Below are 42,660 nucleotides of genomic sequence, written 5' to 3'. Positions count from 1 at the left end.
GCGAGCAACGCGAAGCAATCCAGAACGGAGCCTGATTGGAGATGTGATCTGGATTGCTTCACTTCGTTCGCAAAGACGAACTATTCTACTGAATATTAGATAATATCCTCGTTAAAACAATGAAGGAATGACTCAGGGCTTCGCATGCTCAGCACCAATCTATACCATCATTCCTAATTGTTCTTAACTGATAGAGGTCGCTATCCGGGTATCGCAAAATGCCAATTCATGGCTTTTGATAGACCTTCCAGCATTAATTCTCCACGGATGCTGTTTCCTTTTGCATTGACTCTGGGGCTTAGTGCAACGATGCCTGCTTTTCCCGGTACTGTGCCGATAATGTAGCCTGATACTCCGCTTTTAGCGGGTATTCCTGTTTTCACCATGTGTGTTCCTGTTTCATCATACAAACCACAGGTCGCCATAATGGCCAAAGTAATTTTACAGGTTTCTATAGAGATGATGCGTTCTTGAGTCATGGGATCTGTACCGCCATTGGCCAGCAATAACGGAAGATAAAGCATTTGTTCCAGTGTTGCTTCATAGGAACATAAGGCAAAATACAAATCCAGAGTTTCATTGACATCAGCACCCAGATTGTTGCGGCTTTTTAATAAATAGGCCAGAGATCGATTACGGTCACCAGTTCTTTTTTCTGAAGCATATACCAGGGGATTAATGCTCAGTTTTTCATTAAATAATTTTTTTACCCAATGCTCCAGCCAGCCAAACTGGTGTTCACCTGTACCAGGAATATGAGAACATAAGGTAATAGCTCCCGCATTGAGCATTGGGTTTGATGGTTTTGGACCTAACTGTTCAAGTCGGGTAATGGATGCAAAATCATCTCCTGAGGGTTCCACTTTGACCCATTCAAAAAGTTGCTCCTCTCCCACTTCTTCCAGTAAACCGATGAGCGGTATTAACTTGCTGGTGCTTTGCAGGGTAACAGGGTTTAATTCTGCATTACTCCAGGACACGGGTTGTTCCCCCAATTGCTGAACAGCCAGGGCAGTTAGTTCTTGATTCACATTTGCCAGTTCAGGAATGTAGGAAGCGGTATTGCCTGCCTGATTTAATTCAGCAGATTCAACTAATTCTTTTAACAAATTGATAGTTAATAATTTTTCTGTCATATGGACCTGCTTGGAAAAATCGACCATTATGCTAATTTTAGCACATTAATGCAATATGATTTGACAGACTGTCACTCATTTGGGCTTCGTGTGTTGTGAGTCTATGGTATTAGCAGAGTGGATTACATGCTGGACGTATTCTTAAGGACTCATTTGAATCTGCTATACTTTTATTTATTCTCAAGATGATGCGTTAATAATGCCTGATATAGATAGAGATGTTTTCGCCCAATTAGAACATTTCAAGCTCACCAGTGGTTTTAATCTATTCAATCCTGATGTAACGATTGATTTGACAGAACAATCCAAAGAAATTTATGGAAACGCTGCTCCAGGCGCCGGGTTTATTTTTATATTAGAACTTCCTGATCTGAATTTAGGAGACGATCCATTAAATTTAAAACTTCATCTTTATCCGGCTTTTTATAAGGATGATGGTTTAATTCATGGTATCGATCACGAGGGGAAAAAATACCCTTTTATTACTGATATGATTATCGCTCCTATAGGTTCTCTTGAGAGTGGTATCCAGCACGATCAGGTAGCTTCTATATTGGGTCTTGGAACAAAGCGGGATCACGGATTATTGCTGGGAGGGGAAGCATGGAAAGCAGGTGTTGCTGTGAGATTTTTGGTTAACTTGCCTAAGAGAGAAGGATTAATTCCCAATGATTATGTGCTTACTCGGGATCATGTGAGTCAACGTTGGTATTTGCATTTTGTGAACAGGGTACCTTTATCCATTAATGAGGGTTGTGTACTTGCAGAAGTGGATACATCAACTATCCAGGGGCTGGATGAGGCATTAAATCGTTTGCCAGATAATGAACATATAACCGATTATACTTTTGCAGAACGTCGTGAAATAACCGATATTTTGGCGCAGTTGCCAATCCCCAAAAATGAGCTCTTGAATCAGGAAGAACAGAGTCATGGATTTAAATGTTATAACAATCGGTCAAGTACTCTTAATGTACTCTCTATCAAGTATACTGATCAGTATCATGCATTTTTTAAAAGCCGTACTCATGGAGATAGTGCCCACGCTCATCAATTATCCTGCGAAATTCCATTAAAAATTTTTGAAAAAATTGTTAACGCCTTAAGCATTGGGCTGCATTTCCCGCCCGAATCTGATCTTGGCAGCAATCCCGGGGTTCTTATAGGTCCAAGCGCTCATTTCAGTATTGAACAAGAGTGGTTAAAATCTACATTAAAAGACATCAACCAACCTCCGCCTGCTGAGCAGTTTAATGCAGCGCCTCTGGCAGACAATCAATCGGGATTGGAACATATAGTGTCTGAAGATGTCCATCTGGACAGCAGTTCAACACCGGAGCCTTATTCAGAGTTATTGTCCATAGTAAACAGTGGGTTCTTTATTGAACCTGGAATCAGGTTTAAAGAACAATTTTATCCAAATTTAAAAGCCTTGGTAAAGGCTCTTGAACATCATGATGAATTGATTGACATCCAGTATATCGCTGTTAAAGGAATAGAAAAAAACAATGAAATAAAAGAGCAACATCCTAAGAGAGATCATACTCAAAATGATTATAGAATAATTTTGTTTGAGTCCATTTGTAATGCGGAGTCGCTTGAGGAGGCTGTGGATAATATAAAAAGTAAATTTCCTCAATTAAGTGAACGCTTGGTGGATGCCACTAAGAACACGTCGAGCTAACTGATGTCGGGTTAACTATTGATTCCTACCTACTTCTTCAGCATTAATAATAGAAGTAAAAATAGCTCTAATAAAATGATATCGGCGACACTTCGTGTATCATTTCGACTGTCTGGTCTTTAATTTTGTGGGTTTGTGGATTTAACCAAATATTCAAACTTATCGACAATGGTGATGATGGCGCTGTTTATGGTGTTACACGCGATCAACAATTGTGGGCTGATGGAGAGCAGCAGGAATGACCTTGGGGTTTTACTCTGTCTTGATACACTAAGGAGCGCTTGTTAAAACAACACTAATAGGGTTAAATTTTTACACTAAGGCTTATCATTGAGCATTACGGGTGTTTGTGATAGGATATGCTGAATTTTTTTAATTCATAATTAATATGTTTTTTGACCTAAAAATAGCCTCACAATTTAACGCGCCTGATTCAGCAGCTCAAGTCTTTTGTTACTCTATTGGAAAAGCAAGTGTTGATGATCTGAAAAAAAAGTTTAAGGAACAAGGGCTTGATACAAGTCTCCTGCAGAATAATTCATTTTCCTATTTAGTCCTTATCAGTGATGAGGCTCAGAACAGAGCAGATTTTTATTTCAGTCAAGACGAAGTTAAAGAGGAACATTTTGATATTAACTCACTGGTAAAAATAAACAGGTTAAGCACAGTGGGTATTAAAAAACAAAAGTCTGATAACTGTGCTGATTCAAAAACAAAAGCGCAACAGGATAAGACAGAAGATCTTAAAACTTTGGAACATCTGGTCTTATTGATAGAGCAAATGGAACAACTTTCTGAGGAAAAGCTTGACGATCTTCCTCAACTATTTAAAGAGATTAGCAGACTTGCAAAATCGATTAGTTACAACGATAAAGGGGAGCATGCTCATCATTACATCCGAAATAAATACGGCAATATTAACCGCCATGATAATGCGAAACGCAGGCCTAACGGACTGGAACTCACTTATTTAAGCGCCCTTGATCAAATAATCAGTACTGAATTTGATAAATTAACCATTCGACAGGGACTTCAGGATCTAAAAAATGATTTTAGAAATATAAAGAATAAAATCAGATCCATTCTTAATGCAGAACGCAATAATAAATCACCAGGAAGCATTTTAGCAGGTTTTAAGATATCCCCTCATCTGATTGCCCTGGTACAATATACGTATTCACAGAAACATATCCATCGTATTTCCTCGCTCCTGAATGATCTGCACTCATTAGATCTGGATTATGAGAATAAAGAGCATCGATATTATTTGGGCAGAGTTCTGGCCCGTATTGGTGAATTATCCAAAGAGTTAATTGATTTTCTTAATTTTGGCAAGGACTCAGGGGTTTTTACTTTCTTTAAAAAAATTCGCGATAAACTGGCTCATGAACATCAATCCATGCATCCAGACAGTCATGGCCACATTTTAAGACGAATTGCAGAACAGTGGATTCCTCGGTTGATAGAGGCTCTTGGACACTTTAAACACAGTGTACTTATTCCCGAAGATAATGCCGAACCTGGCGTGTTATGGCAGTACATGATGAATTCCAGAGTTAGCCTGGAAGCAAAATCATTGACAGCTAATGAGAAAAGAGAATGCAGGGCAATAATTGATGCTTTTAGCCAGGATCATTTTGTCTTGCCTGAAGCCATTGAACCAGAAGCTAAAGAACACCATGTCGCACCAGTTAAAGCAGTGAAAAAAGCGTCCAGGATAAACCATAACGTCGCTACCATGAGTCCTTTGCAAGGATTGCTGGAATTAGAAAAACTCATTGAACATCGTCAATCGATATACAATAAAAATGAACATGTGCTTTTGGCTGGCATCAAACAAATTAGCAAAATGTATCAATTAAATATCCCCATAATAAAATTCATTAAAAATTATAATGTTAAAGTGGTAAACGAAAATACTCCTGAATGGATTATTCCATTTGATGAAAAAAAACCACTCGATTTTAAAGAGATAGTGTCTTTTATTCAAAAAATGAAAGAACGTTACTCAGCCGATCTCCCTCCATCTATCGACGTGCCTCTAAAAAGAGCCAGATCTGAACGTGACCAGAACAGTTCAATAAACAGTCCGAATAAGGGGCAATCAGAAGTAAAAAAAGTATCTGGCTCCGATATAAAGAAATTGGCTCGAGTTAAATGTTTGGCAGATGAGTTGGAGTATGCAAATCAATTACGACGATCAGATTCAGCTGTAAAAAAGTATGCCTTGGAATTTTCCATTTCTAAAATTGGCCAATTGATAAAGGACATATTAGATAAAGATACTAAATTAATAAAAAAATTCGCGCCGATAGATCTGATAAAATCAATGACTTCTACCATCAAGGCTAGAAATCAATTAATGCATACAACAGCTCTGGACAATGATTTGGATACACATCGTATCTTGCTCAGAGAGGTACTTCCTATAAAAGCGGAAATTCAAGCAATAGATCATTTAATTGAACATCAAGAGCTGAACTCTTGCGATGATCAGTATGATGGCTTATTCAAAATTGCAGAAGCATATATTATTTTAAAAAAATATGATGAAGCGGACGCCTGTTTTGAATCTTTGATAAAATCATCTAATTTATCAATCTCATTGTATATTGAGCTGATGCTATCACGAGCATGGCTGTATGGATTGTGCGCAGAGAAGGCCTTAGATGAGCAGAATAGTCAAACAGCCTATACCTATTTTTATAAAAAATTAGGGCTGATGGAGAATTTACTACAGTTTATTGTTGCACATGATTTACTTTCACTCTATGAACACCTGGCAGCATTTATGTCTCAAACTATTTCGCTTACTTTATTAGCTATGAAGCAATTTGATGATACGGTAAACCTGAATCACCTGTTATTGGCAAACAAGAGTAAAACTAGCGATTTAAATACCAGTACCTTATTGGATATGTTAAGCAATATCGCAACAGCAACATTAGATAAAGAACTTGAGCGTACCAAAGATGGTAATGCAGCCAAGAATTTAGGAACAGCACGAATTCAAAAAGCTGCAGCATTATTTTTTGAAATAGAATCTCGATATACTCAATTGGGTTTACCAAAAGAATCGAGCAATTATATATCGATGTTATCTCGTTATATTGAAGCTTTGGTTTGGAGCGCAGAAATTGGTTCGATTCTCCAGGCAAGAACCCTATTTAAGCAGTTAAAATCCATTAGTGAATCCACTCCAATGCGGGAGAATCAGCCTGTCCTGATTCAAGTCAATCTTATAGGTCAATTGATTGATTATGTTTCTGATATGATAAAAACAGAAGGCATCGATGGCAGTAAATCAAAAGAATGTGAGCAGGGAACGGATGTTTGGGAACTGAAAAAGTTGTATTTATTAAAATCATTTTATATCTCAATTGGCAAAGAAGCAGAGCTACTGAAGCGTATCGACGAAATGAGTGCGAACTTGTTATTAAAATACGGTTCATCAACTTTTAATGAAATGATGTGTTCTATTTTAAGCAAGGTAAAAGAGTTGGAGTCTGAAGTACCTTTTATTTCTTACGAGGTTCCTCAAAATTTAAGACTTGGTTTGGGGAAGAATACTGAATCCAGAACAAATACTACGCCGATCGATAAGCTGAAATCTAACAGCTATTCATTTTTTGATGTATCTAAAGCCCGAACTTTGATAAAGAATCAGCTGCATCTTTTGACCGGACATTCAGGATGGAACATTAGCACTAAACCAAATCTTCTGTTTTGGCTTGAAGTGCCTGACTTGGATACTGCCGGACGGGTCAAGGAACAACTGAATAATACACATGCTTTGAAGGTAGGGGTTTTCTATAAAAAAGGCACCACGCAACCTATTGTGCAATGTACTGATGTTATCCTGAGTCAATTTTTACATGCTGTACCAAGTCAGCCTGTAGCGTCCCGCACTCAAGCAACGGTTAGTGCCTAGTGTTATTCAATAGTATGTCTAACAAAGCGGTAAGCAGGTTTTTCGCAATTTATTTTGGCATTGTAGATAGGGGCAGGTGTGAACAGTTCTGCTCCTCAGTAATCCTCACAAAAATTGAACATAGAATCAAATCATACACAATCAACTAATTGGACTATTAAATCCCGTCTTTGCGAGCACAGCGAAGCAATCCAGAGGTTTTGGATTACGACACTGGATTGCTTCGCTGTGCTCGCAAAGACAAGGTTGGAGCGGTTATTAGGCAAACCCTAAACTAGTACCTATAACAAAGCGGTAAGCAGGTTTTTCGCAATTTATTTTGGCATTGTAGATAGGGGCAGGTGTGAACAGTACTGCTCCTCAGTAATCCTCACAAAAATTGAACATAGAATCAAATCTTACACAATCAACTAATTGGACTATTAAATCCCGTCTTTGCGAGCACAGCGAAGCAATCCAGAGGTTTTGGATTACGACACTGGATTGCTTCGCTGTGCTCGCAAAGACGTGGTTTGAGCGGTTATTAGGTAAGCCTACACTAAATTGCCTGTTCAAATTTTGTGAAGATTACATAGGTTCAGGCTTTTCCATTTTTAATGACATCAAGTACTTCTTCATTGGGCAAAATATGATATTTTTTTCGTATATCATCAATGTTACAGTCGATCACCGGCCAATAATCCCAATTATCAAACAGATCCACATTCATTAAAGTACCCCTTTGAAGGGCTAACAGTTCTTCTTCCGGATTAAATTTTCCTGTGGTTAGAGGCACGTCTATAGGTACTGTTTTAACTCCAAGTTGAAATTGACTGATAATAAACAATAAAATCCATATCATTCCTGATTTTCGGAATCCAGCAGTAAAAGAAGCAACCTGTAATTCGCCACCTGGAGTAGTATTATATCCTCCCAATACATGAGCCATATCATGGTTGGTAATCATTACAGGAGAACCGTATTTTTGCCCTGGAAAGGTAAATTGATGCTCCTTATAGAATTGCCAGAATTCTTTGCCTAAAGTGCCGGAAGGTAATTGACCCAGTTGTTCGTATCGTTCAGCTAATTGCGGATCCTCATAAAAACCTTTCATACCGCCAATGATTTTATATATTCCCTTAAATCGTTCCTCATGCCAGACTTTGGCGAAACCCTCTCCAATATACATATGACGCATGACATCAAAAGCATACATATACTGATGATGATGAACCAGTTTGAATAATGCGCTAACTGCTCCTTCATTGACATTAAGTGCTTTTGCCAAATGTTCAATCAGTTTGACTTGCTCCAGCTTGGGCATATCATTCACGACCGCCATGATGATCATTCCTGAAACCAACTGGTGACTCAGTGTTTTATCAGTGAAACCCTGTTGCAACTCCTCACTTTTTATAGGTTCATCAAGTTCATCCAGAGGGAAGTCGGTAAAGGTAATAAATTTTTGCACTGCTGCCAAAGTTCGTTTTTGTAATTCTGTCAGTGAATTGAGCTCCGGATCAGCGAGCATGATTGTTATGAACGCTCTTAATCCAAGTTTAGCTTGCTCTGGTGATGGTTTTAGTAGAAGCATGGCAACATCCTTTTCGACTTTATTTAAATAAATATAGTTGTTTTATAACTTAATTTCGAATTGGGAGTAGAGAAAGATGATGTAGGGGTGATGATTTGACAATACAAAAGTAGCCCGGATGAAGCACAGCGAAATCCGGGTGGCCTATGCGCAGGATGGTACCTTTTTAAACGGTGCCCGCTTCGCGGGGCTTCCCGGATTACGCGCTTCGCACTTCATCCAGGCTACTTTAAATACTGAAATTTATACTTTAAATGATTCATTATTTAAGAGAAGCGATACAACAGTCCCTAAATCGGGTTGGCTCTGTATATCAATCTGACCGTTATGAATGGTCATAATGGATTTAGCGATCGCTAATCCCAAACCGATGCCGGCGTTTTCATTGTTGGTTGAGTGATCAACACGATAAAAGCCTTGGCACAGCAAGGGCAGGTGTTCTTTGGCTATGCCAATGCCATTGTCCTTTATGGTGATTTGGATGTGATTTACTTTTTCTTCAATCGTGATAAGTATCGTTCCACCTTGTTTTGTATACTTCAGGCTGTTATCTATTACATTTGAAATGACACGTTTAAACAGATGCTCATCTACTTCTATCCTGGCATTACCAACAACCTGAATTTCTATCCCTTTGTCTAAGGCGGAGGAATGATAATATTCGACTATAGAATTGATTAAATCCTTTGCAGGCAGTTGTTTTCGATTTAACTGAATTTGGCCATGTTCACTACGGGTTAAAAACAGGAGGTTATCTATAAGCTGGGTTAACTGTTGATATTCTTCCATATGTGTCTGTAACAGGTGCTGGTAGGCTTCAATCGACTGTGGTTTTGCCAGAGTGATTTCCGTAGCTGTTTGGAGGTAGTGTACCGGATTGCGTAATTCATGTGCCATGCTGGCAGAAAATTGTTTGATGTGCAGAAATGCACTTTCGATTCGAAATAACATGGCGTTGCATGTTGCGGCCAATTGTCTCAGTTCTTTAGGATGGCCTTCATTTTTCAGGCGTTTATCTAATGATGAGGCGTTAATTAACTCAAGCTCTTCGGCGAAGTCATAAATAGGTTTCATGCTTTTTTTAGCAACTAAATAACTGGCGCAAATTAATATTAAGGCAGAAACCCAAAGTCCAATAAAAAATTTTTTTATGCAAATTTGAGTTAATACAAAGTTGTATTGTTCATGATTTATATGTGCTACATGAAGCAACTCTTTCAGTGGGGGATAGACTAAACCGGTAATGACTATCAAAATCAGCACCATGGTGGTGAAAAATATTAACAACAACCGATTAATTATCGACATTGAGTTAGCGAATTTCCAGGACATATCCCACTCCTCTGACGGTATGGATTAATTTTCTGGGGTATTCACTGTCGACTTTTTCCCTTAAACGTTTTATCGCGACATCTATGATGTTGGTGTTGCAATCAAAATGGATATCCCAAACCTGTTCCGCAATAATGGTTCGTGAAAGTACTTCACCGCTTCGCCTTAACATCAAGGCAAGGAGCATGAATTCTTTTGCCGTTAACAGGAGCTTTTTTCCCCCTCGTACTGCAGTATGTTTCATTAAATCCAGTTTCAGATCATCAATCATTAACGTTATGGGATTGTCATTAGGTTTTCTGCGTAACAGTGATTTGACGCGAGCCAGTAGTTCGTTGAAAGAAAAGGGTTTGATTAAGTAGTCATGAGCGCCTGCTTCCAGTCCCCTGATTCGACTTTCTACATCATCACAAGCTGAAAGCATTATAACCGGTAAGTCGGGTTTGGTTTCACGAATCTTTTCAAGTACAGTCCATCCATCCATTATAGGTAACAGAACGTCCAGAACAACCGCGTCGTACTTTATCTCAGACAGTTGAAACAATGCTTCCGCGCCATCGTATACAGCATCCGCCTGAAATTGATATTCCCTGAATCCTTTGCAGATAAAATCAGCGGTCTTTTTTTGATCTTCAACAATTAAAATACGCATACGGGCACAATGGATAAAACTTAATCAATAGTAGCATAAAAGAAGAGTGAAGTTAATGAATGAAGATTACAAGTTTGTAATGTAAGCGTCACTCTTAAGACAGGATTGAAACATTAATATGGTTCCATAGTTCTTTTCCTGTGGATGCCGGTGAAAAAAGACAATCAAGAGCTAAAAGAAAATAAGCCAATCCTGAAATCAACTTTAACGTTTTTTAATAGCCAATTGACTGATTTGAACACTCAAAGGCTTCAGTTGAACCGAAGCAAAGGATTCGCCAAATATCTTGCTCAGTCGCAAAAAAACTTAAGGACGCTTACACCTTTGGATACAACCTTGGGCGTGATGAGCTTTACGCTCTATATGGCTCGTTTTTCAGTCAATTTCGGTTTACTAGCACAGATTATAATTGGAGAACAGCAGGATAAAACCAATGATAAAACACTTAGAGATTTATACTATAAACTTTTGAATGACAGCTTGTGGGGCGCTGTTAATCTGACGCAGTTTTTTTGGTTGTCATTTAACAACTCACAAACAGCAGGTTTTTACGGGATACAATTGGAGGTTATCGCACAATTGATCGATGTTTTAGTAATGGTTATTCGTTTTCAAGAAAGTTGTGAGGAATATGAATTAAAATTCAGGCAGGCAAGTGGCGCTGATCAAAAACGCCTGACTCTTGAATGGCGGTATAGAGAATTAAATTTTATTCGCTCCTTACTCACTGCTTCATCAATTATGGTAGCTTTAGGTGTGTTTGCTTTTTCTATCGCCTCCGTACCGCTATCGCCTATCATTTCTGCTATCCTCCTAATCAGTGCATTATCACGTGTTTTGATTGATTCTGAAAAGGATAAGCAATTAATGAATCAATTGAAGCTGGATGGCGTTGAGCCACAACGTATAGCCAAAGAACAAAGGATGTTAACTCGTAATCGCCTCAATGATCTCAATCAGGTGATTCTGTATAATGTATTTATCCCCGTCGGGTTATTCTTGTTCCTGACAACCCCCATTTCTCTTCTGCTTGCAAGTGTGTTGTTGATGTCCTTTATGCATTGTTTCACTTCCTATTTAATCAATACCTCAGAGGAACAGAAGGTAGCTGACTTTCCATTAAGCTCATGCACGCTGAGGTGATAAATTGGATCTAGAGGAATAGTAGTGGGGGACATCTCAAGGTTTAATCTTCCAAAACAGATCTTTATTCTCATGAGCTAATAGCCAACAATTTTGAAGGTATTCATGGTAATAGTGCAGGGATTGTGTGCCGTATTCAACTCATGTAGGTAACGTTTCAGGATGTGAATCTAAAAAATCAGCCAGCATGGCTTTTGAAATTACATGCGATGGGATTTATTACCCTAAATTTGGATTCCGTTGAACAACTGGAAGCAGGGCTTCGTTGTTATCACAAGAAATTATTTCAACCTATGATCATAAATTAATCGTATTGGCCAATTGTTTGCATCTCTTGAGCTATAATTAATCTAAAGGAAATTAACTATGTCCAAACAAGCACTGGATTGAGCCTGTAGTACGTGCCGAATAAAGTGTGTAAGGCTTAATTTATAGCAGCTAGTGATGCTGAGTTACTGATGATTAGTATGTGCAGTTGCATCAGGAAAAACTGCATGTTGCTCTGTTTTTTTTGCAGGTGGCAGAATGAGATCGAAACTGGATCAGTTCTTTAATTTTTTAGTTACCGGATCCGATCTGCACAAAATCATTGCTATGCCTGCCTCTCCGAAACCTATGGAGCTAATTCAGCCTTTTGATGCGGGTGCATTACCCAAAGAGGCTGTCTTTGAATTTACCAGAGACGTAAATCAGTTAATTAAAGAATTCAATAATACCCGTGATGTTGATGGCAAAATTCATTTGCTTAAAGAAATTCAAAAACAAATAAAAAAGATTGATTATACCTATCCTCAAGATTTATTGGCTGATTCACCTGGATACCAAAAAATAAGTTCAGAACTTTTTAAAAGCATCCAATATCAAACGTCTTCATTAGGAGTCAAATCGTTACTTCCTACTACCGCTACACCAACTCTCCTTACGGAAATAATTGCTCAAATGGCGCCAGAAAAAGCAGAAAAATTGGTTGACATACTGAATGGTATGGGAAAAAAGTACTCTGGCAAGGTAGTACATGATCGTCTTAAAAGTTTATATCCCTTAGAAGATAAGAGCCCTGAAGCAGATATGTTTCGCGAGTTTTTGGCGACTCATCAGATTAGTTTTTTAGGGGGTGGGAATGCAAAGAATTTTAAAGTAACTCACTTAAAAGATAATAGCACTGAAGTTTTAAAAATAGATGATCGACTGTATATGCCAAGAAATGCAGAGGCTCATTTACGTGAACATATAGGGAATAATTTGGCGGTCATAGATACTGAGCGTCAAGTATTCTGTACGAACAGAAGAGGTGAACCAGCTTCTCGAACATTATTAGTTACCGAATATTGTTCTGGGGGTGATTTATATAGCCATGGTTTAGCTTCCTTGCGAGGGGGTGAGCCTGTTAAGGTAGTTTCAACGGTTTTTGAGCAAATGGCTGATGTCATGTTGCAAATTCAAGACGCAGGTTGTATGTTTCCAGATGCAAAAATAACGAATTGGTTAATCAATTCGGATGGAAAACTAATTATTTCTGATACAAAAAGTTTTTTATTTACCGATGAGAATCAGAATTTTGTACCTGGAATACCTGGCAATGAATATTGCACTCTTTTAAGTTCAACAAACTTTAATCCACCTGAATTTTTTGTCAAACCTGTCTCAATCAATGCCGATAGTCTTCATGCGTACTTACTAGGAAAAAATATCCATAGATTTATTACCGGTTCTATTCAATCGGATCATGATGGCTCTAAGTTTGATTTTAATCATCCGTTCTTTAAAGAAGGAGAGGGGCTTGAAATAAGGACATTAATTGAAGCACTGGTCAAACCTGATCCTGCTGATCGTATGCCAGTTAAAGAGGCCTTGACCCAACTTTTTCTTATCAATAACCATGAGGTTAAATCCTTAGTCAAAGAACTTAAAGAATTAAGGTGTGGTCCAAAAGATAAAAAAATGGATGAATTTATTGATGAAAAAGTAGGAGAGATCCGTAACGCTACTCCACAAAAAAGAGAGGAATTAATAAGTGAATTGAAAGAAATAATAAAAGACTTAAAAGCAGATGCAACAGTGAGTGAGGCTAATCGAATTGTTACCAACTTTAGGAAAAATTCTGATGAATTTGCTATTGGTATCAATACCAGAGCGGATAAGATAGAACAAGAAATGGTACACATTCCCATTCAGGATCGAAGGACACTGCATCAATCAGAGACTTCTACAGTTGTGAAGCAAGCCCTTGAATCTCACCACCATTTAAGCAAATCTGCTACCAGTGATGTCCCTCAGGCTAATACTACGCAAGTGGCTGCAACTTTTAAAAATTTCAAGGAGCGATTTGCTCAACAAGCGCATGGAAATGAGGATAAGGTAGAAAATAAAGCTGAAGCAAGTCTTAGTATAAAAAATCATTAAAAGATGCAAATAAAGGATGTTTAGATGAATTTTACTATGTTATGTGAACAGCTAGGTCTTAATGGTCAGGAACCCGATGCAGAACAGTTCCACAAATTGGAGAGCTGGTGTTCTGAGCATGTTTCTCGTGATCTCATCTTTTCTGGTTCGTTAAAAGAACAATACGATAATTATCTGAAATTAGCTGAGACTTATCTAGACAATTTTGCTCCGTATCTCTCTGATGAGAGCACTCAACCTATGCCACAGCTTCATGGTGCAACTATTTTTGATACCGTGGTCTCTTTTGGACTGGACAAAGTTCTAATGTCTATGAGGCTATCTAACGATAGTGTTAATAAAACTAATACCTATGGAATGACTCCCTTACATGTTGCCGCATTAGAGGGATATTATTATACAGTTTCGGTGCTTCTTTCTTTAGGGGCTGATTCAAACCTTAAGAATATGCAATCCCAATTGCCCTTATTTAGCGCTTTGGTACTCCCTGTTTCTTATGCTCCTGATTTAAAAGAAACCAAAATTAAAATTTTTAGGATGTTACGAGAAAAAACACCCACTATGCTGCATTTGCAGGATAATAATGGTGATACCGTACTTCACATGATGGCTACTCATGGATTCTCTACATTGTTGGAAGAGAGCGTGATCTCTAACCCCATGTTAGCTTATATAAAAAATAATAATTCGCATTATCCCGTTCACACTGCGATTTTAAATGATCAGCTTGATTGCCTGAGGATTCTTTTAAAAGAAAAAGACATCAGTATTTTAGCGGACAGTAAGGGTAGGGTAGCACTCCATTACGCAGCCCGTTATAGCGGAAAAGAGATGGTGGAACTGTGCTGTGATACCGCACCTACAATTAATCCTCTTGATAATACAGGATTATCCCCATTTATGTTGGCTGCAGCAGCCGGTAATGAACTTGCAATGAGCATTCTTATTGATAAAGGTGCTGATGTTCATTTAGCTGATAAGCAAGGACATTCTGTATTGCACCAGGCAGTCTATCGCGGGGATATAACTACAGTACAGTGGATTTTGGATCACACGGATATTAACATAAATGCCATCGATAAAAATAATCAGACACCACTTGTACTCAGTGAAGCGATCGGTAACGAAAAAATAATAAACTTGCTTAGAAGCCAAGGCGCTGTTTCTATTAAATAGCGCCAACCTGTTTCCAAATGACGAATAACCAGTTCTATAATTATTTTATTTATTAAATTCATGGTTTTATGTTAGCATGCACCCACTTCAGGATTACACATGTTTACCATGTCATAGGGAATGTATGTTCAAATTTAAATGTTCAATAGCATCACTTTTAATTATCGGTAATAGCCTTGTGTTTGCAGGCACAATGGGCGCAGCATGTGTGCCTGGGGATGTAAGCATTCCTTGTGACAAAGCAGGTTGGAGCTTTGGTGGACAGGCCTTATACCTGCAACCCTCTTTTGGCGGAAATGGTCTTGGCTATAGTGCATTCAGTTATGGGACCGATAGTTTTGGTACTACCGTGGGTGCTAATAATCCGAACAACACCATCACGAATGTTAAACCCGAATGGTCATGGGGATTTCAAATTGAAGGAGCCTATAAGTTTGGTTCCGGCAGTGATCTGGATTTAAATTGGTATCATCAGAACAACACTACCAGTAAGTATTTGCCGCATGGTTCTTTATTTTCTGGAAACGCTCCTGCTTTGTATGCAGGATTTATCACAGTTGCACCATCATGGGATGCAGTTAATATTGAACTGGGACAGCACTTTGATTTTGATGAAACCAAAATGATGCGTCTTCATGCAGGTATCGATTACTCAAGAGTCAAGACGGTATTTACGAACTATCCTCGACTTCGACCAGACAGTAGCCCGCTTTTTATCACAACCGACAACATATCGTTTAATGGTTTTGGACCTCGAGTCGGAGATGATTTTACTTATCTGCTGGGACATGGGCTAGGACTTTATGCAAAAGGGGCTGCCAGTTTGCTGATTGGTACTACCAAACAGAACGTTTCGGGTTATCAAAATTTAGCGTTCCCTCAATCATTCAGTACAGGGAACTATGTTCAAACAAATCGCAGCGTTGTAATCACTGAATTAGAAGCCAAATTAGGTCTGAAATACGATTATCCCACAGCACAGGGAATATGGGGTGTTGATGTAGGGTATATGTGGGTCAATTATTTCAATGCGCTCGTCAGTCAAACCGGTTCGGGACTTGCAGGATCTGCCAGCAGTAGCAGTACCGCAGCAAACTTTAATTTGAATGGTTTGTATTTCGGTCTGAAATGGGTCAAATAATGTCAAAACTGACGTAAAGAGGATTTATGTTTAAATTGAAAGGAATAGCCGTAGCTGTATTGATAATGAATTGCAGCATATCATTTTCTGGCTCTATGGGACCAATCTGTGAGTCTGGTAAGGTACAAATTCCCTGCGGAAATAAAGCATGGAGCTTTGGTGGAGCAGCACTCTATTTACAGCCTGCTTTTGGTGGTAATGGGTTAGGATACACTGCTTATAGCAATTACTCCGGCAATGATAATAATGGTGTCTTTATTGGTACCAGTGGTGCGCCCAATCAAATGGTTAATATTGGACCTAAATGGGGATGGGGTTTTCAAATCAATGGAGCATACCAATTCAAAGCCAATGATTTAGTGGTTAATTGGTATCATTTGAATTCACACAATAAGGGAAATTTTCCAGTAGGATATGCGTTTGCTGGCAATAATGATGGATTTTATGCCAGCGAATTTCAAGTCAGAACCAATTGGGATGAAGTTGATATTGAATTTGGACAACACCTGCAACTTCCTGGAAATAAGTTAGTGCGACTTCATGCGGGAGCGGAGTTTGGACGTATTAAAAATCAATTCGATAACATCTCACTGCTGCACCCAACATCAGTAGTTGCCTATACCACAACGGACACGCTCTCCTATAATGGTTTTGGCCCACGCCTGGGCATTGATCTGGGATATATGCCCGTCAATAGCTTAGAGCTTTACGCTAAAATGGCTGGAAGCATGTTAATTGGTACCGCGAAACAACGAAATAGCGGTTATCAAAATTATCCTTATCCCAATAACCCCATAAGTCCTTTTGTAACGGGTAATTATAATCAAACACTCAACGGGGTAATTGTTCCAGAACTGGCAGCCAAGCTGGGGGCACAATATGATTGGAAGTTTGAACAAAATATACTAAGTTTTGATATCGGGTATATGTGGATGAATTATTTAAACTCAATCATCAGCTATTCAGGCAACGGCATTGTATTCGCTAATGTTGGCAATAACTCAACAGCTAACTTCAACTTGAATGGAATGTATTTAGGCTTGAAATTGACTGGGAATACCTAAGTATATTTTTAAATCGGATTTGTTGCGTTTAGCCAATAAATTACAGCCGCTGGACGCAAGGTTTATAACAACGGTTCCCAAACTGAAATTTTGTGCTAATGTCCATGGCAAGGTGTAATACAACCGATGTTTATTGAGAGATGGAAATCTAATCTATGTTAAAGGGCTTAAAGGTAATTGATCTGAGTTCAGTGCTTGCAGGTCCTTCTGTAGCTACTTTTTTTGCTGAGTTGGGCGCTACCGTAATTAAAGTCGAACATCCCATTCATAAAGATGTAACCAGATCATGGAAGCTTCCAGACGAAGACCCGAATTCTGAGATATCAGCCTATTTTGCCAGTGTTAATTTTGGGAAAGAGTACCAGTTCCTAGATCTCATGAAGGAAGAAGATCACAACTGTTTTCTAAATCTTATTTCAGAAGCTGACATTTTAATAATGAACTTTAAAAAAGACGATTTTATCAAGCTTCGAGTACAAGATGAGTTTCTTCTAAGTGTTAATCCACGTCTGATCATTGGAAAAATAAACGGCTACGGTGATGATAGCGATCGGGTTGCCTATGATCTCGTACTGCAATCTGAAAGTGGATTTATGTCAATGAACGGTACCGATGAGAGTGGTCCAGTTAAAATGCCGATTGCGTTAATTGATGTGTTGGCAGCTCACCACCTGAAAGAGGCCATCCTTCTGGCGCTCTATAAACGGGAACAAAGTGGGAAAGGCCGGGTAGTCTCGGTTTCTCTTTACGATGCTGCTATTAGCAGTCTTGTGAATCAGGCATCGAATTACCTTATGACGGGACAGATACCGCAACGTATTGGATCAAAACATCCAAACATAGCTCCTTATGGTGAATTATTCCGAACAGCGGATGGTGCACTTATTACTTTTGCAATTGGTTCTGATCGGCATTTTAAACGATTATGCGCCGTCCTGGATCTTAAGGATCTGCCAGAGCAGAACGAGTTCAGAAATAATCAAAACAGGGTAAGGAACCGAGATAAGCTCGCTTCGCTAATTGCTGAACAAACGCTGAAATTTCAGAGCACCAGGCTTCTCGAAATCCTGCTCGGTGAACACGTTCCAGCTGGGAAGATTATGGATCTTAAAGAGGTTTTTGAAAACGATCGCGCGAAAGCGCTCATCCGGGAAGAACTCATTGAGGATATTCCTACAGCACGTGTTGCTTCGTTCATTTTTAAATAGCCAACGTTATCCAGACAACTCAATTCACTCGTTTTTAAGAGAGATAAAATCAACAATGTATGCGCCTATGGGTACCTGTCTCTTAAAGTTAAATCCGAGTCTATTCGCTCGAAGATGATATTAAAAATGCCGCTCGTCGTTGCAAACACAGTGAGGCAATCCAGATAAACGTAGGTCTTTGCTCGTAATGACGGGTATTTTAATGATGGGTATTTATAGGCTCATTGAGATTTAAATAAATACACTCAGCAAGTTCTAACCAGGTATCCCAATAAATTGCTTATTATTTCCACGAAAGTATCTTTGGGGGATTATGAGACGGAGCTAGTGTCTCTCCGGCAGGCCATCCAAGAATAATCGCAGCTTGAGCCTTCATGTGTGTCGGGATTTCCAATTCGTGCTTCCATTCCGGCAAGTTTAAACCAGCGAGGGCAAATCCAATGACACATGAACCCAGTCCTTTAGCATAAGCGGCAAGCATTAAATTTTCAGCAGCGAGCCAACACTCTGCTTTTACAAATGGCCCCGCATAAGTGCTGTAAATAACAATTAATGTGCTTGCATTATAAAATACGTTATAGTCTGGTTGTTTTATTACATCAAGAATATGTTGTGTTTGTTCTGTTTTGTATTTGAGTTTTTCATTAAGCAATGCTTTTTTACAATCCTCGGATAAGCGATCCAATCGTTCTTTCTTGTGAATCACGGCAAATGCTCTGGGTTCTTCATGCAGAGCAGTAGGAGCTTGTATTGCTGCATCCAATAAAGTATGAATCAGATCTGAGTCTACTTTAGTAGGAAGGTAATCGCGAACAGCTCGACGATTATAAAGAGCATCCATTACATCCACTGTTTTATTTTCGTTTCCAATGTTTGATGAGTTTTTCATAGATAATCCATTATTTTGCTCAATGATGTATTTATTATAGTCCGCCTTTCTAATTAAAATTAAAAGAGGATCATTAAATTATTTCGCTGTATAAGACTGATTTATTTGCCAATTACTTAGAGAACATTATTTGATATTCAGTCTCATGGTTTTTATATCCATTTCCACATTAATTTTCTTTTAATCAGTTCTACCAGAAACAGATAAGTAACCGTAGCAGTAATAAGAAAGAGAAAATACGTCGCTGGCAATGGTATAAATCCTAAAAGAGGGGCTAGAGGGGTAAATGGCAAAAGGATACCAAGTGCAACACAAAGGAGTACTGATGATACCAAGGGTATGCTGGGCTTGCTTTGCCAGGGATTTTTAACGGAGCGAATTACAAAAACCACCAGAGTTTGAGTTGCCAATGATTCTACAAACCACCCCGTTTGAAATAATGATTCAGAAGCTGCGAAAATCTTAAGCATGATGAAAAAAGTGATAAAATCAAAAATTGAACTGATAGGGCCAAGATAAAACATAAATTTACGAATAATACTTATATCCCAGTGTTTCGGTTTACGTGTAAAACTGCGATCCACATTATCCGTTGGAATGGTTATTTGAGAAATATCATAAAGAAGATTATTTAATAGAATCTGGGACGGTAACATGGGTAAAAAGGGTAAAAAGACAATTGCGACAGCCATACTTAACATATTTCCAAAGTTAGAGCTGGTACCCATCATCAGATATTTCATCACGTTTCCAAATGATTTACGTCCTTCAATGATTCCATCCAGCAATACCCCTAAATTCTGTTTCAATAAGATGATGTCTGCTGCTTCTCGAGCCACATCTACAGCACCTGCAACTGAAATACCTACATCCGCGATGTGCAAGGAAGGAACATCATTAATTCCATCACCAATATAACCTACAACATGATTGCGAGAGCGTAATGCTGCAATGATGCGTTGTTTTTGCATGGGGGTGATACGGGCAAAAACATCCACTTGCTCTGCAATCGATCCTAACGCAGAGTCACTGATATGCTCCAATTCATCACCGAGTATTATGGTATCAGTGTTAATATGTACTTCTTTACAGACATGACGTGTCACTAATTCATTGTCTCCAGTAATAATTTTTATCCTTACACCTTCGTGATGCAATTCGTTTATTACAGAAGGAATGTCCTGTAGTGGGGGATCAAAAAAGGCAACAAATCCAGCTAAAGTCATGTCTTTTTCATCCTGAGCATGATAAGAGGGTTGTGTGGCCATTGTTCGGTAAGCAATAGCCAGTACTCTGTAACCTTGTTCGCTTAATGATAAAAAAGTGGATTCAAACATTTTGCGATGCACATCATCCAACACCTGTTGTTTGCTTTCATTATCAAAATGGGTGCAGTCTTTTATTATGTACTCTGGAGCACCTTTGGTAATGAGCATGTGGGCGTTATTTTTTTCTATAACAACACTGGAACGACGTCGCTCAAAATCAAATGGAATTTCATCGATCTTGTTGTATTTTGCTATATCAGGGTGATCATGTTTCAAGATCGCCGCATCGAGAGGGTTAATGTTTGCTTTTTTTAATATGGCAATATTAAACGGGCTAGGTATTTCACTGACAAACAAACTATTTAAATAGGCCAGCAGCATCACATATTCTGATGTTCTTCCAAAAGGATCCAGGTGCTGATCCAATATCATTTCCCCACTGGTTAAGGTTCCAGTCTTATCACTGCAAAGAATATCAATGCTGCCAAAATTCTGGATTGCGGATAAGTTTTTGACAATAACATTGTTTTTTGCCATACGAACAGCGCCAGCCGCAAGGGTTACAGTAGTAATCATTGGCAATAACTCGGGGGTCAGGCCCACTGCTAATGCTACAGAAAATAATAATGATTCGAGCAGGGATCGTTTAAGATAGAGATTGACGGAGAAGACAAATATCACCAGAAAAAACACTACCTTCATGATAAACAGGCCAAATCGAGTAATCCCTTTTTCAAACTCAGTATGAGGTGCAGTTTTTGAAAGAGCTTCCGCTATTTGACCAAATTGAGTGTTCTGTCCTGTACTTATTACAACAGCTATTGCTGTACCGCTCACTACTGAAGAACCTGAAAAAACCGCATTACTAGCCTCAGATGGGTTTTTAAGTATGGTGGCTTGTGCACCCGCTTCTTTTTCAACAGGCAGTGATTCACCCGTAAGGGCTGCTTGCTGAATATGCAGATCTTTGGCTTTTATTAATAACGAATCTGCAGGTACCACATCACCAGCGATAAGTTGAATCACATCTCCCGGAACCAGTTCTCGACACAGAATTTCTTGCCATTGACCGTCACGTAACACATTTGCCTTCGTAGCAATGTGCTTTTGTAGATTTTTAATGGCAAGCAGTGACCGATGGCTCTGAAAATAATCCAGGCCAATACTTATAATAACCATAGTAACAATAATCGTTGAACTGACAATATTTCCAGTAAATGCTGAAATCAAAGCAGCAATTAACAATATGGCGATTAATGGGTTAGTTGAATGAGATATGGCTTCAAAAACAAGCGAACGATAGGATTTGCGGACTAATTCATTCAGCCCAGATTCAGTCTGTCTTTTTTGTGCTTCGAGACTCGTCAGTCCATTTAAAGAGCTATCCATTTGGTTTAGCACCTGTTCGGAGCTAAGAGTGACTAATGTTGATAAATCTCTATTCATAATATTCATCCGGGATATTCATCCAGAAATTATCCTAATAGGACTGTGACAAGAAGCTTTTTTATTGTATGTACACTATAGTGTAAAAAGAAGTTGATGACGTTAAAAAATTACGTTCAAGATGACATTTTAATAGGTGCTGTTGAAAATCCCCGGGTGGATAGTCCTATGTACCTGGGCGATTGAGCAAGTGAATTGTTAACAGCCCCCTGGTGAGCACACAGAAAGTTCTATGGACAGTATCTTTAAAAAGATGATCCAACAATATAAAGAGGGTTTTCGTCAGGAACATGAGGCGACCTGTGGTCCTGCGTCAATTATTCTTGCAGCACTTGGTTTGGGGCTGGACAAAAAACAGGAATCAGAATGGATAAGCACTCGTTTTTCCGAGTTTATGCCTGTTCATCAATTTTTAGATAGAGGAATGGCCTTGCATGAGCTGCATTTTATTTCCGAGCTTATTTATGAAAACAGGCTTGATATAACTGTTCAACGTGCTTATGCGGAGCATTATTCCTTATTCTTAAATGATGTAAAAAAATCATTCAAAGAACACCATTCCGTTATTATTGTTAATTACAGACAGGATGATCTTCTATCCAGTGTTGCTCCATGTCCCCATGGTAATCCTCATTACTCACCAATAGTGGGTTGGAATTCTAAAGAGGATAAAGTGTTGTTATGCGATGTTGATTCATCCATAGAGGATGTGTATTGGGTGAACATTAAAACTCTTTTTCAATCCATGAGCCAATACAACCCAGTCTTCAATCTTCCTCGAGGCTGGTTAGTACTTAAAAAGAGAATTAAGCCAGAATTGACGACTGACGAGTAATCTAACCATCCAATTCAGAATAATGGCTTTCACAGATGGTGTATTGTTGTAGCGTTCTTGAATTCATAATAATTAATCGAAATAAACGCGCAATAAAATTTGGATCCAGAGAGTACGATTTAGCTAAAAATTCATAAAGCTCAAAATTCTTTTTTTCTTGATTTATATCAATAATCGATTTTCCCTCTTGCTGTTTTAAATGAGCAATTTTTTTACTCAAGTCCTGGCGAAGTGCTAAACTCCTGATAATGGCACAATCGGTTTCTTGAATTTGTTTTCTCAATTGTTCGATAGTTGACATGGACAGTCCTAAGATTGAAGCTCGCTCCAATGACGAATTAAATAGCCATGTTCTAACTGATTCGCGTCTTGAATATTTGCCGGAATGCACACTACATGCCCACTTCCTGGAGCACGTTGTATGGAATGTCCTTCAGCACTGTCGATGGCCTCAAGTGTAGTACGGTAATTACCGGTCGGCAGCATGATTTCAAGAGTATCGCCTACAGAGAATTGATTTTTTACCAGAACTTTAAGCAGTTGTTTACTGCTGTCATAATCAAGTAATTCACCCACTACCTGCTGTTTTATACCCGTTTCATTGCGATCTTTATAACTTTGATATTCCTCAGGGACATGTCGACGGTAAAAACCTTCTGTGTACCCTCTGAGAGATAATCCTTCCAGAGTATCCATGAGACTCCTGTCAAATGGTTTGCCTGCAGTCGCATCATCAATGGCCTTTCGATACAATTGGGTCACACGGGCTACATAAAAATCTGATTTTGTTCGACCTTCTATTTTTAAACAATCAATACCCATTTGGGCAAGCGCTTCAACATGCTGAATTGCTCTTAAGTCCTTGGAGTTAAAAAGATAAGTTCCATGTTCATCCTCCTCCATAATATTCAGTTCACCCTCACGTTGAGGTGCTTGTTCAAATAGAGCCGTCCTGGTTTCTAAATGAGCATTACCCCATTCATCTTCAGTACCTTCTTTAACTTCATAGTTCCACCGACAAGCGTTAGTGCAGGCACCTTGATTGGGATCTCGGTGATTGAAATAACCAGATAAGAGACAGCGTCCAGAATGAGCCATACACAAAGCACCATGTACAAATACTTCCAATTCAATATCCGGGCAATATTCTCGTATCGCCTGAATTTCTTTTAATGACAACTCACGAGATAAAATGACTCGTTCAAGACCCATAGTCTGCCAAAATTTTACTGCAGCATAATTCATCACATTAGATTGAACGGACAGATGAACCGGTTGGTCAGGCCATCGTTCTCTAACCATCATAATGAGTCCAGGATCTGCCATGATGAGAGCGTCTGGTCTGGCTTCAATCACTGGTGCCAAATCTTCCAGATACGTATTTATTTTATTGTTTTGGGCAATAATATTACTCGCGACAAAAAATAATTTACCTTGGGCATGCGCTTCATTAATGCCTATAACCAATTTTTCATGTGAAAATTCATTATTTCTGGCACGAAGACTATAACGAGGTTGACCGGCATAGACTGCATCTGCTCCGTATGCAAAGGCTCTTCTCATCCGTTTTAACGAGCCGGCAGGAGATAATAACTCTGGAGATTTTATGATCATAAATTAACTCTTATAAAATAAATTAATATCACTATTTGTTTGGTAAAAGGCCAGAAGAGTGATCTTCAAACGATTGTTTACGTTAACAATTTATGTTTTGGCTTCTTTAAAGGTTGACCAATGTTTATTCTCAAAATCGTATAACTTGCAACTTTTAAAAATACTGAGCACGTAACGTAATTTAAATTGATACTCATGAAAGTATTCCCCATATTTAACTTTTAATGCTTGATGAGCTTGAGGTAAGTTATAAAAAGGAATTCTTGGATCGAGATGGTGAGGGACGTGTATCATGATGTTATGCAATAATACTCGTGATAATTTTGAGCAATGGATGATCGTACTGCAGTACAAAGCACCGACAGAATGAGACCACTCCGCTTTTAAATCAAAGAAAGGGATTTCGGGATGTGTATGATGCAAATAGACAATTATTGCGATGAAATAATTAAAAACGATAAAGGGCAAAACTACTGCTACAGCAATACCAACAATGCCTCCGGCAAACATATAGGCCAATACGGACATCATTAGCCCGTAAAGCAGCACCGTTAGTTTACCATTGCGATAAAACTGACGTTCCTGATGTTCTTTACCCGGATTAAAACACATCATTTGCTCCCACCATATTCGGCGCAAGTAATGAAAAGCAGAGGTAAAAAAACAGCGTTCTATCCGATAGAGCAAGCGCTGAACTCGGGAAAGTGATTGATACTCTCTTCGTGTCAGAGGGCGCCATATCCAATCAATTGGAGAAAAAGAGGCGAAACCATGATGAACCTTGTTATGACCGAAGGACCACATTCGATACACATTTAATGAAGGAAACATTGCTATCGTTCCCAGCAATTCGGCAATTTTGCTGTTTTTGAACAGTGCACCATGAGCCGCATCATGAGCCCAAACAAACAGCATGGCCGTAGCAACACCTGCAATGAAACCACCGAGCAGCTGGAACCCCAGATTCGTATTCAAAAAAATAAGAGAAAGACCTCCCAAAAACAGCATGAGATCAAAAAAATACCAAAATAGATTTTTAACCTGAGATTGCTTGTAACATTCATGAGGAATGCTTGTACGAGCCACTGATGATTTTATTTCCCTTACTTGCTTCCATAAAGGATTAGATTGGATGGATTTCATAAGACACTACCTTTTAATACAACGATGGCCAAGGCCTCCCAGGGATAAATTCTGTTCTACTCGTCATCCCCGTTTTATAAGTCATCTCTAATTAATACGTCATCCTCGCGAAGGCGGGGATCCATGCAAAAATATGGCATTGTGCTGGCTTTTTACGCCAAATCCCCACTTTGTTGGGTATGACAATCTCAGTTTTCAGGATATTTTAAATGGATTTTAAAAGATGACCTTGATCTACATCATGGAAATGTAAATGTAACATTCAGGCTTTACGAATAATGTTCTGATTCTTTATGACGGAACTGTGTTCTATATCTGCAATTAGTACTAATTGTTCCGGTTGCAAAAGTTGAATATTTTTATGATCAATGGCAATGATGTTATTTTTTTTAAATTGAGCGAGAAGGCGGCTAATGGTTTCTGCGGTGAGTCTTAAATAATTACCTATATCTTGACGAGACATAGGCAAATTAAATTGCAATTGCATTTCTAATGGGTGTAATCGATTGGCTAAATCAATAAGAAACGCGGCAAGTCGTTGTTCCGCAGTGATGGAACATAAATAAGAACCCACATTCAGTTGTTGGCTCATTAAATATAAAATATGTTTTTGTAGAGAGGGATTTAATTGCAATAATTCAAGGAAGTTATCGTACGGAATTTCACAAACGACCGTATCGGACAAAGCAACCGCTGAAAAAAGGTAGTGCCGTGAATAAATTGCCTCAAAGCCCAGAACTTCCCCGGCAAAATAAAATCCCTGAATTAATTCATTTCCATTAGCATCTACTTGATATGTTTTTAAAGTTCCTCGTTGAATTGCATACAGGTTTCGAAACATATTCTGAGGAAGGTATAAGGGTTCATTCTTTTTAAGATGTTGGTGTTGTTTGACAGCATGGTTATTTTGATTTATCCAGTCCAATGAGTTCTCTTCCGCAATGCAAAAAGGTGAGAAGGTACAATGCTCACAGGTTGGCTGATTTTTATCGACATCGATCATATTTGATTCTTCATAAGAACTTCAATGTATATAGTGCTCAGGGCGTGTTAACCATTCATCAAAATATACCCAACGTTCCGAGACGTCGAAATCGGAATGGGCAACACACCCTAATGTAAATCGCAAAAGATTTTTATTATATCAAATTTTTCCATGATGTAGATCAATGCGATAGCTAATTACGGCTTATAGAATCCTTATTAAGTCATATTTGAGGTGCGAAGCGATCATGAATAACATCACACAAGTTACATCTTATTTATCCGATCTACAAAGTTCAATCTGTCAGGAATTGCTTTTGATCGATGGCAATGCCAGTTTTATAGCAGACAACTGGGAGGATCCCAATTTGGGATATGGAGTGAGTTGTGTGATTGCAAATGGCGAAGTTTTTGAAAAAGCAGGAGTAAATTTTTCACATGTTAAAGGCAAGCATCTACCGAGTTCAGCTACAGAGAAAAGGCCTGAACTCTCTGGCTACCAATTTGAAGCGGTGGGTGTTTCGCTCGTAATTCATCCCGTAAACCCTTATGTTCCTACAACTCATGCGAATTTTAGATTCTTTATGGCTACGAAGGAGGGTGCTGAACCTGTTTGGTGGTTTGGGGGTGGATTTGATTTGACCCCTTATTATGGCTTTGAAGAAGATTGTGTCTATTGGCACACCAAAGCAAAAGAAGCCTGTGACCCCTTTGGTGATGAGGTGTATCTAGATTTTAAACACTGGTGTGATGATTATTTTTACATCAAACATCGTCACGAACCAAGAGGGATAGGCGGATTGTTTTTTGATGATCTGAACCAGTGGGACTTTGAAACGTGCTTTAATTTTTTACAGTCAGTTGGAAATCAATTTATGAAAGCCTATGTCCCAATTGTCATGCGTCGCTACAACATACCCTATTTTGAACGGCAAAAGGATTTTCAGCTGTATCGAAGAGGTCGTTATGCCGAATTTAACCTGGTTTACGATCGAGGAACAGCTTTTGGTCTGCAAACAGGCGGAAGGACTGAGTCGATTCTCATGTCATTACCGCCTAAAGCATCCTGGGTTTACGATTGGCAGCCTCAATCTGGAACTGAAGAAGCAAAGCTATATACCCATTTTTTGACTAATAAAAATTGGCTTGATATTAAGGTGTGTTGACAATTCGCTTCTTCAAACACCCTTGTCATATTGGTGTTTATAGAGTACGTGTTAACAGCTCCTGGTTATAGGGAAATTCACATGTTAGAACTACCGGAATTCAGTCTTCCAGAATTGAAAAAACATCAACAATCGAGGTTTTTGCATTATGCACGACAGGTTCTTGAAGCCCAACAACACATGATGGCTCTGGGTGTAAACAATATTATTCAATATACTTTAGAAAAAAAGAGCCGTCATCAACAGATGGATCATTACCCTAAAGGGGACCGGATCGATCATGATACGGGTGCTCAATATTTCTATCATTGTCATCGTGAAAATTTTGAAACAGAGGAGCACGGACATTTTCATTGTTTTTTGCGCTACGGCCATATTCCTCAACACTTTAGACCAACACCTTTACTGGACTGGGATAAATATTGTGAGAATCCAATGACGCATATTGTTGCCATTGCCATGAACCGCTATGGCCAGCCAATCCGTTTATTCAGTGTTAATCGATGGATCTCCCATGAAATCTGGTATGACGCAGAGCATACTTCAAGTTTTATTAAACTCTATAAGATGACAAAGAACGATAGTGCATATTGGCAGATACTTGATCGCTGGGTAGAAGGGATGCTTCATCTATTTGCACCACAAATTCAGTGGGTTAATAACACACGGGACAGGTTCATTTCTCATTACAAGACAACCCATCCTGATAGTAATGCCTATGAAGATCATCAATTGGATGTATTATCTGAAATTCCAATCAATTTAAACAATCAAATCCAATGGATTTTGGAGGCCGATTGGGTTGAATCTTCAGTTAAATCCGATTGATAGGAGAGCTATTAGACCAACCGATTGAAGGATTGTTAGAAGCAAAAATAGTGTCCTCCTTAGCTAGTTTCTATCCCCTTGCTACGTCATCCAGAGCGCGATTTTTGCGCGAAGGATCTCCCTGCAGTTGCACCGTCTCTACCATATCGATGGGCATAACTCATTGTTCCATAAACGTATTATTTAAATCCAATTTACCTTAAAACCTTTAACTTTGTTTCTATAAATCCATTTGACTTGAATAATTTGATTGTTTAATATGGCGACGGCTCGGAAATGCCTTATGGAAACTTTGGAGTTGTATCATGAAGAAACAAAATAAAATCCAACCAACACAATTAATGGAATACCTCGTTCCTTTTATTATCAGACATCAGGTTGTACTCATCGCTTTTCTTTTACTTTATTTAATTTGTTCTAATTTTGCTTTTTTGAGTTAATTAATTTTAATTTTTTATCTTGAGAGTTTTTAGTTAATTAGAATTATTTTATTCAGTTTGTAAAGGATTATGCTGTGAAAAATCTGTTGTTATTATTTTTAATTTTATATTGTTCCTCCTCGGTGTCTTTTGCTCAACCTCGAGTCAATATGATGTTTAGAGACAGACTTCCTTCGACTGTTTTTTACGGTGATACGGTACGCATTCCAGTGCAAATGGATGCAACAGTGCATTGGTGGGCAACACCTGGCTCTCCTCCTACTTGCCAGCAATGGGACTTACCGCCGGGTAGTAGTCTTGAATATACCTCGGGTGATTGCCGTCAGTTAACGGATGATGCAAATAATAAAAGCCCCCATCCGTTTACCTGTTATTTCAATATTGTTATTCCAGGAAACTCTTTTAAGACTGTAGCTGGGTCACTAAAATATAATACGTGCAGATTTCCACCTCATGTAGAACATTTATTTTTCTCCCCAACCTTTTCAGTCAGGGTGATTCCTCATGGCATATCGATGTCGACTATCCCAATTCAAGAAGCTACTGCAAATATCCCTTTTGTTTATAATCTTAAATCAGCAGTAAAATTTTATGACGAAAATGTAAAGGCAGGTTTTCCAGCGTATGGCATTGTTACCCCAGCAGAACGAGATGGATTACACTTTGATCAGGCTAAATTTTCTATTGTTGGAACGCCAACACGTACTGGAACGTATTTATTTACAGTCGGAGCTCAAAATACCTATGGCACAGCAGCTCCTGTCGAATTTAGAATACAGGTTCAGGTCAACGCAAAAGACAAGCCTGTTTTTAAACAGAACTATCCAATACCCGGTGCCTTACCCAAACAAAAATACAGTTTAAACCTCATGGAATTAATTGAACCGCAAGCGGGATTCATGCAGACCAATCAGATTTCATTTCGAATCGACCCCAATTCGAGCCATCCTGGCTGGTTAAAAATTTCAAGTGATGATCCGACTCATCTGAAAGGTAAAGTACCTCTCGATGCGGCAGGTAAGGAAGTAGAAGTTACTCTTATTGCTTCCTCAAATACGGGTGGTGATTGTTTAAAACCATTGACGTTAAAAATTCCTGTTGCTTGTGACCCAGCCCAAAAGCCAGTAATTAATTCATTTGAGCTGGAGAAATTGGCCGGATCTAATATTTATGAAGACTTGTCAGGCTACATTAGTGATCCTGCACATGATCCCAAGATTACATTAATTCTAGAGAAAGTAGAGCCTGCCGCATCCTGGCTTAGTATTTCTTCTTTTAATCGAATGGTATTGGAAGGCACTGTTCCTGATGAGGCTACAGGCCAAAAATATCTACTTACCATGCGGGCTAATACAACAATTGGTGGTAATTCTGAAGCTGTAACAGTTCCATTGCAAATCAGTATTGATAAAAATCTGGCGCCACGATTTAAATCATCAAAACCTTTGCTGCCTATAGTCTATCCTGGACAACCTTATACCTATGATTTTGTAGCAAATAATGACATCTATCCTGAATATCAAAATGCTCCATTTGAGATACATTTTGCTGACGACTTTATACCTCCTGACTGGTTGCGTTTGCAAGAAAATAAATTAATTTCTGACCTGGTACCTCCAGATGTTGTTAATGAGGATATAGACATAAAGATAGTGATAAAAAATATTCCAGGTGGTTTGTCAGAAGAATATTTATTAAGTTTAGCCATTATGAATTAGCTTAGCCCCGCTAAGAAAAATTAACCAAGCAACAGGACGTATTATGACACAAATATTCACCGGAGAAGGATTGGGTTTGCAAGGTTCCTCTTTAGGCCTGGGCAGTTATGGGCCAAAGGGCGTTGCAGCATTGGGGCAGAGCGGCGAGTCTGTGTACGTTAATGCGGCAAATGGAAACCTGGTCTTGCGCCAATCCGATGGCTTTTTAGCGGATATTGGTTTTGGCTTGGATTTATTTCAAACCTATAATTCCATGGGAGAGTCCGGATCCAATTGGCGCTTCAATATGCAATCTCGATTGGAGAGCACCGGTGAGCCCAATACTTCTGGCTCAACAGTAACTCGTATTGCTGAAGACGGCCACAGAAGCCGTTTTATTTTTGATGCTAACAAACAATCCTATGTGCCGGAAGAAGGTGGAACTGCACGTCTGACATACAGTCAAAATGGCTGGATGTATCGTGAGGGTGCCCAAAAGACAGCTTGTTATTACAGTCAGGATGGACAACTCAGAGAAATTCGAGATTTGGATGGTCATAGTGTTTCGTTTACCTACGATCAGGGGCAACTGATCAATATAACCGACAAGAGCGGCAAACAAACCATATGTTGGTCGTTTCAAAATGGTTTATTACGAGAAGTGAAAACAATCAGTGATGGGGTAACGGTGCATGATGTGCATTATGAATACGATGATCAGCAACGCTTACATAAAGTAAGTCGAGATTTAGGTCAGGGAAAAATCTTTTGGATTACCTACGACTATGCTGGCGATTCCAACAGAATCAGTGACATTAAGCAATCTGATGGAACAGCTTTGCATATCGAATACGATGCCCAGGGCCGAGTAAAAAAACTGGTTGATGGTGAGGGGCGTGTTACGCTGTATGATTATCAATCAGGAAAAACCACAGTAACCAATGGCTTGGGTGAGTCCTGGACGTATTATTATGATGAACACAACCGATTAACCGGTATTGATGGACCAGAGCAGTACCGTATTCGTTATTACTACGAAGGGGCTTTATTAAGCTCTATTGTTCAGGGTAATCAGGTTTGGAAGTTTCGTTATAATGACGAGGGCGATTGCATTTGGGCTGAAGAGCCATCAGGTCAGGTGACCCAACGTGTTTATGATTCAGCGCATCATGTAATTTCTGAAACGAAGTATCAACGTTTTGACGGTACTCATCACCCGACTAAACCACAAACGACCCGTTACATTTATGATGAACGAGGTCATTTACGTTTTACCATCTCAGCAGACGGTACGGTTACCGAACGACGTTATGATGAAGAGGGACAATTAGTCAGTACTCGCTGCTATTTACGTGGAGGCTATGATGTGGATTCCATGGGGCAGGATGAGCTTCTTGGCCTGAAGGAATTAGAGTCCTGGGTAGCCAGGCAAAATCCCCAGGACGTGAGTCTGATTGATTATCGCTACGATTGGCGTGGTCAACTCATAGAGGAATTGCATTATGCCCAGGTGGATTCACAAGGGCACGGAATATATTCTGGTGCACTCAGTGCTCGTTATCGTTATGATGCTGCAGGACGTCTGGTTGAAAAAAGTACTCCTATCAATGGAGAATGGTGCATTACCCAATATCTCTATGATGATTTAGGTCGTCTCATTCAAACCATTGATAATCAAAACCACAGTCAACGCTTTGAATACGATGATGCTCATCAAAGGGTGATTCAAACAGATGCCAATGGCTTACAAACCATTCGTCTTTACGACAGAAGTGGTTTATTGCTTTCCGTTATGCGCCTGGACAGTGGCCAGGCTTATGGCAGTACGACTTATAAATACGATGCAGCCGGTCGTTTGATAGCCGAAACAGGGGTAGATGGTTTGACTACCTATACCTTTTATGATCATCAAGGTCGGGTACAGTCTCAAGTTAGTTCCAGCGGTCAAGTTACAGAAACTCTATATAATGACGATGGTTTGATTTTAAAAACCCGTCAGTACGAACAGCGTGTTTCAACTTACGGCTGGTTAGAGCAGGTTCCAACTTTTGACTCGATAAAACCCAAAAGCAGTCCCAATGATCGCATCACTCAAATTGTATATAACAAGTACAATCAAATTGCTTATCGCATTGACTCTCAAGGTGCAGTGATTGGGTATGAATACAATGCACAAGGACAAGTAATTGCTACAACAGCTTATGCAAAAAGGCTCAGTCAATTTAATCCAGAACAACTGCTGACTTGGGACAGCATTCATTTAGTCTCGGATAGCTCAGATCGAAGAGTTTATTATTATTATGATGCTCTGGGGCAATTGGAAGCCAAGCTTGATGGTGAAGGGTATGCCACGGCATATCATTACGATCGCCTGGGGCATCTGATTGAAACCATCCGTTATACTAATCCCATTTCAAATCGATTGAGCGGGGACTGGTTACAGGATAAACCGACTAATTCAGTAAATGATATTCATACTTATAGCCTTTATGATGCTCGAGGCCTTAAAGTGGCCGATATTGATGGCGAAGGATATCTCACGGAATATCGCTATGACTCTGGCGGGTTATTAGTGGAGAAGTGTTCGTACGAGAAAATCATTGATCTCAGTATTCTTATCAATGAAACAACCACTTTGGATCAGCTCCGGCCGAAAGTTCAAAATAACGATCATCATACTACGTACCACTACAATGACTTGGGCTTATTAATTCAGGAAAAAAATTACGCTGGCTTAATAACCACTTATGCTTATGATGAAATGGGTCGATTAGTGGTAAAAACTTTAGCAGACGAGCAAACCCATTCGGCAAGACAACAACGCTATCGTTACGATGTTTTAGGGCGAGTCGTCCAAAGTCTTAATGAAGTTGGGTGTGCTTTATTGGAGAAAGGGTATCCTTCCCAAGAGCAAATCGAGTTGATTTGGCAAAAACACAGTATTTATTTTGAGTATGATAATTCCGGTTTATTGCTGAGTAAAACCAATGCATTGAATCAGACAACCCGTTATTTTTATGATGAAACTCGAGAATTGAAGTATACCGTGAACGCTGACGGAGCGGTGATTGAAACCGGATACAACTCTTTTGGCCAGGTAGCATTCACCAGATCCTATAGTGCCTATTTAAAAATCAATCCCAAGGGGTTAAGCACGGAAGAGTTGGATCATCAGGTGCAATTGCTGCAAGACGATCGTTATGATGAACTGACTCGATATGAATACAATACAATTGGCCAGGTTATCGCACAGTACAGCGGAAAACGAGGTCTTGTAACAACTCGATATAATGCCTTTGGTGAAATAGAGTTTAGTTCCCTGCGCATTGATGGCAACAGAACGACTGATACCGCATTTGAATACGATAAACGTGGTTTATTAACCCGGCGTATCGATGATGCTGGCGGATTATCAAGGAGAAGTGAGCTTCGTTATGATTCTTTTGGTTGGGTGAGTCGAAAAATTGATGGCAAACAGAATCAAATCAGTTTCGTTCTTAATAAACGTGGTGAGCAAGTAAAAATCTTTAATGCCAGCAATCAATTAAAAAAAATCAGTTATGATGCCTTTGGTCGAGTGCTAAAGGAAACAGATTATGATTCCTCAATTTATACAAAAATCTTCAGTTATGACGATAAGAACAAGAGTGTTACATTAACGAATCCTTTTGAGAGAATGCGTATTGTGACGCAGTTTAATTCCTTTGGTGATAAGGTTTCGATAACAGATGCAAACGGCTATACCACGGAGTTTCATTACGACGAACAAGGGCAACTCATGCGTGTGGATTCTCCTGAAGGGACTTTTAAAGAATATCGGTATGATGAAGCAGGGCATCTTATTTGGCAACATGATGCGGGTGGACAGATTATTGAGTATGGTTACGATGCGACAGGCCATCTCTTGTCTAAAACAATAGATCCGAATCATTTAAAAATAAAGACCCTGTATCAATACGATGCTCTGGGCAGGCAATTGCAAATCACAGATGCTAATGGATGCATAAAGCAATTTGTGTATGACGATCAAGGCAATTTAATACGAACCTGTGTTGATCCAGATGGTTTGAATTTAGTCACAGAGTTTACTTATGATGATCGAGGCTTGTTGCTTCGCCAAACGGAAATTAATGCTCATGGAGTGAATAAATGTACGGCTTATGAATGGGATAGTCTGGGTCGAAGGACGGCGACTATTAGTGATCCCGACGGCTTGAAACTGATCACGACCTATCAGTACGATGCCAATGACAATTTGGTATGTCAAACTGATGCCAACAACCACCGTACCCATTACATTTATGATGTATTGAATCGGTGCCAGTATCAAATCAATGCTCAAGGCGTAGTTACTGAACACCTTTATGATGCCAATGGTAATGAACTACAAACAGTGACTTATGCTCAAACAGTACCTCAATTGTTAGAGTATAATGAAGCCAGTTTAAAGGCTGTATTAAAAAAAGACGCACAGCACGATCACTATCAATTTCGTTTGTTTAACACCAACGGTAAGGTACTTGCGGCCTATGATGGCTTAGGCTATGTCACGACCTATGATTATGACGGTAATGGTAATCTTATCCACACTCGTCAGTATGCCAGCGCCGTTTCACTTGACGATCTAATAAAAGGGAGCAGAACTTTACCACCAAAAGATGGAGCACGAGATACGCATTACGTGTACGACGGATTAAACCAACTCCGTTTTACCTGCAGTAATGACGGATACGTTATGGAATCCCGTTATGATAAGAATGGGCAATTAATCAGTAACACCAAGTACTTTGAGCAATTGATTATGGGGGCTAATGGTAACTATACTTTAGATAATGTTATTCAAAAATTAAATCCCGATTCGCAACGAGATCAAACTACCCGTTATATTTATGATAACGCCGGGCGCCTTACTGCAGAGCTCAGCGCAGAAGGAATCGCTAAATCCTATCAATACGACAATCTGGGTCATGTTATCTCCAGTACCACTCATGCTACTCGAGCCGCGTTCTCCAACGGAGGGTTGAACTTAATTACCAGCACCAATGACCGAACCAATCATTTTGTTTATGATACGGCAGGCCGTGAAGTCTATCGGATCAGCAGTGAAGGCCGTGTGCTTGAACGTCGATACGATAGAGTTGGTAATGTGATTGCCGAATTAACTCATTCAATACCTGCTCATCTGGCCCAATATAATGAAGATGCTATTAAAAATGCAATGTCTCAGGATCAACGAGCCCGAATGACTGCATATGAATATGATGCTGTTGGAAGGCTTCTCTCTCAAGTCAATGCGGAACATGCAACAACGCGTTACACTTATGATGCCCAGGGTAATGTATTAAGTAAAACAGAAGCCAATCAGACCGTATGGACTTATCAGTATGATGAAGCCAATCAGCTCATAGAAACCCGATCGCCCAGCACCAAAGTAACCACGGCACGAGGTCAAGAATGGCGTTCCATAGTAACGCGCAACAGTTACGACAGCTTGGGTAATCTAATTGCAGTTATTCGAGATGCCGAAGGTCAAAAGCAGACAGTGCTTTATGAATATGACACTAACAATCATAAAATAAAAACGCTTTATCCAGACGTCAAAGTGAATTCTTCTACTGCTAAAGCATCTAACCAAAGACAGGAAATCACTCAGACTTTAGTTGAGGAAATCCAATACAATGCCTTTGGCGAGGTCATCGCAAGCAGTGATAAAGCAGGCAATTGGAAACACTATGCTTATGATAACCAGGGCAACTTGGTCTATAGTCTAGATACCCAGAGTGGCTTAACTTATTATCAGTATAACTCCTTAGGTCAAGTCATGAGTAAAACGCTTTATGCCAATCGACTGGAGGTAAGCAAAAACTTTGACTATACCATAGGTAACATCAGTAATGCGTTGAGCACAAGCCGTTACGACCGGCATGAATTCTACGTTTATAATCTGGATAATCAGGTCATCGAAGTCAGTCGAGATTCGGTTCTCATGTATAATCCCCAAACCGGTCATTATGATAAAACCATCAGTCCGGCTACAAAAACGCTTTACAATGCCTTTGGTGAGGTCATTAAATCTTCAGTACGAATCAATGAATCCGAATGGGCTGAGACCTACACTTATTATGATAAAGAAGGGCATCCAACGGCAGTAATTGATCCCGAAGGATATGTGACTACTTACCAATATACTGTGTTCGGTGACGTAGAAACCATGACTGAATATGCTTTGGCAGCGCGGGCTTGGGATACGGAACAGTTCACTCCGGGTCAAACCAGTTCCAAGGATAGGACGGTCACTTACACCTATGATGCTTTAGGACAATTAACTGCTAAAACCTTAAAACAAGTGCGTTATGAGCGCTTGAAATCAGGTACTAATTCCTACGAAACATTCACGGGCGATCTCACCACGACCTACAGTTACGATGCATTAGGTCACTTAACATCCACAACTGATGCAAAAGGCAATACAGCGTATTGCTATTATGATGAGTTAGGTCAGTTGATTGCCAAGGTAGCACCTATAACTCAGGAAGGTCGAGCAGCGACTACCTATTCTTATGATGCCTTGGGTCATTTGGTAGAAACACGACGATGGGCGCAAGGTGCTCTTGAAGCAGATGAGACCCACTTTTTATTAAAGGGTGCTTCGAGTCAGGATGTTGTAACAAGACAGGAATATGATAATCAAGGCCAACTTGTTGTACAGACGGATGGGATAAACCATCAGGTGAATTACAGCTATGATGCTAATGGCAACCTGGCACGCAGTTGGCAGACCTTAAAACAGGCCGATGGCAGCACGTTGATTCAAGATAAACGATACACCTATGACAGCGAAAAACATCTGTTGCAAACTGCAACCTTTAAAAATTCAGGAGCTCTACATACTGAAGACGTACAATACAACACCTTTGGTGACATGGTAGCCAAAGGCAATAATGGCCAATATCAGACTCATTACGATTATGACAGTCTGGGGCGAGTTTGGCGGTCAAACAGTCAGGGTTATTATCAGATTTTTGTTTATGACTTAACCGATAATGTCACTCAAGTGGTGACATCAAGCAATATTTTTAGTGCCGAGAAGAACCGACATGGATTGGATTTATCGGATGAATCTTTTGAACAAAAAGATCGTTTTGATCTGGGTCGTTTTGAATATGAATTACAAAGGCAGAGCAATATCTACGATAAGTCAGGTCGTTTGATAGGCCAAAGAAAGGAATATGGCGTTAATTCCTCCGTACAGGGCAAAGAAGTGTATTTACAAAATGCCAGCCAGTCGCAAACAGTCGATCGCTGGGGCAATATGCTGACCTACACCAATGCGTTGGGGCAGGTCACCCGTTATGAATACAATGCATTCAACCAAGTGATTCAGCAGGAGTTACCTGAGGTGCGAGTAGTTGATGAACATGGAGTAGGACGGCTCTTAAAGCCGGTGAATGTGTACGCTTATAATGAACTAGGCCAGGCAATAGCGATGATTGATGCGAATGGTCATGCGGTAAGCAAAGAATATGATGCCTTGGGACGAGTAATTTTAGAACGTGATGCCAAGGGAGCTACGCGTACCCGGCATTACAATTTATTGGAACAATTAACCAGCCTGACTAATGAACTTGGGGGAGTAACCAGTTACACCTACGACCAGGCCAATCGTTTGATTGCAGTGAACACCCCTAAAACGAATCAGCAGTATGAATATGATGAAGCGGGTGAATTGATTAAACAAATTAATGGTAAGAACGAGGCGAGTAGTTTTTGGTATGATACTTTAGGCAATCAAATCAAACGCCAAGATGCTCGTGGCCTGGAAACCAGCTATGACTATGATGATGCCGGCCATAAGACTAAAGAAACAGATGCAAATGGGCGCAGTCAAACATGGATTTATGACGAGCAGGGCAGGTTAAAGCAACACGTTGATTTAGGAGGGCATGCTACGTCTTATGACTACAATACGAATGGATTGTTGCTTGAAGAAACGTCCACCACAGGAAAACACATTAAATACCACTATCAAGGTGATGGGGCACTGTATCAATACGCGGATGAGGCGCTCAAAGAAAGAGTCACTTACACCTATGATGTTGAAGGTCAGATGACCAGTAAGGAGTCTGCTCGAGGTGATACTCTTGACGACGGCTGGATAAGGGAAACAGACCATTATCAATACGATGCATTAGGAAGACTGGTTCAGGTCAGACGCCGTCATCCTGAGGATACCGACAAGCGCTTTCCAGATAAAGACCATGCCTTATTGTCGATTGATTATGAATATGACGGGGTGGGGAATATCCGTCATACCCAGGTTCGTGCCAATTATACAGGGTATGATGCCGTGGAGAGTGATGATTATTACCTGTTTGATGAAAACAATCGCATGACGGTGAATAAAGGTCAATTAGTGAATGGCCAGATCATGATGACCAGCACTCAGGGGAGTACGTCAACCTATGATGCGGCGGGTAATATTCAGACTGCTTCGAAGTATGAGAATGGATCTGTTCAAAATTATCGTTACGTCTATAACAACGACAATCAATTAGAGCTGATTCAAAGGAATAATGTCAATCTTCAATCCCGATTTTATGATGAAGCAGGCCGGGTTGTTCAGGAGAACAGTTTTGATGCAAAGGGTAATTTATCACAACAAAACATCATGTCCTATGATAAGGGTTTATTAAAGGCGCAAAGTACGTTAAATGGCAGTCGCATTGAAGTATCAAAAACGACGTTTGAGCACGATAATGTGGGTAATTTGACTGAATTAAAGACACGGACGCACGGTCAGGGTTCCACTTTAGGCTTTACGGTGACCCATGAATATAAATATGAATTTTGGGATAACTACCAACAAAGTCTGGATAAAGTAACTCAAGCTGTTGACCAGGGTGGATTGACCACAGGAAAGAGCACAAAAGCCTATGATATAAACGGTCAATTAAAAGAATCAATAGACGAGCAAAGCAGTACTAACAACACCTATTATCTGAACAGTGGTGTTGAGGGGATTAAGGGACGAAAAGACAAAGAAGGTCAAACCAGCTATTTGACTGTTGCTGGAAAAACTATCGGTGATTTACGTTTGGATAATTCAGGCAAACAGCATCTCACGGTCTATGGGGGATTTACCCCATCGGGAAGTCAGCAGAAAGCAGCAGAGGAGACTACCACTAAATATACATGGCAACGTGGAGCCGGCATGCGCACCACCAGCAACTTTTTAGACAGAACACCGGGAGAACATGCGGATGGTGCTTTGCCGGAAGCACCGCAAGACAATTTAGGCGCATACACCGTACAAACAGGAGATACTTTGGAACGTATCGCCATGCAAGTATATGGAGACAGCAGCTTATGGTATGTCCTGGCTGACGCCAACGGCATTACGGATAAAAATGCCCTGGCAGGAAGCAGCAGCCAGCTTCATGTCGGCCAACGTCTGAACATTCCCCCTGTTGCTACTGGCCAGCAGCACACGAATGGCACGCACAAGGTGCTGAATGCCTATGACGTTCTTGGAAACACCAGTGCCACAACCCAAAGCCCAATGATCAGGTCAGCTCCATCGCCATTACCGAAAAGACACAATGGACTCTTTTCGAAAATCGTAGTGGGCATTATAGCTGTAGTAGCCACGGTGATGACGGCAGGGATTGTAGGGGCATTAGCTGGTGCAAGCATCACAGGAGCTGGTGGTTTATTTGCACTAGGATCGGCTGTATTGGCAGGTACTGCTACGACCACCGCTGGAATCACCCTTGCAGCGGGCTTCGCAGCAGGATTTGTGGGCAGTATCGCGAGTCAAGGTGCTGCCAAGGCATTGGGAATGCAAGAAGGGATGAATTTCAAAGGCGCATTAATCTCAGGCCTTGCCACAGCAGCAACGGGAGGATTTTTACGAGGAATAAACAACAGCACGTCTTATAGCAATTTTGTAGACAAGTTGGATAATTTATCGGTTTCCAAACAATTCAGTATCTCAAGCGCCGCGCAACTGATGGAACAAAACACCATAAGCCAGGGCATCAACCTCACCTTACAAAAACACCAACATTTCGACTGGGAACAGCTAGGAGCAGCAGCGATTACCGGAGGAATGATGGGCAGCACCGCAGGGAAAAATTTAACCAACAAATTAAACAAACTAGATAAGGGCACCGGAATCCTCTCTTCAGAAGTCAAATCAGTAGCTCATTCAGGAGTCGAAGCCACAGCGAAAGGCGAACACTTTAATGCGGCAGATGTTGCAGTCGATAATTTAGGTAGTGCTATAGGTGACTCACTGGTAGGTTTGGCCGGAGCACGTGAATTACCTGAACCCAAGAAGAAAGACTTACTGGATGAGCTGTACTTAACAGACAATGTTCTTGATATGATTCATCCTGAGAGAACGGAGGAAGCAATTTTTAATGACTATTTGGCAAAACAATCGAAGGAAGGAAGAGGATTAAAAGAGTTTAAGGCTGATGTTTCAATAGCCAGTGAAGGCTATTATTACATCCAATACCCAGGTTTTGTAGGTGATTCCATCAGTAACCAATGGGCATCCAGCTTAAAACAAGGAGATGGGGCACTGATTCGTGATGAAATAAATGTTCCTTTGAGAGACTCTAAGGTTGAAAATAATTTTGATTTAACAGATGTTGTAAATTCTATGCTGGGGCGTCTTTCAATGAAAGAAGAAACTGGATTCGAAGTAGAAAAATATCTAAATGCTTCTGCTAGAGTTTCTGATGGAAAAAATGATAAAGGTGGGATTTCATATGGCGCATATCAGTTATCATCGGAGGCAAATATTGTTCAAGATTTTTTGCGCAAGGAGGGTTCTCCATGGAAAAAGGAATTCAAGGGATTGAATCCTGGGAAATCTGGTGCATTTGGGGCAAAGTGGAGAGAGATAGCTGCATCATATGGTCATGATTTTTTTATGGCACAGCATGCATATATAGAACGTACTCATTATACGAAAGTTAAAAATTACCTCATGGAGAACACCGGATTAGATATTGATACCCAGCCAAAGGCCGTGCGGGAGTCTATATGGTCAGCATCTGTTCAGCATGGAAACGCAAAATATTTTTTAGCTGAAGCGATAAAATCTTTAAATGGAGAGGATACTTCAACGAAGAAATATGCTTACAAATTAATAAATACAATTTATGATAAAAGAATAGGCTATGTGTCTGGTTTAAGCATTCCAAGCAAAAATAGTTTAATATCGGGGCGGTATCCACGAGAACGCCTTCGTGCATTAGAAATGCTTGAGGAATTTTAAATATATTTAATTTAATAAAGGAATAAATTGTGCGCGCAAATTTTTTAACCCTCAAAAAATGGACATTATTATCTTTATTTGTCTTTTCATGGGCCTTATCGGTAAATTCAGTGGCAGTTGGGCTACAGGATACAAGACCAGCCGAACTGGATTATGCTAATACAAAATTAAATTCCATATACCAAAAAATTATTGGGGTATTGAATGATAAAGAGCGTTTAAAATTAAGAAATGCACAGAGAAGTTGGCTTGCTTTTAGAGATCAGGATTGTGCTTGGTGGGTATGGGCTGAACCTTTGGAGTGTTTAATTGATAGAACAGAAAATCGTACAAAAGAGCTCACTGAGACCTTTTTATATGAAATGGGTCAAGCTAATAAGGGTAAATTTAAATAGTTTTAAAAAAGCTGAATACCTTGCTTGATTATATTCAAGGGATTGTAAAATTTTGAGAGCGCTATTTCTAAGTTTTTTAGCGAGTAGGTTAGGTTATATTGACTCAAAGCCGGCAGGCTAAATTTTTTAAACGCTCATCTCAGCCGGCGTAGATACTGTCTTTAAATGCAAGATAAATTTTCATTAAAAGGCAGTTTACTTTTTAGAACTCCAAAGATGATATGA

Annotated in this window: 25 protein-coding genes and 1 pseudogene; 15 read left to right on the top strand and 11 right to left on the bottom strand. The window is 39.7% G+C overall.

What is annotated here, in order from left to right:
* Window positions 1-200: 200 nt before the first annotated feature.
* Window positions 201-1,136, bottom strand: coding sequence for a glutaminase A (gene glsA / locus Lqua_RS16905; RefSeq protein WP_058475466.1), 936 nt, complete (start codon window positions 1,134-1,136; stop codon window positions 201-203).
* A gap of 199 nt (window positions 1,137-1,335) precedes the next feature.
* Here glsA and Lqua_RS16900 point away from each other — a divergent pair, with 199 nt between their 5' ends.
* Together Lqua_RS16900 and Lqua_RS16895 are read left to right on the top strand one after the other, a co-directional pair.
* Complete coding sequence (locus tag Lqua_RS16900) at window positions 1,336-2,820, top strand: hypothetical protein (RefSeq protein WP_058475465.1); 1,485 nt, start codon at window positions 1,336-1,338, stop codon at window positions 2,818-2,820.
* Between the two features lie 388 nt (window positions 2,821-3,208).
* Complete coding sequence (locus tag Lqua_RS16895) at window positions 3,209-6,751, top strand: hypothetical protein (RefSeq protein WP_058475464.1); 3,543 nt, start codon at window positions 3,209-3,211, stop codon at window positions 6,749-6,751.
* Between the two features lie 577 nt (window positions 6,752-7,328).
* Here the strand turns inward: Lqua_RS16895 and Lqua_RS16890 are convergent.
* The 3 genes from Lqua_RS16890 to lciR all read right to left on the bottom strand — a co-directional run bounded on the left by Lqua_RS16890 (window position 7,329) and on the right by lciR (window position 10,308).
* Window positions 7,329-8,324: a hypothetical protein gene (locus tag Lqua_RS16890; protein ID WP_058475463.1), complete on the bottom strand. Its 996-nt coding sequence runs from the start codon at window positions 8,322-8,324 to the stop codon at window positions 7,329-7,331.
* A 243-nt stretch (window positions 8,325-8,567) separates the two neighbouring features.
* Window positions 8,568-9,656, bottom strand: coding sequence for a copper-responsive two-component system sensor histidine kinase LciS (gene lciS, locus Lqua_RS16885; protein ID WP_058475462.1), 1,089 nt, complete (start codon window positions 9,654-9,656; stop codon window positions 8,568-8,570).
* Window positions 9,637-10,308, bottom strand: coding sequence for a copper-responsive two-component system response regulator LciR (gene lciR / locus Lqua_RS16880; protein WP_058475461.1), 672 nt, complete (start codon window positions 10,306-10,308; stop codon window positions 9,637-9,639). The genes lciS and lciR overlap by 20 nt, the downstream gene beginning before the upstream one ends.
* Window positions 10,309-10,458: 150 nt before the next feature.
* Between lciR and Lqua_RS16875 the strand changes: the two genes are divergently transcribed.
* From Lqua_RS16875 to Lqua_RS16850, 6 genes are all read left to right on the top strand, one after another.
* Window positions 10,459-11,451, top strand: coding sequence for a hypothetical protein (locus Lqua_RS16875; RefSeq protein ID WP_133141110.1), 993 nt, complete (start codon window positions 10,459-10,461; stop codon window positions 11,449-11,451).
* Between the two features lie 525 nt (window positions 11,452-11,976).
* Window positions 11,977-13,854 (top strand): protein kinase family protein, encoded by a 1,878-nt coding sequence (locus Lqua_RS16870; RefSeq protein WP_058475459.1) that lies wholly within the window; start codon window positions 11,977-11,979, stop codon window positions 13,852-13,854.
* 24 nt (window positions 13,855-13,878) lie between these two features.
* Window positions 13,879-15,030: an ankyrin repeat domain-containing protein gene (locus Lqua_RS16865; RefSeq protein WP_058475458.1), complete on the top strand. Its 1,152-nt coding sequence runs from the start codon at window positions 13,879-13,881 to the stop codon at window positions 15,028-15,030.
* A gap of 124 nt (window positions 15,031-15,154) precedes the next feature.
* Window positions 15,155-16,171 (top strand): Lpg1974 family pore-forming outer membrane protein, encoded by a 1,017-nt coding sequence (locus Lqua_RS16860; RefSeq protein ID WP_058475457.1) that lies wholly within the window; start codon window positions 15,155-15,157, stop codon window positions 16,169-16,171.
* Between the two features lie 26 nt (window positions 16,172-16,197).
* Window positions 16,198-17,235 (top strand): Lpg1974 family pore-forming outer membrane protein, encoded by a 1,038-nt coding sequence (locus Lqua_RS16855; protein WP_058475456.1) that lies wholly within the window; start codon window positions 16,198-16,200, stop codon window positions 17,233-17,235.
* A 155-nt stretch (window positions 17,236-17,390) separates the two neighbouring features.
* Window positions 17,391-18,443 (top strand): CaiB/BaiF CoA transferase family protein, encoded by a 1,053-nt coding sequence (locus tag Lqua_RS16850; RefSeq protein ID WP_058475455.1) that lies wholly within the window; start codon window positions 17,391-17,393, stop codon window positions 18,441-18,443.
* 24 nt (window positions 18,444-18,467) lie between these two features.
* Here the strand turns inward: Lqua_RS16850 and Lqua_RS18830 are convergent.
* The 3 genes and pseudogenes from Lqua_RS18830 to mgtA form a co-directional block, all read right to left on the bottom strand.
* A pseudogene (locus Lqua_RS18830) lies at window positions 18,468-18,548 on the bottom strand (DUF559 domain-containing protein); the annotation flags it as partial.
* 178 nt (window positions 18,549-18,726) lie between these two features.
* Entirely contained in the window at window positions 18,727-19,332 is a 606-nt protein-coding gene (locus tag Lqua_RS16845) for a nitroreductase family protein (protein WP_058475454.1), read from the bottom strand.
* Between the two features lie 152 nt (window positions 19,333-19,484).
* Complete coding sequence (mgtA, locus tag Lqua_RS16840; protein WP_115148818.1) at window positions 19,485-22,046, bottom strand: magnesium-translocating P-type ATPase; 2,562 nt, start codon at window positions 22,044-22,046, stop codon at window positions 19,485-19,487.
* Between the two features lie 232 nt (window positions 22,047-22,278).
* On the opposite strand from mgtA, the gene Lqua_RS16835 reads away from it, so the two are divergent.
* Window positions 22,279-22,881 carry a phytochelatin synthase family protein gene (locus Lqua_RS16835; RefSeq protein ID WP_058475452.1) on the top strand — a complete coding sequence of 201 codons (603 nt, stop codon included), beginning with the start codon at window positions 22,279-22,281 and terminating at the stop codon, window positions 22,879-22,881.
* Window position 22,882: 1 nt separating this feature from the next.
* Here Lqua_RS16835 and Lqua_RS16830 read toward each other — a convergent pair whose 3' ends face one another.
* From Lqua_RS16830 to Lqua_RS16815, 4 genes are all read right to left on the bottom strand, one after another.
* Complete coding sequence (locus tag Lqua_RS16830) at window positions 22,883-23,182, bottom strand: chorismate mutase (protein WP_058475451.1); 300 nt, start codon at window positions 23,180-23,182, stop codon at window positions 22,883-22,885.
* 8 nt (window positions 23,183-23,190) lie between these two features.
* A complete protein-coding gene (trhP, locus tag Lqua_RS16825) occupies window positions 23,191-24,495 on the bottom strand; it encodes a prephenate-dependent tRNA uridine(34) hydroxylase TrhP (RefSeq protein ID WP_083501380.1) in 1,305 nt (434 codons plus the stop codon).
* Window positions 24,496-24,585: 90 nt separating this feature from the next.
* On the bottom strand, window positions 24,586-25,638 hold the full coding sequence (locus Lqua_RS16820) for a fatty acid desaturase (protein ID WP_058475450.1): 1,053 nt from the start codon (window positions 25,636-25,638) through the stop codon (window positions 24,586-24,588).
* 262 nt (window positions 25,639-25,900) lie between these two features.
* Window positions 25,901-26,641 carry a helix-turn-helix domain-containing protein gene (locus tag Lqua_RS16815; protein ID WP_058475449.1) on the bottom strand — a complete coding sequence of 247 codons (741 nt, stop codon included), beginning with the start codon at window positions 26,639-26,641 and terminating at the stop codon, window positions 25,901-25,903.
* 229 nt (window positions 26,642-26,870) lie between these two features.
* On the opposite strand from Lqua_RS16815, the gene hemF reads away from it, so the two are divergent.
* From hemF to Lqua_RS16790, 6 genes are all read left to right on the top strand, one after another.
* Window positions 26,871-27,788: an oxygen-dependent coproporphyrinogen oxidase gene (gene hemF / locus Lqua_RS16810; protein WP_058475448.1), complete on the top strand. Its 918-nt coding sequence runs from the start codon at window positions 26,871-26,873 to the stop codon at window positions 27,786-27,788.
* 81 nt (window positions 27,789-27,869) lie between these two features.
* Window positions 27,870-28,616, top strand: a complete 747-nt coding sequence (locus tag Lqua_RS16805; protein WP_058475447.1) for a DUF6969 family protein — start codon at window positions 27,870-27,872, stop codon at window positions 28,614-28,616.
* A gap of 305 nt (window positions 28,617-28,921) precedes the next feature.
* Entirely contained in the window at window positions 28,922-29,056 is a 135-nt protein-coding gene (locus tag Lqua_RS18915) for a hypothetical protein (protein WP_274519366.1), read from the top strand.
* 74 nt (window positions 29,057-29,130) lie between these two features.
* Complete coding sequence (locus Lqua_RS16800) at window positions 29,131-30,774, top strand: Ig domain-containing protein (protein ID WP_058475446.1); 1,644 nt, start codon at window positions 29,131-29,133, stop codon at window positions 30,772-30,774.
* Between the two features lie 43 nt (window positions 30,775-30,817).
* The gene (locus Lqua_RS16795; protein ID WP_058475445.1) at window positions 30,818-42,040 is read left to right on the top strand and encodes a VgrG-related protein; all 11,223 of its coding nucleotides are present in this window, start codon (window positions 30,818-30,820) and stop codon (window positions 42,038-42,040) included.
* Window positions 42,041-42,069: 29 nt separating this feature from the next.
* The gene (locus Lqua_RS16790) at window positions 42,070-42,435 is read left to right on the top strand and encodes a lysozyme inhibitor LprI family protein (RefSeq protein WP_058475444.1); all 366 of its coding nucleotides are present in this window, start codon (window positions 42,070-42,072) and stop codon (window positions 42,433-42,435) included.
* The last annotated feature ends 225 nt before the right edge of the window (window positions 42,436-42,660 follow it).

The organism is Legionella quateirensis, from assembly GCF_001467955.1.
Taxonomy (GTDB): domain Bacteria; phylum Pseudomonadota; class Gammaproteobacteria; order Legionellales; family Legionellaceae; genus Legionella; species Legionella quateirensis.
This window is presented reverse-complemented; position numbering and strand designations above follow the sequence as displayed.

Coding starts and splice junctions, on each gene's coding strand:
- Lqua_RS16860 (WP_058475457.1), top strand. CDS start 15,155: ATGTTCAAATTTAAATGTTCAATAGCATCACTTTTAATTATCGGTAAT.
- glsA (WP_058475466.1), bottom strand. CDS start 1,136: ATGACAGAAAAATTATTAACTATCAATTTGTTAAAAGAATTAGTTGAA.
- Lqua_RS16830 (WP_058475451.1), bottom strand. CDS start 23,182: ATGTCAACTATCGAACAATTGAGAAAACAAATTCAAGAAACCGATTGT.
- mgtA (WP_115148818.1), bottom strand. CDS start 22,046: ATGAATAGAGATTTATCAACATTAGTCACTCTTAGCTCCGAACAGGTG.
- Lqua_RS16835 (WP_058475452.1), top strand. CDS start 22,279: ATGGACAGTATCTTTAAAAAGATGATCCAACAATATAAAGAGGGTTTT.
- lciR (WP_058475461.1), bottom strand. CDS start 10,308: ATGCGTATTTTAATTGTTGAAGATCAAAAAAAGACCGCTGATTTTATC.
- lciS (WP_058475462.1), bottom strand. CDS start 9,656: ATGTCCTGGAAATTCGCTAACTCAATGTCGATAATTAATCGGTTGTTG.
- Lqua_RS16820 (WP_058475450.1), bottom strand. CDS start 25,638: ATGAAATCCATCCAATCTAATCCTTTATGGAAGCAAGTAAGGGAAATA.
- Lqua_RS16890 (WP_058475463.1), bottom strand. CDS start 8,324: ATGCTTCTACTAAAACCATCACCAGAGCAAGCTAAACTTGGATTAAGA.
- Lqua_RS16870 (WP_058475459.1), top strand. CDS start 11,977: ATGAGATCGAAACTGGATCAGTTCTTTAATTTTTTAGTTACCGGATCC.
- Lqua_RS16795 (WP_058475445.1), top strand. CDS start 30,818: ATGACACAAATATTCACCGGAGAAGGATTGGGTTTGCAAGGTTCCTCT.
- hemF (WP_058475448.1), top strand. CDS start 26,871: ATGAATAACATCACACAAGTTACATCTTATTTATCCGATCTACAAAGT.
- Lqua_RS16805 (WP_058475447.1), top strand. CDS start 27,870: ATGTTAGAACTACCGGAATTCAGTCTTCCAGAATTGAAAAAACATCAA.
- Lqua_RS16865 (WP_058475458.1), top strand. CDS start 13,879: ATGAATTTTACTATGTTATGTGAACAGCTAGGTCTTAATGGTCAGGAA.
- Lqua_RS16855 (WP_058475456.1), top strand. CDS start 16,198: ATGTTTAAATTGAAAGGAATAGCCGTAGCTGTATTGATAATGAATTGC.
- trhP (WP_083501380.1), bottom strand. CDS start 24,495: ATGATCATAAAATCTCCAGAGTTATTATCTCCTGCCGGCTCGTTAAAA.
- Lqua_RS16815 (WP_058475449.1), bottom strand. CDS start 26,641: ATGATCGATGTCGATAAAAATCAGCCAACCTGTGAGCATTGTACCTTC.
- Lqua_RS16850 (WP_058475455.1), top strand. CDS start 17,391: ATGTTAAAGGGCTTAAAGGTAATTGATCTGAGTTCAGTGCTTGCAGGT.
- Lqua_RS18915 (WP_274519366.1), top strand. CDS start 28,922: ATGAAGAAACAAAATAAAATCCAACCAACACAATTAATGGAATACCTC.
- Lqua_RS16900 (WP_058475465.1), top strand. CDS start 1,336: ATGCCTGATATAGATAGAGATGTTTTCGCCCAATTAGAACATTTCAAG.
- Lqua_RS16845 (WP_058475454.1), bottom strand. CDS start 19,332: ATGAAAAACTCATCAAACATTGGAAACGAAAATAAAACAGTGGATGTA.
- Lqua_RS16895 (WP_058475464.1), top strand. CDS start 3,209: ATGTTTTTTGACCTAAAAATAGCCTCACAATTTAACGCGCCTGATTCA.